Source organism: Pseudoalteromonas phenolica (assembly GCF_005876835.1).
In the GTDB taxonomy this organism is placed as follows: domain Bacteria; phylum Pseudomonadota; class Gammaproteobacteria; order Enterobacterales; family Alteromonadaceae; genus Pseudoalteromonas; species Pseudoalteromonas phenolica_B.
Map to the genome: position 1 here is coordinate 57,672 of NZ_PPSW01000014.1, position 57,671 is coordinate 115,342.

46 protein-coding genes and 1 tRNA gene (2 of these 47 cut by a window edge) are annotated in these 57,671 nt (G+C 40.6%); 5 read left to right on the plus strand and 42 right to left on the minus strand.

Features of this window, described 5'->3' with window-relative positions; all coding sequences use genetic code 11:
* From C1E24_RS09715 to C1E24_RS09815, 21 genes are all read right to left on the minus strand, one after another.
* A protein-coding gene (locus tag C1E24_RS09715) for a DUF6136 family protein (protein ID WP_138480937.1) crosses the window boundary here: on the minus strand, positions 1 to 512 show its beginning. The gene continues 562 nt to the left of window position 1, outside the view; only the first 512 of its 1,074 coding nucleotides appear in the window; the start codon lies at positions 510 to 512; its stop codon lies beyond the left edge, outside the window.
* Between the two features lie 5 nt (positions 513 to 517).
* Positions 518 to 1,102, minus strand: coding sequence for an ABC transporter ATP-binding protein (locus C1E24_RS09720; RefSeq protein WP_138480938.1), 585 nt, complete (start codon positions 1,100 to 1,102; stop codon positions 518 to 520).
* Between the two features lie 75 nt (positions 1,103 to 1,177).
* Positions 1,178 to 1,252: transfer RNA gene (locus C1E24_RS09725), tRNA-Arg, on the minus strand.
* A 94-nt stretch (positions 1,253 to 1,346) separates the two neighbouring features.
* Positions 1,347 to 2,009 (minus strand): FlgO family outer membrane protein, encoded by a 663-nt coding sequence (locus tag C1E24_RS09730; RefSeq protein ID WP_138480940.1) that lies wholly within the window; start codon positions 2,007 to 2,009, stop codon positions 1,347 to 1,349.
* 9 nt (positions 2,010 to 2,018) lie between these two features.
* A complete protein-coding gene (locus C1E24_RS09735) occupies positions 2,019 to 2,693 on the minus strand; it encodes a FlgO family outer membrane protein (protein ID WP_138480942.1) in 675 nt (224 codons plus the stop codon).
* A 13-nt stretch (positions 2,694 to 2,706) separates the two neighbouring features.
* Positions 2,707 to 3,330, minus strand: coding sequence for a FlgO family outer membrane protein (locus C1E24_RS09740; RefSeq protein WP_138480944.1), 624 nt, complete (start codon positions 3,328 to 3,330; stop codon positions 2,707 to 2,709).
* 54 nt (positions 3,331 to 3,384) lie between these two features.
* Positions 3,385 to 4,170 carry an SPOR domain-containing protein gene (locus C1E24_RS09745; RefSeq protein WP_138480946.1) on the minus strand — a complete coding sequence of 262 codons (786 nt, stop codon included), beginning with the start codon at positions 4,168 to 4,170 and terminating at the stop codon, positions 3,385 to 3,387.
* Positions 4,151 to 7,030 carry a carboxypeptidase-like regulatory domain-containing protein gene (locus C1E24_RS09750; RefSeq protein WP_138480948.1) on the minus strand — a complete coding sequence of 960 codons (2,880 nt, stop codon included), beginning with the start codon at positions 7,028 to 7,030 and terminating at the stop codon, positions 4,151 to 4,153. Before C1E24_RS09750 ends, C1E24_RS09745 begins: the two co-directional genes overlap by 20 nt.
* 50 nt (positions 7,031 to 7,080) lie before the next feature.
* Positions 7,081 to 7,800: a fimbria/pilus periplasmic chaperone gene (locus C1E24_RS09755; RefSeq protein ID WP_171040855.1), complete on the minus strand. Its 720-nt coding sequence runs from the start codon at positions 7,798 to 7,800 to the stop codon at positions 7,081 to 7,083.
* Positions 7,801 to 7,900: 100 nt separating this feature from the next.
* Positions 7,901 to 8,335: a DUF4402 domain-containing protein gene (locus C1E24_RS09760; protein ID WP_138480952.1), complete on the minus strand. Its 435-nt coding sequence runs from the start codon at positions 8,333 to 8,335 to the stop codon at positions 7,901 to 7,903.
* A gap of 14 nt (positions 8,336 to 8,349) precedes the next feature.
* On the minus strand, positions 8,350 to 8,970 hold the full coding sequence (locus tag C1E24_RS09765; RefSeq protein ID WP_138480954.1) for a hypothetical protein: 621 nt from the start codon (positions 8,968 to 8,970) through the stop codon (positions 8,350 to 8,352).
* A gap of 170 nt (positions 8,971 to 9,140) precedes the next feature.
* Positions 9,141 to 9,704 (minus strand): hypothetical protein, encoded by a 564-nt coding sequence (locus tag C1E24_RS09770; RefSeq protein WP_138480956.1) that lies wholly within the window; start codon positions 9,702 to 9,704, stop codon positions 9,141 to 9,143.
* A gap of 386 nt (positions 9,705 to 10,090) precedes the next feature.
* A complete protein-coding gene (locus C1E24_RS09775; protein WP_138480958.1) occupies positions 10,091 to 10,393 on the minus strand; it encodes a hypothetical protein in 303 nt (100 codons plus the stop codon).
* A 379-nt stretch (positions 10,394 to 10,772) separates the two neighbouring features.
* Complete coding sequence (locus C1E24_RS09780; protein ID WP_138480960.1) at positions 10,773 to 10,991, minus strand: hypothetical protein; 219 nt, start codon at positions 10,989 to 10,991, stop codon at positions 10,773 to 10,775.
* A 640-nt stretch (positions 10,992 to 11,631) separates the two neighbouring features.
* Positions 11,632 to 12,465, minus strand: coding sequence for a thymidylate synthase (locus tag C1E24_RS09785; protein ID WP_138480962.1), 834 nt, complete (start codon positions 12,463 to 12,465; stop codon positions 11,632 to 11,634).
* A gap of 15 nt (positions 12,466 to 12,480) precedes the next feature.
* Positions 12,481 to 13,269, minus strand: a complete 789-nt coding sequence (lgt, locus tag C1E24_RS09790; RefSeq protein WP_138480964.1) for a prolipoprotein diacylglyceryl transferase — start codon at positions 13,267 to 13,269, stop codon at positions 12,481 to 12,483.
* A 9-nt stretch (positions 13,270 to 13,278) separates the two neighbouring features.
* Complete coding sequence (locus tag C1E24_RS09795; protein ID WP_138480965.1) at positions 13,279 to 14,091, minus strand: sulfite exporter TauE/SafE family protein; 813 nt, start codon at positions 14,089 to 14,091, stop codon at positions 13,279 to 13,281.
* Positions 14,092 to 14,175: 84 nt separating this feature from the next.
* A complete protein-coding gene (ptsP, locus tag C1E24_RS09800; RefSeq protein ID WP_138480967.1) occupies positions 14,176 to 16,449 on the minus strand; it encodes a phosphoenolpyruvate--protein phosphotransferase in 2,274 nt (757 codons plus the stop codon).
* Between the two features lie 15 nt (positions 16,450 to 16,464).
* A complete protein-coding gene (gene rppH / locus C1E24_RS09805) occupies positions 16,465 to 16,992 on the minus strand; it encodes an RNA pyrophosphohydrolase (RefSeq protein WP_138480969.1) in 528 nt (175 codons plus the stop codon).
* 524 nt (positions 16,993 to 17,516) lie between these two features.
* Entirely contained in the window at positions 17,517 to 18,545 is a 1,029-nt protein-coding gene (locus C1E24_RS09810; RefSeq protein ID WP_138480971.1) for a methionine synthase, read from the minus strand.
* Between the two features lie 81 nt (positions 18,546 to 18,626).
* On the minus strand, positions 18,627 to 19,601 hold the full coding sequence (locus tag C1E24_RS09815) for a DUF1852 domain-containing protein (protein WP_130254505.1): 975 nt from the start codon (positions 19,599 to 19,601) through the stop codon (positions 18,627 to 18,629).
* 475 nt (positions 19,602 to 20,076) lie between these two features.
* Between C1E24_RS09815 and C1E24_RS09820 the strand changes: the two genes are divergently transcribed.
* Both C1E24_RS09820 and mutH read left to right on the plus strand, forming a co-directional pair.
* On the plus strand, positions 20,077 to 20,886 hold the full coding sequence (locus C1E24_RS09820) for a sulfite exporter TauE/SafE family protein (protein WP_138480973.1): 810 nt from the start codon (positions 20,077 to 20,079) through the stop codon (positions 20,884 to 20,886).
* Positions 20,887 to 20,992: 106 nt separating this feature from the next.
* Complete coding sequence (gene mutH, locus C1E24_RS09825) at positions 20,993 to 21,667, plus strand: DNA mismatch repair endonuclease MutH (RefSeq protein ID WP_138480975.1); 675 nt, start codon at positions 20,993 to 20,995, stop codon at positions 21,665 to 21,667.
* A 6-nt stretch (positions 21,668 to 21,673) separates the two neighbouring features.
* On the opposite strand, the gene C1E24_RS09830 is transcribed toward mutH, so the two are convergent.
* From C1E24_RS09830 to rlmD, 12 genes are all read right to left on the minus strand, one after another.
* The gene (locus C1E24_RS09830; RefSeq protein WP_138480977.1) at positions 21,674 to 22,681 is read right to left on the minus strand and encodes a glucokinase; all 1,008 of its coding nucleotides are present in this window, start codon (positions 22,679 to 22,681) and stop codon (positions 21,674 to 21,676) included.
* Between the two features lie 2 nt (positions 22,682 to 22,683).
* Positions 22,684 to 25,230, minus strand: a complete 2,547-nt coding sequence (locus C1E24_RS09835) for a glycoside hydrolase family 3 protein (protein WP_138480979.1) — start codon at positions 25,228 to 25,230, stop codon at positions 22,684 to 22,686.
* A gap of 4 nt (positions 25,231 to 25,234) precedes the next feature.
* Positions 25,235 to 26,482, minus strand: coding sequence for a sugar MFS transporter (locus C1E24_RS09840; RefSeq protein WP_138480981.1), 1,248 nt, complete (start codon positions 26,480 to 26,482; stop codon positions 25,235 to 25,237).
* 125 nt (positions 26,483 to 26,607) lie between these two features.
* On the minus strand, positions 26,608 to 29,565 hold the full coding sequence (locus tag C1E24_RS09845; RefSeq protein WP_138480983.1) for a TonB-dependent receptor: 2,958 nt from the start codon (positions 29,563 to 29,565) through the stop codon (positions 26,608 to 26,610).
* A gap of 67 nt (positions 29,566 to 29,632) precedes the next feature.
* Positions 29,633 to 32,293 carry a glycoside hydrolase family 16 protein gene (locus C1E24_RS09850; RefSeq protein WP_138480985.1) on the minus strand — a complete coding sequence of 887 codons (2,661 nt, stop codon included), beginning with the start codon at positions 32,291 to 32,293 and terminating at the stop codon, positions 29,633 to 29,635.
* A gap of 393 nt (positions 32,294 to 32,686) precedes the next feature.
* Positions 32,687 to 33,520 carry a LytR/AlgR family response regulator transcription factor gene (locus tag C1E24_RS09855; RefSeq protein ID WP_138480986.1) on the minus strand — a complete coding sequence of 278 codons (834 nt, stop codon included), beginning with the start codon at positions 33,518 to 33,520 and terminating at the stop codon, positions 32,687 to 32,689.
* Positions 33,513 to 34,643 carry a sensor histidine kinase gene (locus C1E24_RS09860; protein WP_138480988.1) on the minus strand — a complete coding sequence of 377 codons (1,131 nt, stop codon included), beginning with the start codon at positions 34,641 to 34,643 and terminating at the stop codon, positions 33,513 to 33,515. Before C1E24_RS09860 ends, C1E24_RS09855 begins: the two co-directional genes overlap by 8 nt.
* Before the next feature lie 136 nt (positions 34,644 to 34,779).
* Positions 34,780 to 36,072: a phosphopyruvate hydratase gene (eno, locus tag C1E24_RS09865; protein ID WP_138480990.1), complete on the minus strand. Its 1,293-nt coding sequence runs from the start codon at positions 36,070 to 36,072 to the stop codon at positions 34,780 to 34,782.
* A 230-nt stretch (positions 36,073 to 36,302) separates the two neighbouring features.
* Positions 36,303 to 37,937, minus strand: coding sequence for a CTP synthase (locus tag C1E24_RS09870; RefSeq protein WP_138480992.1), 1,635 nt, complete (start codon positions 37,935 to 37,937; stop codon positions 36,303 to 36,305).
* Positions 37,938 to 38,102: 165 nt separating this feature from the next.
* On the minus strand, positions 38,103 to 38,903 hold the full coding sequence (gene mazG, locus C1E24_RS09875) for a nucleoside triphosphate pyrophosphohydrolase (protein ID WP_138480994.1): 801 nt from the start codon (positions 38,901 to 38,903) through the stop codon (positions 38,103 to 38,105).
* A gap of 71 nt (positions 38,904 to 38,974) precedes the next feature.
* Entirely contained in the window at positions 38,975 to 41,131 is a 2,157-nt protein-coding gene (gene relA / locus C1E24_RS09880; RefSeq protein WP_138480996.1) for a GTP diphosphokinase, read from the minus strand.
* Positions 41,132 to 41,136: 5 nt separating this feature from the next.
* Complete coding sequence (gene rlmD / locus C1E24_RS09885; RefSeq protein WP_138480998.1) at positions 41,137 to 42,450, minus strand: 23S rRNA (uracil(1939)-C(5))-methyltransferase RlmD; 1,314 nt, start codon at positions 42,448 to 42,450, stop codon at positions 41,137 to 41,139.
* Positions 42,451 to 42,531: 81 nt separating this feature from the next.
* On the opposite strand from rlmD, the gene barA reads away from it, so the two are divergent.
* Positions 42,532 to 45,291, plus strand: a complete 2,760-nt coding sequence (gene barA, locus C1E24_RS09890) for a two-component sensor histidine kinase BarA (RefSeq protein ID WP_138481000.1) — start codon at positions 42,532 to 42,534, stop codon at positions 45,289 to 45,291.
* Here barA and C1E24_RS09895 read toward each other — a convergent pair whose 3' ends face one another.
* The 3 genes from C1E24_RS09895 to C1E24_RS09905 all read right to left on the minus strand — a co-directional run bounded on the left by C1E24_RS09895 (position 45,292) and on the right by C1E24_RS09905 (position 46,937).
* On the minus strand, positions 45,292 to 45,633 hold the full coding sequence (locus C1E24_RS09895) for an HIT domain-containing protein (RefSeq protein WP_138481002.1): 342 nt from the start codon (positions 45,631 to 45,633) through the stop codon (positions 45,292 to 45,294).
* Between the two features lie 169 nt (positions 45,634 to 45,802).
* Positions 45,803 to 46,255, minus strand: coding sequence for an Hsp20 family protein (locus C1E24_RS09900; RefSeq protein ID WP_138481004.1), 453 nt, complete (start codon positions 46,253 to 46,255; stop codon positions 45,803 to 45,805).
* A 394-nt stretch (positions 46,256 to 46,649) separates the two neighbouring features.
* Positions 46,650 to 46,937, minus strand: a complete 288-nt coding sequence (locus tag C1E24_RS09905; RefSeq protein ID WP_138481006.1) for a hypothetical protein — start codon at positions 46,935 to 46,937, stop codon at positions 46,650 to 46,652.
* Positions 46,938 to 47,250: 313 nt separating this feature from the next.
* Here C1E24_RS09905 and C1E24_RS09910 point away from each other — a divergent pair, with 313 nt between their 5' ends.
* Both C1E24_RS09910 and C1E24_RS09915 read left to right on the plus strand, forming a co-directional pair.
* Positions 47,251 to 48,333 carry a 5-methyltetrahydropteroyltriglutamate--homocysteine methyltransferase gene (locus C1E24_RS09910; RefSeq protein ID WP_138481008.1) on the plus strand — a complete coding sequence of 361 codons (1,083 nt, stop codon included), beginning with the start codon at positions 47,251 to 47,253 and terminating at the stop codon, positions 48,331 to 48,333.
* Positions 48,334 to 48,343: 10 nt separating this feature from the next.
* The gene (locus C1E24_RS09915) at positions 48,344 to 49,297 is read left to right on the plus strand and encodes a GGDEF domain-containing protein (protein WP_138481010.1); all 954 of its coding nucleotides are present in this window, start codon (positions 48,344 to 48,346) and stop codon (positions 49,295 to 49,297) included.
* A gap of 36 nt (positions 49,298 to 49,333) precedes the next feature.
* Here C1E24_RS09915 and C1E24_RS09920 read toward each other — a convergent pair whose 3' ends face one another.
* The 6 genes from C1E24_RS09920 to C1E24_RS09945 form a co-directional block, all read right to left on the minus strand.
* Positions 49,334 to 51,355: a S9 family peptidase gene (locus tag C1E24_RS09920; protein ID WP_138481012.1), complete on the minus strand. Its 2,022-nt coding sequence runs from the start codon at positions 51,353 to 51,355 to the stop codon at positions 49,334 to 49,336.
* Between the two features lie 126 nt (positions 51,356 to 51,481).
* On the minus strand, positions 51,482 to 53,482 hold the full coding sequence (locus tag C1E24_RS09925; protein WP_138481014.1) for a methyl-accepting chemotaxis protein: 2,001 nt from the start codon (positions 53,480 to 53,482) through the stop codon (positions 51,482 to 51,484).
* Positions 53,483 to 53,730: 248 nt separating this feature from the next.
* Positions 53,731 to 54,261, minus strand: a complete 531-nt coding sequence (locus C1E24_RS09930) for a TIGR00645 family protein (RefSeq protein ID WP_138481016.1) — start codon at positions 54,259 to 54,261, stop codon at positions 53,731 to 53,733.
* Positions 54,262 to 54,347: 86 nt separating this feature from the next.
* On the minus strand, positions 54,348 to 55,670 hold the full coding sequence (locus C1E24_RS09935) for an MFS transporter (protein WP_138481277.1): 1,323 nt from the start codon (positions 55,668 to 55,670) through the stop codon (positions 54,348 to 54,350).
* 130 nt (positions 55,671 to 55,800) lie between these two features.
* Positions 55,801 to 57,435: a methyl-accepting chemotaxis protein gene (locus tag C1E24_RS09940; protein WP_138481018.1), complete on the minus strand. Its 1,635-nt coding sequence runs from the start codon at positions 57,433 to 57,435 to the stop codon at positions 55,801 to 55,803.
* Positions 57,436 to 57,556: 121 nt separating this feature from the next.
* Positions 57,557 to 57,671, minus strand: the 3' end of a protein-coding gene (locus C1E24_RS09945) for a PhzF family phenazine biosynthesis protein (protein WP_138481020.1). 698 nt of this gene lie beyond the right edge of the window; the window shows 115 of its 813 coding nt (coding positions 699-813); its start codon lies off the right edge, out of view; it ends in the stop codon at positions 57,557 to 57,559.

Consider the following 57,671-nt stretch of genomic DNA (forward strand, 5'->3'; position numbering starts at 1 on the left):
AATAAGCCAATAAATGCCAAAGTACTTGCCCAAATAACGGCCGCAGGTCGATACATTAATACAAGGGCAAAACTAAGCTGTGTAAAGGCAAATGCAATATAATGTGGTGCACGACTTAGCTTGTCTGCTCCCATTGATATCATTAAGAACACACTCAAGCCAAACAACAGATGGCACATCATTAAAGCTGAAATATCACTGAGTATTTGCGGAAACTTATTTTTAAGTAATGTGGTATGAAAAGTGCGATGTTTTAGGTCTAAAATCGCAGGTTTTAACACCGTGAGTAATAAGGACTGAAAAATTAAGTATGCCAAACCGACTTGCATACTGACCACTTCACTGCTGCTTTGTACAATTTTACCTAAGCCAAAAAATAAGCCCGCAATAAGTCCTGGTAAAAAAATATAAAACATTGTCATGAGCATAAGCACAAACTGTTGAAGCTGTTTAAATAACTCATTTATGGCAAGACTAAACGCCTGATGACGGTATGAAAAGTAATGCTTCATACCGCTTACTCTGCAAATAAGGGCTGTTTATCAAAGCCTATTTCAACGAAAGGTTCTGGCTCATGACAACTAATTATTAATTGCCCTTGATACTGCTCAATCCATGCAAGTAACGCTTTTACACTATCGGCATCAAGCGCTGCGCTCGGCTCATCTAAAATTAAATAATCACAGTGACGCATCATGGCATTAATTAATTGCAGTTTCTTTTGATTACCCGATGACAGCTCACCCACTTTAGTATCGAGAAACTGATTGAAGTGTAACATCTCACAAAGCGTATCTGGCCATTCACATTGCCAACTAGATTGTGTGAGCGTTAATATTTGTTTCGCTGTTAAAAAGGTAGGAAAAGGGATTTTATCTGAGGCTATAGCAACCTGATTCTGTAATTGCGTAACCTTTTCGCCATCTAATAAAATGTCTCCACTGTAATGTGGGTCGAGGCCAGCAATAATGGTAAATAACGTTGTTTTCCCCAAGCCATTTTCGGCTTCAATACACAGCTTATTTGCATTAAAAGCGCTTGAGTAACTTTGAAAAACGATTTTATTTGCAAAGCTCTTGGTAAGGTTTTTTACTTCAATCACACGGTACTCCTTTTTGAAGTGCATGACTGTAGCATATTTAGGGATAAAGATAAGGGTAGAATAAAAGAAGTATACTGGCAGCCTCTACAGGAATCGAACCTGTAACTACCCCTTAGGAGGGGGTCGTTATATCCATTTAACTAAGAGGCCAAGCCATTGATATTTATCATATATAGCTAATCGCTCAGATACAAGCCTAGAGAACTTGCTAAATTGAATATAAGCGACAAAAATGCGATTTAAATTATCGCGAAGACACTAAAATGTTTTCAGACCTTAGCACATACCAAGGGATCATTTTACTCGATGTCGCGATGACTTTCTTACTTTCAAGCGACATAACACGCGCATTCACTAGCACTCCTTTCTCACGATAAAGCATAGTGCCTGATAGAACGTATTCTGCATCATCAGAGTTAAACCTTGCTTTAGACTTTCGGCTAAACACATAATCACCCATACGAGAAATATGTCCGCTATCCATTAGTTTAGTATCGACAACTTGATAACCAAAACGGTGAAGTTGGTGCATAAATGTTTCAGCAAGTTGATTACCTAACTGATCACTGGTTTGCAATGACCCATCTAAACGTACAAATGAAGCCACAGCGAGTTCTGTCGACATATTCTGTGTTTCACTCAGTAAATCAGATAACTCAATGGCCATCTGCTCCACATAATTGTCAAGTTTTACAAAGTGGTTCATTGGTACATAGTCGGGCTTGGTTTGCTGCATTTCTTCGAGTTCTGGCTCAGGCTGCATTTGAGCAGTCATCTCATCAATGGCCATTGACTGCTCGTTCATCACAACCACTGATTGGCTCATTGTTGGCTGACCCATTAATAAACTACAGCCAGATAGCATAAATGATGCAATTGGCACTGAAAGCAAAGTCAAAGATTTCATAAAGGCCCCCTATCGCGCGCTCGATTTCAGCATAATACCGTCAGTGCGCTCGCTACTACCTAGTGCATCTAATACGGTTTGAGGTATTAAACCTTGCGCTGAACCCACAACAGCTTTACTTTGCAAACCAACCACACGGACGTTAACTAATACACCCCCTTTATGATTGACTAGAGTGCCTGCCATCACATACTGGAAGTTTTGCTCTTCATCTAGCTCTAGATAATCACGACTGAACACGAAATCACCTTTTGGCGTTACGCGCATGTAGCCCGTAGTTTTGAAGTCGATAACAGGAATGCCGTATTGATAAAGTTCATGCATAAAGCTTTCTGAGATCTGGTTACCCAGTAGCGTACCCTCGTCGTACTTATCATCCAAAAATACAAAACTGGCAACAGCCAACGGCGTATTTTGATTTACGTATTTTAAGTTCGACGCTAAGTCTTGCATCATTCCGCGAACATAATGGTTAATATTTTTCTTAGGGCCATTGTGAGCGCCAAACATTTGCTTTTGATCCGGTGCTTCTGCTTGGAAAAACTGATTGGTATTGAGAGGTGACTGAATACTGCGCGTAACTTTACTCGAATGGATAGTTTGCGCATTACTTTCATAACTCTCTTGCATTGCAGCGCAGCCCACAACAGATAATGCTAATAATGATGTTAACAGTGCTTTCATGTTCTGCTCCTAATTAATACTCTGCTCGGTATAGTTTGTCGTTGCGCATTTGTACTTTTTCGTCTGTCCACATGACATTAATCGGCACCTCGGTAAAAGCTGCTGATATCACTTGCCCGTTAAGCACGTTAACCAATCGTGCATTAATCATATTTGCATGCTCTTGTCGTGTGATCGTGCCAAGGATCACGTAGTCAATGTTTTGACGAGATCGAAGGCTATTGAGATCTCGAGTCAGCATATCTTCATGATGTTCACTGACTGTGATTGAATTACTCAGTCTATGCTCAACCATGCTGTAACCCAATTGCGTCATTTGAGTTATCAGACTTTCTTGAATTTGCTGACTCAGACCACTACTTTGCTGAACGGCAGTTTTTTGCCCCAGCTCAGTTGCCATAGTGAAACTCATTACGGCAATGCTGGCATTTCTCAGTCTGCCTGCCTCACCTCGATATAACTGCGAAGCTAAGTTACTGGTGTATTGATGGAGTGAGAAACTAGACATGCCCTTTACCTCCATAGGTAAAGACCCCTCTACTCCTTTGGGGTTAGCAAGTTCTTCTTCTCTTTTAATCTCATTTAATAACTGGCAGCCGCTTAATAACGTGATCAGGGCTAATATACACAGGCGCATGACAACTCCGCATAACTCTTTTCTTTGTAAAAGCAAGAATCACGCCACAACAAACTACAGCCAGTCTCGTTGATTAAGGCCGCCAAACTGTGAAACAAAACAACTCACTTGATATTTTTGCCATTGCGAACATACTGCTTGCGCTTGTTCTTTTGTTGCAAACGCACCAAATTTGAGTCGATAAAATTGTTGCTGACCAATTTGTTTAGGCTCAAGTCTCACTTCTTGTATTTCTTGGTCAGAATTCGCTAGCTTTACTCTCAATGTTTTATACACTTGTTTTGCTTTTTGTCTGCTTTTTACCGATGCAACCTGCACTGAATATTTTGCAGTTGATAAGTTACTGCTCGGTTCCTGAGTCTCAACTGTATCCAAAGCAGGCTGAGCGGAAGCCAATGCATGTTCTTGAACCGGTTTATCTGCCTTAAAGAGAGAAATAACGACCTCTTCTTTTTTGTCTTTAAGTGGCACTTGCGAAATAAGTGTGCTGTTTGGCTTATCCGCAGACTCTTCACTTTTACCTTGCTTGTGTGGGTTATTATCGGCCAAAGTGATGTTTGCTTTATCATTATTTGCAACAAGGCGATTTAAATCACGCACTAACACACCCAAAGTTTGCTCATAGGCGAGTAAGCGGTCTATGCCAGCCTTGTTTTCTTTCCATTGTCGAGCCATTTCTTTTAGTTGCAAATACTCCTGCTGAGTTAAAGTGACTGTTTGACCGTTTGAGCTTGCTTGCTGCTCTTTGGACATTGAAGCACAGCCATTAAGCGTAATTACACACACTAAAAGTAAGAAGCATGCCTTTATTTGTGATTTATTATTGTGTGAACTGAACATATTTAACCTCACAAGGTAACCCTTTACTTACTGCATCAACGCACAGTGCGGTGATTTTATCTTTATCGTCAGAATCATATGAAACAGACAACAGCCATGCACCATCGTTTTGTTTTATAAAGAACGGCGAAACACCCAGAATGTTGCGCCATTTATTTTTCACAAGCTGCCAGTACGCCTTCAAAATATCTAAATTATTGAACTGACCAACGACTGCAACATAACCTGAATAGCGCTGTAAATTTTTGAGCTGAATATTAACGTCAGAAAGAACATCACCACGAGGTGACAATGTCACTTTTGCTTGCGTGTTATACCCTAGCTGCTTTGTGTCTAACTTATGTTCATCAACAAAGATGTCGTACTCTCCTGGCCTAAGATCTGTAAACAAGTAATAGCCATCAAACTCAGATATCGTTTCAGCCACGACTGTTTTATGCTTATCTTTTAATTGAAGCTTAGTGTGTACAATCGGTTTGCCATTCTCATGATATAAAACACCTTCAATTTCACCGGAATAAACGACTGGAATATCTAATGACTCCATTGCCCCAGCCCTTGGTGTAAGAGAGTAACCTTCATCAGCTGGCAACATGAAAGGATCTGAAAAACTGGTTTCGACGACTTCAATATCAGTGCGACGATTTGCCATAACACCAGCTAAAACAGCCACGCCTCGCTCATCTGTTTTTGCTTTTCGATACGACTGTATGGCTCTTACAGTAACATTTTCTAAAGGCGCTTCTGTACTATCAAAAATGCCATTGTCATTTTCATCGAAGAAGACTCTTACAATAATGGTGCCTTTATTTGAGAGTCTTTGCTTAGAACCAAAAAACTGTTCATTCATTTGGTTATAACCAAAGCTAAACCTAGTTGAAAGTTGTAGTTGCCAATCGTCATCACTGTCGTATTGCGCTGACGTGTTTAAAATAAAATCATCAAAAGAGAAGTTAAGCCCAAGTTCGGTACTTTCGAGGCCCGAATCAAGGGCACGCTTAAACCTGAGTTGCCCTCTTAAGGTATTATTAAAGCTGCGGATAAAATCAGCTGAGTAATCACTTACTTTCAGCTCTGGGTAAATATAATAACCAAGGTTAAACCTGACATATGACCTCCTTAAATTAGCTTTAAAGTTTAAGCTCCCAGAGCCATACTCATCTGTACCTTGCCAATACCAGTCAAATTGATTGCCCAAAGCGTATTTTGAAAAGCGATAGTTAAGATCATGACTCAACCGAGATGCGCGTATTCCATTCGTATTTGTCACTTCAAGACTAGTTAAATAGTTTAATCGTGTGCGCTGTTTTTTATAAATATCACCAGCAAGGGTCGCCTTAAGCGTATTCACAGCGACCTCAGAAAAACGTTCTCTGCTTAATGCGAATCTAAGGCGTTGCTCTGATACTAACAACCTAGCTGTGGCTTCACTCAAATAATTTTCAGAGTTACGACCTTGATGTGACAAATTGAACAACATCTTTCCATTAGGTTTATAACTTAACCCTGACGCAAATTCCTGAGTTGCTTTTGCCTCTTCGGTAAATTTTGAAGCCCCGACATAGGCACTTAATTGATGAGAGAAAATATGTTCGAAACGACCTGAGAGCCTGACTTCACCAACATCAAAACCATTTTGTGTATCACTTAAAACACGCTTGCCATCTCTATTGATTGAAATAGCATAGGTGCTTTGCCCTACCTCTTCTACACCCTCACTGAAATAGCGCTCAGTGTATTTTTCAACTTGGCCTTCGGTCCCATACTTAACGACGTCAAAAATATTTTCACCGAACAGGAGTTCAATATTGTCGAAAAAAAATACCCCAGCTTGAATATCGAGTTTTTGATCTATCAAGATGCCATTCTGATACAGCTCTATGTCCCAGCCATCGTCTGCAACTCCATTAATTGACACACGCCCTGAGCTCGTTTTAGCTAGCAGCGGAGCATTCGTTAAGCTCACCCCTTGCGATAAACTACCAATTGCGCGCTCGCCAAATAAAATAGGTTGAATATCACCAAACTTAATTTCACTGGCATTCAAGCCAAAAAGTGCACCTTGTGGAGATTGACGACTAAAGGTAAGCCTTGAGTCTTGAAGTAGATCGCCACTTTCCCCAGATAGGAAGTATTCCGACCGTAAATAAGCTAATTCGTTTGAACCTGTCAGTGCATAGCTTAATAAGTGATCATTATCAGAATATCGATAACGTGTATTTAAATCGAATAAAGGAGTTGATAAGGCTTGGTAACTGCTAACAATCTCTGGAAATAAAGCACCACCTTGCGAAGACGTAGTGTTAATTTGCTGAGCTTGTCTAGCTAGTGCTTGTTCAACAGGAAAATAGCCTTTACCTTGGATTGTTAAAGACTGCTGAACATAGTCTGTGCTTAATTCAAAATCAAACCATGTTTGCAAATGGCGAATATCAACATAAAGTGACCCCCCCTCAAACAACAGTGCGGTCTGCCCAAGCTGTTGCTTTTCACTATTAAACACTAACTGAGATGATTCAGCGTCAAGTAAAAACCGATTATCAGGATCTTTAAACCAGCCTTCAGCTTTATTGTTTGTATAAGATATTGGCAGAGAAAATAAATCTATAAAGCTCTCAAGCTCAACATAATACGCATGCGGGTTTTTAATCGCCGTTAGCTCGCCAATATAGTTTTGGTTTAAATTTGCTGATAAAAACAGCACTTCACCGACAGGGATATGCTCTCCTGATTGGGCGTCTATTTGTTTGTTAGGTTTGGGGTTTTTAGTATCCGATAATGTATTTTGGATGGAGTTCAGTACCCTGATCACTGCACGCACATCAGTCGAGGCCTCAACTGATAAAACAGAAGAAGCCAATAACAATACACTGAGATAATGCAAATAAAAGCGCACGAAAGAGATGATGATTAGTTAATATCTATTTGCTGTTCGAAAAAAACCTCTCCCTGATATTCTTTTTGTCCAGAATACTTCAGCGTAAGCTTGCCAGTACCAGATAAACGATATCCATTAAGGAGCGTCATTGGTAATAAAGCGCGTTCGAGCTCTGAATGGATACTGTAATTTTCAATGATTCCAATTCGCTGTTTTTCAGCTTTTCCGCTAGGTGTAAAAAAAGCCTCAACCCTTCCAAAACTGCTAAATTTACCTTGCTTTGCCATTGAAATTTTAAGTGTATCGTTTTCTTCTGCTCGCTTCAGGTCAAGCCCTGTCAATGAAACAACAGGTGTTTCTCTTTCGACTCGTAAAATGATTGGCAATGAATAGTTTACTTGTATGTCTATATTAATGCCTTTTCCACCCGAAGATGTCTGCTCAAGAGGTAAGGCACTCAATAATAAGTGAGAGCGATATTCTCCCGGCGCGAGTGTTTTAGTACGTCGCACTGACAGTTTAATGATTTGTTTTTGACCTGGTGCTAAGCGTATTTGGCTTGGGCTCATTCTTACCATTGAACTTAAAGATTTATCATGGATACCTTCTAGGTCTCTATAACCCCCCTCAGACAATGCGGCTCTTTCTTGCCAAGATAATCGGTAGCTCTGCACTTTATCTGAGTTATTCACCACAATTAATCGCTCTGCTCTTTGTCTTTCTTCAAAAGCAACTCTCGTGGGTGAAATCAAAATATTTGCACTCGCAGCAAACGAAGATGAAAGGCATGCTAAAAATATAAATAAAGCAGAAAGGTATCTAAACAAGGTGGTAGCCTTAAAATCGAGAAAATTAGTATGAGAGTTCAATACTGACAGAGCCTTGATACTCTCCATCATTATATACAGCTCCGTCCCCGGAGGTTTGTAAAATTGCGCCGATAACCAGCTCAATCTCACCATATGCGTTAGTCTGAACCGTAGGCTTGAATAGTAGTTGGTTAATAGAAAATGATGCCACACTCCCCTTTAACTCATAATTCATATTTGAGCTACTAAAACTAATTAAAGTGTTAGCTGGTAATGCCTCGAAGACAAGTCTTGCAGGATGCCCCCTTTCCATAATATGTATGTCATTGGTTGATGACATAGCACTATTGGTTGGTAGTTTAAGGGTACTCACTCTGTCATTACTTGCGACAACTACAGTGCCAAAATCAAGAGGTTCAAGCACATCAGCGAATACTGAAGTGCTCACTAAAAAAAGTACTAATATACTTCTAATCAATGACTGAACCTAGTTTAATAACTTACTGTAACGCTTACGCTACCTGTATATTCATCATCTATATATTCACCATCGATATCATCCGTCGTCAGAGTAGCGCCCAGATTAAATTCTGCATTTCCAGAACCATCTGTGGTGATTGTGCCTTGGTTCGCTGTTATTGCGATATTTTGGTTGGCGTTTTGCCCCACTGTGGCATAAAGCGTAAATGCGGTGATCTTAAATACTGGAGTTGTACTCGGGCCATTTTGTGCAGCAAGTTCTGCGGGGGTAGTACCCACATCCGGAAGCTCAATCGTTAAAGGCGTGTATTTTGTTGCCTCTGCAATAGAAAGCTGAGCAGGTTGTGCAGACGTTGAATCTAAAATATCCATAATTGCCGGATCAGAACCGCCGGCAGCAGTTGTCGTTAATTGTAAATTCGGGTTTGCAGGTATACTCAACGCAGCCTTAGAAGCTGCCTTTGACACTGCTCTCACCGTACCAAAATCAAACGACTGCTTTACTTCAAGCTTAAATGTATTTTTAACAGTTATTTTTGCTTCAACATTTTGAGTTTGCGAACTCGCCAAAGAAGATATGGTAAAAGTAGATAAGGCTATCCCTAGAGATAAAGTAAGTAGATTTTTTGTCATAACAGTGTCCTTAATAAAAATGCGAGCGCCTTCAAGACATCAACTTTAAATCATTTGATATTTTATTATCCCAAATAATTCTTAACCATCATATAGAATCAAGGTAATTGTTTGAGACACATCAATAGTTTTAAAAATGTACCTTTATTCAAAGCTAATACTTTTGTTTATTATCTACTTTCTTCAACTGTGCACAATACGCCGATGTTATTAATAAGGGCACATAGCTTATTTGCATCATCTCTATTTTTTACAATCTTTAATGACGGCACAAATCTACTTTGTAATCGATGAGTCTGTTCTAATATTGCACTTGATAAAAAAGTATCTAATTTAGGTAAGCGTGCATAAACCTTGGTAAGTTGAGCCTGGGCACTGCTTTCACTGAATACAGGCTGTAAGCTTAGCTTGAACCCATGCGCTTCTTTTGTTTGAGAAGTTTTCAAATGAAGACTTTTATCTATCTTGTGTTGTTCAATTTTTGGTTTAATACGCAAAGAAGCCGGAAGGTTTTGTAAATCACTTTGTTCAGATAACGCAGCAATCAAAACTTTAAGATCTTGTTCCATAGAAACCAAACGCTTTAGTTCTTCTTTGTTGTTCTGAAGCTCTATTAAAAAGGCATCATCAGCAGTCTTTTTATTTGATTGAGTTATTGAAACAGATGAGCTCTGAGGGCTTGTACAAGCAACTAAAACACAAAAAATAACAAGTAACGCAATGTGTTTCAGCATAAAACCTCTTAAGATCAGACAAAAAATTAAATCCCTTGATATTTTACAATGACAAAGCGTCTGATTCTAGAGATCGTGTTAAGCAGAATATAACTTCAACTGCTAAGTCATATTAAGATAGAAATGAAAATGTGCCAACCTAAACTGGGGTATGGCACACTAAATTTCACTTATTCTTTGATTAACTAAAGTAATTAGTTACTCGATCAAAAATACTCACTGCGCCAACCAACATAAATGGTAATGCAACTATAAATTTAACTTTTTTGTTTTTTATCGAAATAATTAAAACCAAAACCACTAAAGCAAATAAAAAAGAATAAACAGTATAGTTCTCCACTCTTAAAACTCATCATATCAGCAGACATTTACAACCCCCTAAAAAGTCAAGCATCATTACTATCAACTTCTTCCAACTTGTAATAAACCCCAATAAAACGGGTAAATATAAAATAAAAAAACAATGAAAATATAGACATAAATACGGTAAGTTCTACTGCTTCAAACCCTCTACTGGCACCGTAAACACCGACTACACCACCAATTATTGACATAATAAAAGGTATGCTCTTCCTATGTATTCTTAGGTAAGTAGAACAACCTCTACATAGAATAACTTCTTGTTTCTTTAACTTATCGATTTTCTTTTGGCTCATTTCAGCGTTACATTTCGGACAATGTATTTTCATATAAAACCCCAAGCCCCTGGTAATAGCATTTAAACACCAATAAAAATCAATTTATCAAAGAGTATAATTCAAATAAAAACATTAACACACAAATAGAGATAGGTAAAAATAAATACATTTTACTCTTAGCATGAATAATAAGCTCATCAATCTCTTTTATACTCTTACATAATAACAACTTTGGATTATCCATTAGAAATAAAGAAAATATACTCCCTGAGAACAGTACTATTGATAGCTTAAAATTAGCTGAATATAGATAAAACCCTAAAAAAAGATTTAAAAATGAAGTAAAGCAAGCGATCCTAACAAGTGTTTTTTGTTTCATATTACAAACTCCTACGAGTGGACTGCTTATTAAAGCAGCCCACTTCTAAATTTACCTAATTATGTGTGTATATATTGCCGAACCAATCCCCCAGCCTACACCAAAAGAAAAACCCAAAGCTCCCCCAATAAACCCTCCTCGGCTGGCCCCAATTGATGACCCAGTTAGCGCTGCGCCTCCAACAGTCCCTAAAGCAGCTCCCCAGTTAAAACCTTTTAGTGCATCTCCACCGCTTACTTGTTCAACTTCTTTCATATTTAATTCACGCATAGTATATACTCCGTATACCCGAGATTTCTGACAGTCTCGGAACAGTTAAGTGCTATCCTTATTTAATAGCGTTTAATTTGGCTAGTTTTAGTTTCACTCCAAGCTGACTAAAACTAGCCTCCCTTCTCCTAGACTCGCTAAAATTTAACGAGCAAAGAAAATCCATTTTTAAAAAATAACTACTTTCCTCAAAAGTCATAAATAACTATAAAGCCAAGAATAAAGTAACATTATAAAAATCTTTTTCTTGAATAATCAAAAGGTAGAATGGTGTAACAAAAACGTCAAACTAGCATTTAAATAAAATCTTAAATAATAGTTATAAAGCCTAAAATAAAAAAGTAAACCTTTGAAATTAATACACTTTAAAACAATATGAAATATTCACAAGATGAGCTTTAAAAATAAAAATTAGACATTTAAGATAAATAAAAAAATTATTTCGTAATTTTTAACAAATAAAAAATACAGATTAATTAAACAAAATCATTATTGTCATTTATTAAAAATAAGCGTTTTAAATTCTAAGGGGTATGTTTCTTTGAAATAGATAATTAAGAAGTTTTGTAGACTTTACTTTGAGGTACTTTCAATGGTTTAAATAATAAAGCTAGGGTATTGTAACCCTAGCTTTATTATTTTAAATAGAAACTGGCGCTTTGATATGCGGGTGCGCTTGGTAATCAACTAACTCGAAGTCATCAAACTTGAAGCCAAAAATGTCTTTCACTTCTGGGTTAATTTTCATTGTCGGTTTAGGGAAAGGCGTACGGCTTAATTGCTCATCAACCTGCTCTAAATGATTAAGATATAAGTGTGCATCACCGAAAGTATGGATAAAGTCACCAACTTCTAGATCACACACCTGAGCAATCATCATGGTTAACAGCGCATAGCTTGCGATGTTAAATGGCACACCTAAGAAAATATCAGCGCTGCGTTGATAAAGCTGACACGATAGCTTGCCGTCTAAAACATAAAATTGGAACAATGTATGACATGGCGGCAGCGCTTGTTTACCCATAGCCGCATTTTCACTTGGTGAGTACTGAGTATCAGGCAATAACGCAGGGTTCCAAGCACTTACTATCAAACGACGTGAATCTGGGTTTGTTTTAATTTGATCTATTAGCTCTTTAATCTGGTCAACTACTTCGCCATTTGGGCCAGTCCACGAACGCCATTGAGCACCATACACAGGGCCAAGCTCGCCTTCTTCCGTTGCCCAACCATCCCAAATACTTACGCCATTATCTTTTAAATATTGGATATTTGTCTCACCATTCAAGAACCAAAGTAACTCATGAATAATTGAACGTAAGTGACATTTTTTTGTGGTGACTAACGGAAAGCCTTCTTGAAGATTAAAACGCATCTGATAGCCAAACACACTGATTGTGCCTGTGCCTGTTCTATCTTCTTTTTTAGTGCCATTCTCTTTGACATGGCGCATTAACTCTAAATATTGTTTCATAGCGTTTTATAACTCTTACTTTTGTGCAACAGGTTGGGTTTTATATGCCCAAATCATAATACCAAGGCCTGCAATGATCATTGGCATTGATAGAATTTGACCTTGTGAAATCAGGCCGCCATATAAACCAATATGGGCATCAGGTTCGCGGAAATATTCGATACAGAATCTGAAGAAGCCATATCCGAATAAGAATAAGCCAGCGACACTGCCCGAAGGACGTGGCTTTTTAGCAAACCAGATGAGCATAATAAATAACACTAGGCCTTCGAAGAAAGCTTCGTATAATTGCGATGGATGACGCGGTAATGGCCCACCAGTTGGGAATACCATCGCCCAAGGTACGTCTGTCGTACGGCCCCATAATTCACCATTGATAAAATTACCAATACGGCCTGCCAATAGTCCAACAGGGACAAGAGGTACAACGAAATCACCAACCGCAAAAGGTGAGCGTTTAGTGCGCCAAGCGAAAATGAAAATGGCGGTGATCACACCTAAGGCACCACCATGGAACGACATGCCCCCTTCCCAAATTTTGAAAAGGTAAAGTGGATTTTCTAATAAATAGGAAAATTGATAGAAAAGCACATAACCAACACGACCACCTAATATCACACCTATCATGCCGTAAAATAATAAGTCATCAACTTCTTCTGTTTTCCAACCTGAGTTTGGTTTTGCCGCTTGACGCTTACCAAACCACATTGCAAACGCAAAGCCGATTAAATACATGAGTCCGTACCAACGGATACTTAAAGGCCCAATCGAAAAAATGATGGGATCAATTTGTGGAAACTCCATAGCCTTTCCTTAATTAACAATCATGTTGGCAGCGATAACCATGAGTAGCGCTGCAAAGATTTTTTTTATTGTTGAAACAGGTAAATATTGCGTCGACTTTGCGCCTATTGGCGCCATAAACCAAGAGGTTGAGACTATGCCTATGAGAGCCGGTAAATAAACAAACCCAGCAAAGCCTTGTGTCAATTCAAAATGCTTACTTCCTGCACTGATATAGCCAAGCGACCCAAATAAAGCGATTACGATACCACAAGCGGATGCACAGCCGATGGCTTTTTTCATATCCATTGAGAAAAACGTCAACAAAGGTACAAGTAACGCCCCCCCTCCGATACCAATCATCGCAGAAAGGCCACCTGTAATACTGGTAAAAAAAGTTAAAATAGGGCCATTTGGTAAGGCTCTCGAAGGCGGTGTCGCTGTTTTCCTGCTGCTGTAGAGCATTTTTAAAGCAATTAGAACCACACAAACAGAGAAAATAATCCTAACTACCGCTTCAGGTAGAAGAGAGGCCATAAAGCCACTCACTAAAGCCCCGAATGCCACACCTGACATGATCCAAGGTGCGACTTGCCACGGTACATTACCATTTTTATGATGAGCTAAAGCCGAAGACGTCGAAGTAAATAGAATAGAAGCCAAAGAGGTAGCGATCGCTGCAATCACTACTTGTTCTGCTGGAAGAACATCGAAATGCAACAAAATAGCGCTTAATACAGGTACTATGATAAGGCCACCACCTATCCCTAATAACCCGGCTAAAAAGCCTACACCACTGCCCAAAATGGCACAGTAGAGGACAAGTAGTAACAAGTCATTCATGAACGCATTCTCTTCTTATAATTTGCGCGCTATTTTACCCGATTTGAAATTGATTAAACACCGGAAATAAACCTGAACAAACAGTTAGTGTTTAGATTGGTAGAGCAGTTCACTAAACTCATTCTCAATCATAAAACTCTTAAGTAAACGGTGAACTTGTTTCGTGGTCGATTGCTTTAAGCACTCACTTAAAAGCGCTTCCATGTCAGCGACTTTTAAACGCCTAAGTACCCACTTAACCTTACTCATCGTCGAAATGTTCATACTTAAACGTCGATAACCCATTGCTATCAATAAAATAGCGCCTTCAGGTTCACCGCCTAACTCACCACATAAGCTAAAAGGCAGTTCGAGATTTTGACATTGTGAGGCAACTTGGTTGAGTACTCGTAATACACTTGGGTGGAATGGGTCAAAAAGATCGGCTACTTGCGCATTATTTCTATCAACCGCCAGTAAGTATTGGGTTAAATCATTACTACCGACCGAGCAAAAGTCGACTTTGTCAGCCCACTCAGGCAGTAAATAAATACTAGAAGGTACTTCAAGCATGACACCGATTTCTGGTTTCTCGATTTGAATAAATTGATCAGCCCACTCTTCTTGCAATTCAAAGTAAGCTTGCTCGAGTAATTTAAGTGCTTCATCTACTTCTTCGGTATGACTCACCATAGGTAACATAATTTTTAAGTTACCTAAACCCGTATTAGCCTTTAACATGGCTTTGAGCTGATCTAACAACAGCTCAGGATGATCTAAAGAAATCCTGATGCCGCGCCAACCCAGAAATGGGTTTTCTTCCGTAAAGTTAAAATAGTCGAGTACTTTATCACCACCAATGTCGAGGGTTCTCATCACCACATTTTCTGGGTGATAGCGAGTTAATACTGCTCTGTACCATTGCTCTTGTTCTGCTTGCGTCGGAAATTGGCCTTTTTGCATAAACCAAGCTTCTGTCCGATATAGACCAACCCCATCACAGTATTTGGCAATTTCTTGCTCAGTCGATAAATCCAAACCTGCATTCACTAACAAGCTAATATGCTCACCATCGAGCGTTACTGCTTCTAAGTGATGCTCTGCTTCAAATTTATCGTGTAGTTTACTCTCTTGAATATGGAGCTGTTTATATTCTTTTTTAAGCGCAGGCGTGGGCGAAATATAAACTCGCCCAGCATAAGCATCTAGAATGATATCTTTGCTTTCAAACTGTAATAACGGAATATCTTCAATACCCCAAACAGCTGGAATACCCATGGCTCTGGTAAGTATAGAAGCGTGTGAATTTGCAGAGCCATTGACACTGATCACCCCTTTTAAGCGCTCTTTTGGCACTTCAGCCAACATGGTCGGGGTCAATGTGTGCGTAATTAAAATAGTATCTTTTGGATAGGATTTAACGGCTTGCTCTGTACTCATGAGGTGTTGCAAAACACGTAACCCTATTTCTTTTACGTCTATTGCCCGCTCTTTTATATAAGGATCAGACATGGCTTTAAATTGGCTAACCAAGCTTTCAATGACATATTTTAGTGCGCTTTTTGCACTCCAGCCTCGCTCAAGCTGCGCTTCGACCTGTCGACCTAAGCTCCGAGCATCTAATAATTGCTGATACACTTCAAAAACCGCGACAGCTTCTTTAGGCATAGAATCACTGAATGTTGAAGCCATAATATGAAAATCTTGCCTTGTCGCAGAAACCGCTTGTGCAAAAAGCTTTTTCTGTTGCTCCACATTATCGCTTTTTTGCATATCTATGCTTTCAAAATCAAGCTTTGGGATCACAACAAATCCGCGCCCTAAAGCAATGCCAGGAGAACCCGACACCCCTTTTAACACTGACGTTTTTTTAGCCGTTGTTTCAACAGATAAGATTGATTTTGCTTCGGTGTTAGCAAGTTGAGATGCTAACTGAGCTGATAAAGTAATTAAAAAAGATTCTTCGTCGTTGCTAAATGAACGCGCTTGCTTTTGCTGTACAACAATAACGCCAATAACTTTTCTTTGATGAACAAGCGGCACTGATAAAAAAGCATTGTAGCCTTCTTCATGTACTTCAGGAGAGAGTTTGAATCTTGGGTGAGACTGCGCGTGGGCAATATTGATAGGCTCTTCGCGTTGTGCAACTAACCCAACCAGGCCTTCTGTAAAACCTATTCTGAAATTGCCAATTGCCTGAGGGTTGAGTCCATCACTGGCCATCAGAATGAAGTTATCTTGGCTGTAATCAGCGAAATAAATAGAGCAGCACTCTGTGGCGAGTGCTTCTTTTACCATGGCGACAAAACGATTAAGTGCATCAGTTAATGTGGGCTGTTGCGCCACCGCTTCAACAATGGCTCGTAATGTCGCAAGCACAATCTTCTCCTTAATTTAACGGCGATGTCGCCAATGATTTTGCTCTTTTGGTGTATGCTCTTTTCGATTAAAAGGCATTGCAAATGGTGCAAACTCTTTCATCACTCGGCGATATACATCACGCTTAAAAGACACCACTTGACGAACCGGGTACCAGTAACTCACCCAACGCCAATCATCAAACTCAGGGTGATGCGTATGTAATAAGTCTACATCTTCATCTTTACAACGGAGTTTCAATAAAAACCATTTTTGTTTTTGACCGATACAAACTGGGCTTGAATCTTTACGGATCAAGCGCTTAGGCAGCTTGTACCTTAACCAATGTTTAGAGCTCGCAACAATCTCAACATCTTCTGGTTTTAACCCAACTTCTTCATGTAACTCTCGGTACATGGTTTGCTCTGGGGTTTCACCATCGTCTACTCCACCTTGTGGAAATTGCCATGAATGTTGTCCATAGCGTCGTGCCCAAAAAACCTGACCTTGATTATTGCAGATCACAATTCCGACATTGGCACGAAATCCTTCGGCATCAATCACCTTAGTGCCTCATTTCTTAAGTCGATATTTTTTGATTGTTCCATAAGTTAATGCCTACAGCAAATATAATTCCAGCTTCCCACCACCTTATCCACAGGTTAACCCTGAAATTGAACAACTTTTAATTTTGATAAATTAAATCCACAAAAATACTGTATAAAACTCACTTTCTCCACAGATTCTGTGGATAACTGTGTTTATATTACTGTATTTATCCAAAGGCATAAAATAAAGCAGCGCTTCAAGGAAAAAAGAAACTTAAAAAAACTTATATATTTCAACCAAGTAGAACAAACCACTGTATAAACAAGCGGTTTTTTATTGAGCAGAAATCAAAAAAAAAACACCTTTTAAACACTGCTCGCTTTTTAAACAAACCTCTAATGAAAGTTAAAAATCAAACCTTTCAGCAAGTTGCAAGCGTTATTTGGTGAGTTTAAAGAAGAGGTTTGGAGGTATATTAGACTAGAAATTTAAAAAACCTTTCTCACAAAATGAGAAAGGTTTTTATATTGAATATTAATTTATGCTTGTAATTCTTTGCGAACAATTTCAGCACCTTTGGCAAGTGCTGCTAATTTACCTCTGGCGACTTCTCTAGCGAGCGGCGCTAAGCCACAATTTGTACTGGGGTAAAGTTTGTCGGCATCGACATAACGTAGCGCTTCACGTAATGTGTTGGCTACTTCTTCTGGTGTCTCAATGGTATTGGTTGCCACATCAATAGCCCCAACCATGACTTTTTTTCCGCGGATCAAAGAAAGCAGTTCTATTGGCACTCGAGAGTTATGGCATTCAAGAGAGATAATATCTAGGTTTGATTGCTGAAGCTTAGGGAATACCTCTTCATATTGACGCCACTCTGAACCCAGAGTTTTCTTCCAATCAGTGTTGGCTTTAATGCCATAGCCATAACAAATATGAACTGCCGTTTCACAGTTTAAGCCTTCAATGGCACGTTCTAGACATTTAATGCCCCATTCATTTACTTCTTCAAAGAAAACATTAAACGCAGGCTCATCAAACTGGATAATATCGACACCAGCCGCTTCTAGTTCTTTGGCCTCTTGGTTAAGGATCACAGCAAATTCCCAAGCCAATTTTTCGCGACTTTTATAATGGTCATCATATAAAGTATCAACCATTGTCATAGGTCCCGGCAATGCCCATTTAATCGGCTTATCTGTTTGCGCACGTAAGAACTTTGCGTCTTCTACAAATACAGGCTTTTGACGTGAAACAGGCCCATAAACCGTCGGCACACTGGCATCATAACGGTCACGGATTTTAACTGTGCGGCGGTTTTCAAAATCAACACCATCAAGATGCTCAATAAAGGTCGTTACAAAGTGTTGCCTTGTTTGCTCACCATCGCTGACAATGTCTAAGCCAGTTTGATACTGTTCTTGTAATGACACACGTAATGCATCGTGTTTGCCATCAATTAATTCTTGTCCTGATAACTTCCATGGTGACCAAAGCACTTCTGGTTGTGCTAACCATGATGGTTTTGGCAAGCTGCCAGCTGTTGATGTCGGTAATAATGTTTTCATTTTACTAATTCTTTTCTAGGGTGATTAAGCACTCGACCTTACCTATGTGTAAGGTCGTTATTTTTTTAAGCAAATAAGTAATTAAGCGAAGTTTGCCGACCACTGAGCCAGAATATTTTGGTAAGGCTTTATAAAATACTCTTCAGCAAACTTACCTTGCTCTTTGGCTAAACGACTGCGCTCTTCACGGTCATAGATGATTTGTGTTAGCGAGTGATCAAGGTTTTTCAGGTTTGGTTTATAAACCTTGCCTGCAACCGCGTTGGCGTTATAAATCTCTGGGCGATAAATCTTCTGAAACGTTTCCATGGTGCTAATGGTGCTTATAAGCTCTAAGTTGCTGTAGTCGTTCAATAAATCACCAAAGAAGTAGAATGCAAAAGGCGCAACGCTGTTTGGTGGCATAAAGTAGCGCACTTGTAATCCCATCTTTTGGAAGTACTGCTCAGTCAATGACGATTCATTCGGTAAATATTCAAAACCTAGCACTGGGTGCTGGTTTTCTGTACGACGATAAGTCTTGTTATCTGAAACTGATAAACAGATCACTGGTGGCTTTTTAAAGTTGTTTTTATAAGTCTGTGAATTTACAAAATACTGGAATAACTTACCGTGCAGATCGCCAAAGTCTTCAGGGATGCTAAATTTTGACTTGTCTTTATTGTGGTCTAAAAGCAGAACGCTAAAATCGTAGTCACGAACATAAGACGAGAAGTTGTTGCCCACTATGCCCTCAATTCGCTCATTCGTTTGCTTATCTAAAATGTAAGTTTTCAGTACCTCAATCGACGGGAATGCTTCGTCACTCCCCGTAATATCCATATCTACTGACACAATTTCTAACTCAACAGCATAACGGTCGGCATTGGGATTATCCCAATGGGCTAGTGCGTTAAAGCGGCTGTCGATCATAGTTAAGGCATTACGTAAGTTTGACTGACGACTTTCGCCACGGGCTAAATTTGCAAAGTTAGTGGTGATACGTGTGCTGGTTGACGGCTCATAATGTTCATCAAGGCGCTGCGTTTTAATGCTGAAGTTAAAATCGTGACTCATGTGCTTTGTACCCTTTTTAATGAGATAAATAGTAAATTGCTGCTCCCTTCACTTACCTAGCCTTTACTGAATATCTAAGTAAATCATGCTTATCTTGTACAGACTTACTAAGGAATACTTAAATTCGTTTGGTCTTGCGTTCGGAGCCCTATTAGTTATACGTATTCTGCAACTTGAAGAAAAACGGTTTAATTTCACCTAAAACTTGAGTTTGATTCACGTTGCAGAGGTCATACTTACCCGTATTGAACAATGAAAAGTCAGATTAATGATAAAATCACAATAGAAATCCAGACGTCCAAATAAGGTTCATTCCTATATCTATTTCTTTCATACAAAACATGAGGATTTTTCAGTAGTTAGCTCCGACTTAAAAATAACAAGCCGTTGAGATGTTGATATACTCACGAGCAGTCTGGATGTCTATTTATCAATCACATCTAAGCAATGGTTAACTTTAATAAGAGAAAATGGAATGAGTGAAATAATACTATTGGTGTTGTACTGCGCATTACTTGGCAGTGTTGTGGGCTTTTTAGCGGGGTTATTAGGTATTGGTGGCGGTTTAGTTATCGTGCCAATATTGAGTATTATCTTACTGCATTTTGAAGTGCTACCTACTGAGCAAGTGGTTGTTGCAGCCATTGCGACCTCATTGGCTTCTATTCTATTCACCTCGACTTCTTCAGCTATTGCGCATCATAAAAATGGTAACGTGCCATGGGAATTAGCCCCTTGGATCATGACAGGTGTCGCCCTTGGCGCCCTAATAAGCGGCTTTATGGCTGCATTTTTACCTGAACACATTGTCAGAATTGTGTTTGCAGTAAGTGTTGTTTTAATTGCACTAAAGATGTTTTTAAGCAGCAAAAACGACGCGCCTAGCGAGCGTGCCTTACCGAATAAAGGGGTTTTAACTATATTAACCACCATAACTGGTGGCCTATCAGCCATGATCGGCATTGGTGGTGGCGCACTATTAGTCCCGTTGTTAACCTTTTTCTCAGTTGATATGAAAAAGGCCATTGGCTGTGCCTCTGCTTGCGGCATCGTTATCGCCCTATTTGGCTCAATTGGTTATATCAGCTCAGGTAGCAGTCATTTTGCACTAACTGATGGCTTTGCGGGTTTTGTGTATTTGCCTGCACTACTTGGAATTGTTTGCACGTCTTGGTTTACTGCGCCCCTTGGTGCCAAAGCCACACATCACCTACCCGTAGCCACTATCAAAAAATGCTTCTCTTTTTTACTTGTTGCTATGGCAGCAAACATGATGCTGAGTTAACTATAATCGTGGGATAATTGCACTACCAAGCTAATCTAACTTTGCTTGGTAGCCGCCCACGCGCGCATTCGTTACAATAGCGCTGATTTTGTAACGAGAACTCACCATGCTAAAACCTTCGCCGCCACTCACCATTAATGAACTCATGAAACGCGTTGAAAAAATTGCAGGACTGACGCTTGGTGAAATTGCAACTGAGTTTAACTTTAAAACACCAGAGCATTTATTACGTGAAAAGGGCTGGCAGGGCCAATTACTAGAATATGTGCTAGGTGCGACTGCTGGCTCTAAACCCGTCCCCGACTTTGAGCATTTGGGTATTGAACTTAAAACCATTCCTATTGGTTTTAATGGTAAACCGTTAGAAACAACCTATGTGTCAGTTGTGCCGTTAACTAATCTTACAGGCATAACTTGGCAATCGAGTACCGTAAAGAAAAAGCTCACCCATGTTTTATGGCTGCCCATTTTAGCTGAAAAAAACATTCAACCCATAAATAGAACCATAGGCTCAGGGTTTTTATGGCAACCCAGCGAAATACAAGAGCATCAATTACAAAGAGACTGGGAAGAGCAAATGGAGCTGATTGCACTTGGCCGAATAAATGAAATATCTGGCCATTTAGGTGAGGTGATGCAAATTAGACCAAAAGCCGCGAACAGCAAAGCGTTGACTGATGTCATTGGGCCAAACGGTACAATGACGCAAACCTTGCCGCGCGGTTATTATTTGAAAATTCCGTTTACTACACAGATCCTAGCGGATCAATTTGGTCTTTAAGCTCAGCTAGTTTATTTCCTGATTTAAGAATACAGCTGCACCTAACAAACCCGGTTGTGGCTCTGTGATCACAAATACAGGCGTCTGCTCTGCAATATGAGAAAGGCGCCCTTTTGCAATAAAACGCTCGCCAAAGTCACCTTGTTTTAAAAACTCGATGAACCTAGGCACAATACCACCCGCGATATAAACCCCACCAAAGCTACTGTTGAGTAATGCTAGATTGCCTGCAAAGCTGCCTAGCACTTTACAAAATTGTTGAAGTGCCAAACGACATAAACCACAATTTACTGTAATAGCATTATGCGAAATCTCAGCCGCGCTCAAACTGGTTTTGTTTACCGCGGCATGACTCCCCTCTATAGTGTTTTGGTAATCTACAATCGCACTATAGATCTGCTCTAACCCATAGCCAGACAATAGTTGCTCATAAGAGATCCGTGGTTTTCTGCTATCGAGGTAGTTGAAAATGATCAAGTCCAGCTCATCTACCGGCGCAAAATCAATATGCCCGCCTTCTGAGTTAATACAATGCCAGAAATGATTGCCTTGCATTGTGACAGGTGTAAGGGTAGCTACCCCAAGCCCAGTACCTGGCCCACAAATCGAAATGGTGCTATTAGCTCTGCCCTGCTGTGGCCCTCGAATATGACACTTTTGCTCATCATTTAAAAAAGGTACTGACATCGCGATGGCTTTGTAGTCATTAATTAAATACAAGCTTTGTAAGCCCAACTCTGCCTTAAGCGCAGTTTGCGAAAACGCCCATGGCAAGTTTGTCATTGAGATCCAATCTTCATCAGTCGGACAGGCAATCGCAAGACAAGCATGTAAAGCCTTAACTGCGATTTCTTGTTCAGCAATATACAACTTAAGCACATCAGACAGTTCAGCAAAGTCAGCACATTTATACGTGCTGACATGCGTTAACTGATTGTCTTTCGTTGCTTGCGCAATGCGGATATTGGTACCACCAATATCCGCTACTAGTCTAATTTCAGTTACATTATCCATAATCACTCACACTGAATGCTTGCGGACTTACCTTGCTCAGGCGCAAAGTGAATGTCACTGATAGATAGATTAGCCTTTCCGCTGGTAGAAATTGCAAATGGCATGATCACTTGGCTATATTTCAAACCTTGTTTAGCAAAGCAATTTAAATCAATTGATAAGTCCTGCCATTGCGTGTCTGGTAGTCTATTTAACTGTTCAGTAATATCTACCTGCGCTCTACAACTACCCGGCTTATCGCCTTCACTTTCACAATGACTCGAAATAATCACAGACTGCTCTGCAAGGCCATCGCGCATGAGCTCAATCACTAATGCGGCATTACTGGCTTGCATCATAGATAAGTCTTCTCTAAACCAGCTTTTGCTAACAAACTCCATCCCCGCATTTTCAAGGCCAGTCCAAAACAGTTTGAATGCGTCTTCTTGGATATGTTTATCTATGGTGCGGTACTCAAGGCCTTTTAGAGCGATGCTGCTCGACATCACAGCTTGATTATTTGCCCCTGAGAACAAACGCATTTGCCAAGGCGCGAATGCCTTCCCTTTGAATACATAGCTGTTTGCATCCGCACCGTTATCAAGTTCAACTTTTTCACTCAAGCTATTTGATAACATAGACTTATCACCGTACTGCAAGCCAAAGCCATAAGGCAGTAATGGTGCATAATCGGCGTCAAATCGATTTACCGGCTTACTTGGGTGACTAGGCCAAGAGAATGACAGCTTACCTTTAAAGTCATTTTGTACCATACCCGCTTTATCTTTGAGCAGCACATCTGCAACCGCATCGCCTTCAGAACCTGGTAACCAAGCAGCGACAAAGGCATCACTGGCATTTAGCTCTGGATTAACCCAAAGTGGGCGGCCACTGATAAACACTGAAATCACCGGGATACCTTGCGCTTTTAACTTTTGCAGTAAGGCTAAATCACGTTTATCACCTTGTTGATATACTAAATTTTCTTTATCACCATGGCCTTCCGCGTATGGCTCTTCGCCAAATACCACAATGGCAACATCTGGTTTATTCTCAAAACTGCCATCTTCACTCAGCGTAACCTTACCACCAGCCGCTTTAATTTGTTCGGCAAGACCGTCGTAGATTGAAGAACCACCAGGAAAGTCGGCATTCTCATTGTTGGTACCTTGCCAAGTAATTGTCCAACCACCCGATTGCTTACCAATATTGTTCGCCGCATCGCCCGCAATCAGAATATTCTGCTTAGGTGAAAGTGGCAGCAAACTATCGTTATTTTTGAGTAATACCAAAGATTCTCGTACCGCTTGCTTTGCAACTTCACGGTGCTCAGCATGACCGATCAACTCAGTTTTATTAGCATATGGACGATTTGCAGGGCTTGCTTTGTCGAATAAGCCTGCACGGAATTTCACACGTAAAATACGCGTTACTGCATCGTCAATACGTGACATTGGAATAACTCCAGCATGCACTTGCTTGATGGTATTTTCCATCAAGGGTTTCCATGCATCCGTTGGTACCATGTACACATCAAGACCTGCATTCACCGCTTGCGGACAGTCATGGTTACTACACCCTTTGATTTGACCATGACCGTTCCAGTCACCTACCACGAAACCATCAAAACCCATTTTGTCTTTTAAAACATCGGTGAGCAGGTATTTATTACCATGAATTTTCTCACCATTCCAGCTATTGAAAGACGCCATCACAGACTGAGCGCCCGCAGTTAAACCGCCCACATAACCTTGCGAATGAATATTGAATAAGTCTAATTCTGAGTCAATGTTATTACCTTGGTCGTCACCTTTTACCGTGCCGCCGTCGCCCACAAAGTGCTTAACCGTGCTGATAACGCGATCGTCTCCTAAGAAGTTATCGCCTTGCGTACCCTGTAACCCGTGAACAATTGCAGCAGCATATTCTTTCACTATTTCAGGGTCTTCAGAGTAACCTTCGTAAGTTCGACCCCATCTATCATCGCGAACCGTAGCGACGGTTGGCGCAAATACCCAATCGATACCGGTTGCCATCACTTCTTTAGCGGTTACTTCAGCAATTTTCACAATCAAGTCTGGGTTATTTGCTGCGCCTAAACCGATATTGTGCGGGAACAGCGTCGCGCCAATCACATTGTTGTGACCATGTACCGCATCGGTACCCCACATAGTTGGAATATTGATGCCGTCTAATGAATCATCAACCGACGCTTGATACATGGCCTCAGCTAAATCAACCCAATCTTTCACACTGGAATGTTTATTGTTATTTGGAAATGCACCACCGCCATTGAGGTATGAGCCAAAGCCATAGCGGCGCATATCTTCAACTGTGATATCGCGGATCTCAGGTTGGATCATTTGCGCTATTTTTTGCTCTAGCGTCATTTTTGCCAACAGTTCAGCGACTTTACGCTCAATCTCAGGGTCTTTTTTAACTTCAGAGTTAATCGTCGGCCAAATATCTAAGCCTGATTTTTCTACTTGAACATTGTCGTTCTGTTTTGCACACGATGCCAACAAACCTGTGACCATCACTGCAACTAATGATTTCTTTAAACGCTTCATTTTATTACCTCTCAGAAGAGCTATTTACAGGTTGGTGGCCTTTTAAGCCGAAGTAGCCAATGAACACATAACACAGTGCTGGCAGTAAGAAAGACAGTTGCACGCCGACCACATCGGCAAGCATGCCTTGGAATAATGGCACGATCGCGCCGCCAACAATGGCAAGACAAAGTAAGCCTGCGCCATGACTCGCAGCATCGCCTAATTTATTGATTGCTAAACTGAAGATGGTTGGGAACATAATTGAATTGAATAAGCCAACAGCCAAAATTGACCACTTCGCCACAGCGCCCTCTGACATCACTGCAACCACAAGCAAGACAATGGCCATCACTGCATTGAATGCCAGTACTTTGCCCGCTGCTATTTTTTGCATCACCACAGCACCGATAAAGCGGCCGATCATGGCACCGCCCCAGTAATAGGCGATTAACTTTGCGGCTTGTGCTTCATTCAAACCAGCAATATTTGGGTCGTGTAAAAAGTTCACTAAAAAACTACCGATAGCGACTTCCGCACCTACATATAAAAAGATGCCAATCGCACCGAGTTTAAGGTGCGTATATTTCAGTGCGGTTTTAATTGACGGGGTTGATTGTTCACTTTTACCCAGCTCTGGCAGCTTAATAAAGGCAAATACTACAGCTAAAGCCAATAGCGTCAGCGCTAAAAATAAATAAGGCTCTTGTACCGCCGTCGCATCAGTTTGCGCAGCTGCATTTGTCTCTGAGAATATCAGCCAAGCACCAAAAAATGGTGCGACTGTTGTGCCTAACGAGTTAAATGCTTGCGTCATAGTCAAACGCGAAGAAGCGGTTTTTGCAGGCCCAAGTGCGCTCACAAATGGGTTCGCTGACACTTGCAAGACCGTGATACCTGCAGCCAGTACAAATAGCGCCCCTAAGAATAAGGCGTACATGCCAAAAGCCGCGGCAGGATAAAATAAAAAGCACCCAAGACTGGCTATTGCAAGGCCCGTGATTATGCCCTTTTTAAAGCCAATTTTACTCACTAAAGTGCCAGCAGGGATCGACACGATAAAATAAGCGCCAAAGAAGCAAAATTGCACTAGCATGGCTTGAGTGTAAGTGAGGGAGAAAGCATTTTTTAAATAAGGGATTAGAATGTCGTTAAGACACGTAATGAACCCCCACATAAAAAACAAAGTGGTTAAGGTGATCAACGCAAAAGTATTATTCTGCGGATGTTCAACCTGATTATTTGTATCAAAAGTACCTATAGAGCTTGCCATAGTCATATTCCAGCATGCCAAACCCAGAGCGCTCGCATATAGAGGTTGCTAGCAGCTGAGTTTTAATTAATCTTGAATGGCTTACCTCAAAAGAGAGGTAAGCACTTGTTATGAGTTATATTGAATTAATTGAACGAATAACGAACACCTACCGCATAACGAGGGCCATATTCTCTTGCAAATAAGAACTGACGCTCGTAACGGCCATAGCCTTGCTCTGTTTCGTTATTCAAGTTGATGCCTTCAAAGAACACGGTTACTTGGTCGTTCAGATCATAGTTCACACTCATATCCCACTGTCCAAATGCCTTAGCAAATTGTGGTGGGTTATCTGAAGAGCCCTGATCTTGACCAACACCAATCAAGTATTCATCACGCCATGCGTAAGTTAACTTGATTGATAGCCCGTCTTTTTCATAGAAAGCTTGGAAGTTTGCTGAATCGCTCAAACCCGTTAATGGGGTTTGCTGGTCTAAACTGTTTACATCGAATTCAACATCACCGTTTACGAAAGTCGCATTCACGCCTACGCCAAAACCTGTCTCACCTATTAGGTGCTGAACAGCAACTTCAATACCATCTACTGACTTAGTATCTGGCGCATTAAATGGACGAGTGATGTCCCATACCATCAAAGGATCATCCGCGTTTGGTGTGATATAGCCTTGCTCGTTTAATGTTGAACCATTCGCTTGCATTTGAGCAAAAATAGCATCATTGGTAGCTTGCTCTCCTCGACCTTCAATATCAGCAACTGCTTGGTTCCAACGAGGGCCTTTGTAAATGTCATTAAAGCCTTCAATCGTAGTGGACACAATTTGGCTACCAATGAAGTTTTTAACCGATTTATCAAAATAACCAATCGCCGCGTAGCTGCCTTCTGCGTAATAGTACTCTAAGCTTAAGTCAAAATTTGTAGACTCAAATGGTAACAAGTTAGTGTTACCTTCACTCGCGTTGCGCGAGCCAATTTTTGGACTACCTGATAGGCTACGACCGCCTGCTAAATCGCCTAAAGGCGCACGCGAAATGGTTTTACCCCAAGAAACACGTGACACTAAGTCGTCGGTTAACTCAACTTTAATATCAAGCATAGGTAAAAACACATCATGTTCACCTGTTAGTGTTAGCGTGTTGTTTTCACCAGGAAGGTATTGAGTATGCCATTCACTTCCGCCTTTCCACCAAACTGAAGTTGGAACAGGTTGGAATACATTACTGGTTACATCTGTTTCTTCGTAACGCACACCAGCATTTAACTGAACAGGAAAATCTGCAACTTCAAACTCCCAGAAACTTGATAAATAAATACTGGTGGTTTCTTCTGTTACCGAGCTCTTAGAGAAAGTGCCCATATCGTGATAGGCCGTTGTTGCAAAATAATCGTCACCACCTAACAACTCATTGGTTAAAAACGCTTCTGAGCGTGCTACAACTTCATCAAAGTCAAAAGTGTAATAATAATGAGGATTTAAATCACTGCCACCGCCTGCAAAGGCATCTAAGAAATCGCTAGTATCATGTTTGGTAAACATGCCATCTGGGAACATTTCAGGCCATGATGGGTTAAATAAGAAGCCACCAATTAGTCCACTCCAAGCATTAGAGCCACCCATCTCTTGCTCAGTTCGCGCAGCACCAAATTTAATGTTTACAAGACCAATATCGTCGTAATAAACATCCCAGATACCATCTAATTGAATTTGATCAACGGTTGCTTTACCCGGAGAATGAATAAACTGACTAAAATGAGAGTCCATTTCGCTGGCTAGCAGTTCGTTGGTGCCATTTTTCCAAAGGATATTTGCATGAGGTACTTCACCGGTGCGGTAGTCATACATTTTAGTAATCAGCTGGTCTGATCCTAAAACCAATGAACCATGACTACCTAAGCCTTCATCTGCTCCATTATCTGTCTCACTTTGAGAGTCATGGTAGTCTAATACTAGCTTTAAAGAGTCTGTAACTTGCCAGTCGAAGTTGAAGCCTAAAGAGCGCTCTTCGACTTCTGTCGTTGCTCGAGAGGCTGTAAACGAACCATCATTACCACTGATATCAGCGTAAACAACCGTGCCATTTTCATCTAGCTCATACGCATTGATATTACCACCATAGTCGTTCCACATACCCCAACCGATAGAGTTCATTCCAGTCACAGCTTTGGTACCCACATAGTCTAATGTGAAGACCATATTATCGACAGGTGCATATTGAAAGACCACATGGCCGTTAGTTCTTTCACGCTGGTAATCGTTGATACCGTAGTTCATATCTCGAGGAAAAAAGTGGTCACCTACTCTATTGCCTTCATCATCTAACGGGCGCGGATCGACAACTTTATCTGCGTCTAAGTTACTGGGTAAATCGACATTTGCTTGCCAACCTTGAATATTAGCCCCTTGCTGTTGGAAATCACGGCGATGATGGTTAAACGAAATGGCAAAGCCCACGGTATCATCTAAATAAGCGTTTGAGTATAGGGCTGAGAATTCAGGTGTAACGTCTTCTCCCGCTTCATTTGATGAATCATGTATCGCTTTAGCCGACACAGAAAACTTCTCTGTGGCGCTGCTAAGTGGTTTTGCAGTGACAATGTTGACCGTTGCACCCAAACCACCTGTTGGGTTGTCAGCTCGCGCTGTTTTATAGACTTCTAATGCAGACACACCGCTTGAAGATAAATTTTCAAAGCTATAAGAGCGAGAATTACCCGTTCCTGGCATTTGACGACCATTTAAAGTCACCAGGTTAAAGTCAGGACCGAAACCACGCACTGTGATTTGGCTACCTTCACCATTACTTCGGCTAACTGCAACACCCGTAATACGTTGTAGTGACTCAGCTAAGTTAGTATCTGGAAACTTACCCATTTCTTCAGCTGAAATAGCATCAACAACACCCGACATATCACGCTTTACATTCATCGAACGGATCAAACTGCCTTTGATACCTCGTACTTCAATGACTTCTACGTCTTTCTCTTTATCTGTTTCGTTCGCAAACACATTGGCTGTAAAGCCTGTGCTTAATGCCGCACATACATAAAGTGCGATTTTTGATTGTTGGAATTTGAATGTGTTCATAATTACCCTACTAAAATCTTGCTCAGTGAGGAGCGTGAACAAGCACGCTCGACCTTATCGGTTAGTGTTAAAGTGCTTTGATCATCACGTTATCTACGCGATAAACCGCACCCTCTCCCGCTCCCCAAGCAGGGAAGAACATTAAGACATCAATTGCACTGATATCTAAACCAGCGTCAGTTAAGTCTTTTAAAGAATAAGTGTAAGTTTGCCATTCACCGACCACAGGTGCTTTGCCTTCTTGGCTGCTGCTTAAAGGTAATTCAGCAAAGCTGCTCGCACCCAGTGATTCAATTTTAAATAGCCAAGCTGCGTCTGCATTATTTGGTGCTGTTACTACTTTTAGCTCAAATTGTACAACGCCAGTTTCAAACAACGCTGATGCATCAATAAAGTGTTCATCTTCAGCAAATAAGCCAAGAACGGTAGGCTCTGCACCCACTTTAAACTCAGCTGTCATACCATGTGCTGTATCGTCGTTTTCGATTGTTGGTGTTGAACCACCACAACAGTCCCATAACGACCATTTTTCTTTCACATCATCAGCAAATAATACATGGCCCATGAATGCATCAGACGCATTTGGATCGTAGATTTTCACATTATCAACACGGTAAATAGCTCCGGCACCTTGACCCCATGCAGGGAAAATCATTAACACGTCTATTGCGCTTACATCCAAACCCGCATTTGCTAAATCAGATAGTTTGAATGTGTACTTTTGCCACTCACCTGCAACAGGTGCGGCTTGCTCCACACTAGTTGATAAATCAACTTCGGCAAATGATGCTGCATCCACTGATTCGACTTTGAATAGCCAAGGTGCTTCAGCATTATCAGGTGCATTGGTGATCTTCATTTCAAACTCAATCACACCATTAGACAAAATTGACGTTGCGTCGAATGGGCTCACTGAACCACCATCAAGCACATTGTCAGCGCGAGAAATAAAACCCATTACCGTTGGCGAATCACCAATCTTAAATTCAGCTACATTACCGTGGGCATCGTCGTCTAGTTCCACCGTTGGTGTTGAACCGCCACAACAATCCCATAGTGGCCAACTTGGATTTTGCTCATTTTCAAATACAGTTAATTTAGGAGATGCGGTATCAGCTGCAATTTTCATATTCGCAACACGATACTGCGCACCTTCACCAGTGCCCCATGCTGGGAAGATCATCACTACATCAATGGCACTGAGATCCAAACCGGCATCAGCTAAAGCTTGCAATGAGAATTCAAAAGTCTGCCATTGACCAACAGCAGGTTCAGTGCCAGAGATATTAGCTGATACAGGGATCTCCGCAAACGTTGTGCCCTCAGAGCTTTCAACTTTCAGCATCCAAGTCGAATCTGCATTGTTCGGTGCTGTGACAATTTTCATATCGAAACTAAGCTTGCCTGTTTCAATCATAGGAGATGCGTCAAATGGCGATGGTTTGCCAGCTTCGTCAGTAATAAATGCCTCTCGTGTGATAAAACCATTTACTGTTGGCTCTGCACCGACAACAAATTCAACCACATTGCCTTTGGTTTCATCTTCAACAACTAGTGGTGTTGAGCCGCCACAACAATCCCATGCTGGCCAGTTAGGATTAAACGAACCATCAAAAATTGTTAAATTTTGAGCAACGCCAGTTGATGGCGGTGATGGAATGGGTGCTTTACCTTCTACTAGAGCATCGTCTATTGAATCATAGCCTGCACGAACCGTTTCACACCCTTTACCTGTATCAACATTCTGCTGACATTGATAAACACGTACAAAGTCGATTTCGAATGTTTGACCATTCTCAAACGCGCTTGCATCAACACCTGTCTCGTTGACGTTTTCAGGCCAATTTCCACCTACTGCAAAGTTCAATAACATATGGAATTCTTGGTCATATGGCGCATTACTATAATGAGTCGTTAACTCGCCGCTTACTTGGTCAAAATATTCAGCAAACCAACCGCGATGTTTTAAACCAACCGTTTCGCCATTTGAGTTAGTGCGAATTTCAGAGCGGCGCTGTGTTGCATATAGATAGTCATCCACATACCAACGTATTTCACCTTCTTGCCACTCAATTGCATACGTATGGAAATCATCTGCGGGATTTGCACCATCTGGTAATTTGTACGCTTTGCCAGAATTCACATTATCAGGCCAATCTTTACCATAATGCAGCGTGCCATATACGTGGCTCTCAGGATTACCATCGGCATCTTTGGCTTTTAAATTTACCGCTTCAACAATGTCGATTTCGCCAGATTTAGGCCAACCACCATACACTTCATCAGTCGGCAGTAACCAAAATGCAGGCCAACTACCTTGACCACTCGGTAACTTTGCACGGATCTCAAAGCGGCCATATTTAAAATCAGCTTTATTTTTGGTAACCATTCTTGCTGAGGTATAAGGCTGTTGTGCACCTTCAGCGGCAGGTAACGCAACGATTTTCAGCGTACCGTCACTCACAAAAGAGTTTGCTTCATCTTCTGTATAGCACTGTTTCTCTGCGTTACCACCACCTAAACAATTAACCTCATGAGTCCACTTTTGACCATCAATTGATGTGCCGTCAAACTCATCACTCCAAACCAGCTTCCAATCACTCACTGGGGCTTGAGGATTGATTGGTGTTGGATCTGTTTTCGTCTCAGCACCACCGCCGCATCCCACTAAGGTAGATACTGCGATTAAGGCACCAACATGTGAAAAATGCTTTGCAACTTTTATCATAATGTGTGTTCCAAATATGCGACTTTGTTGTCATAACAATTCATGAGATGAGTTTTAATATCTTATTATTGATGATCTCTCATAAATTGCGCATGGTGTGCAGTAAACAGACAAGCATGTAAACTGCGCCTGACTTTATCCTGTTCCATTAACCTCATTGTTACAATGCAGATTCGGTATCATGAAATAGAGCTGAGACGCCCGTGACATGCGTCAAAATAGTGAGCGACAAAACGAAACAAAATTACGACGAAACGTGTAAGCCTTTTGTTTCTTGAGTTAATGGAATGTTTTTATATTGGGGTCATGCGCCATATTGGCGCACTTATTTGATGAGTTGCCTTGAACTGATGCAGTTCAGGCATTATATGTTAGGAGAGTGTTAAATCAGGCTTAGTTTATAACTGGCTTTTCCGCAATAAAATTTTGCAAAACTGGGCTGTAATTTCGGCTGACTTTTAGCTCAATATCGTCATTCAAAGTAACAATACTCTCGTTATTTCGAAGCGGCTTGATGCTTATAACGTGATTTAAATTAATTATGGTCGATTTATGAATTCGTGCGAACTGTTTTTCATCTAATAATGACTGTAATTTCTTCATGGTGATCCGTAATACATGGGTGTCTTTTTCGGTATGGACACACATATAATCACCCGCCGCATCCACCCATTTTATTTCTTTAACTGGAACGAGTACTTTTTCATTATCGCTGTTCTTTATCACTATCTCTTGATTGATAGAGATAGGAAGGGGCTCATCGGTTTCTAGCCACTCTTCTAATTCACTCACTTCTATGCCAGACGTTTCACCTAACGCATTTAGCAATCTAAATTTTTCTTTTTCGGCTTGATGGGGGTTTTGTCGTTCAAGTATTCTCGATACCGTTTTTTGTAAACGACCTAAATTGGCTGGTTTAAGCACATAATCAATGGCATTAAGCTCAAATGCTTCAATAGCATACTCACTGTATGCACTGACAAAGACAATCATAGGCAAGGTATCAGACTGCATTGCCTGGACAACTTCGATGCCATTCAACCCGGGCAGCTGTAAGTCTAAAAATAACACGTCAGGCTCTAAAGTTTGACAAAGCTTGATGGCTTCGTCGCCATTTTCAGCCTGTCCAATTACTTTTATTTCAGGAATTTTCGCCAGACGAAGACATAGTCCCTCGAGGGCTAATGGTTCATCATCAACAATTACAGCCGTTAACTGTTTAGTCATTATTCACCTCATAAGGCATCGTCATCGTCACTGTGCTTCCTCTTTCCTGATTAGGTGTCAAAGTCACCTCACACTCGCCATTGAACATCACATCTAATCTAGAGCGGGTATTTTGCAAACCTATTCCAAACCCTTTACTGTGTGATTCTTTTACAGCTTGACCTGTATCCATTATTTTAATTATTAAACTCTCGCCGCTTTTATATGCCTTAAAAGTGATCTCAGCGCCTTCTTTGCTTGGCTCTACCGCATACTTAACAGCGTTTTCGATAATGGGCTGACAAAGCATATTGGGCAGTACACAATGCATTACGTCTTTATCTACGTCAAAGTTTACTTTAAGGCGTTTACCAAACCGGACCTTTTCAATCGACAAATAAAGTTTTAATAACTCCAATTCATCTTTCATTGAACTGTTACTCTGTTTTGTCGCTTCTAAAGAATGTCGGAAAAAGTCACATAATTTGTCTAACATCTCTGACGCTGTGTCGTTTTCTTCTTTTAAGATCAGCGTCGAAATCGCATTCATTGTGTTAAACATAAAATGCGGATTGAGCTGATAACGTAACATTTCGAGTTGCGCGTCTTTAGCCAAAGTCTGCGCTCTTAATAATTGTTCATGCTCTCTTTGTAACTTGCTGTTATAAAGCATAATGAAGAAGATTGACGTCCACACAAACATGGTTGCTAAAGAGAACAATAACCAACCACCGAATTCAAGCATATTCCATGCTTCATTCCACTGCTGGCTATGTACTATTACTTTGTAACTACCTAGCTTAATAATGTTATACAGTAAACCAAGCACTGCAGCCGATGAAAAACTCATTATTAACGTTTGCTTCAAAGTATTGTGAATAACTCTTTGAATAAACAACCACTGCAATAAGGAAAGACAAAAACCACTGAGTGTTTCGACAATTAAGTTTATTATCTGACCAACTAGGTTAAAATCAGGAGAATCAAATTGCGGCCGAATAATGGCAATAAAAACCACAAGCATGTAACCAAGCCAGCCGCCTATCTGTAAGCTCCAAAATTGTTTAGACAACCTTTTAAAAGCGGAAGATTCTAGTTCCAATGGGCTGCTTTCTGTGAGATGGGCTTTATTGAAAACGTTCAAAACAGGCTCTATTTATCGTTATTCTTTAATTACTTTATTCAATAGAAATAAATAGGCAAGCAGAAAAGCGAAATGTATAAAACACAGGCACAAAAAAGCCGCCTTTTTAGGCGGCTTTTATAAAATCAGTTAAAAATTACTGACCTTTGATTTCGCTACGACCGTTGTAAACAGCTTTGTCACCTAGCGCTTCTTCGATACGAAGAAGTTGGTTGTACTTAGCTACACGGTCTGAACGACACAGTGAACCAGTTTTAATCTGACCGGCAGAAGTTGCAACTGCTAAATCAGCGATAGTTGCATCTTCAGTTTCACCTGAACGGTGAGAGATAACTGCAGTGAAGCCAGCTTCATGTGCCATTGCAATTGCTTCAAGAGTTTCTGTAAGTGAACCGATTTGGTTAAACTTGATTAGGATTGAGTTACCGATGTTTTCATCGATGCCACGCTTAAGGATCTTAGTGTTTGTTACGAATAAGTCGTCACCAACTAGCTGAACTTTGTCACCAATCTTGTCGGTTAGTACTTTCCAGCCTGCCCAGTCACTTTCGTCAAGACCGTCTTCGATTGAAACGATTGGGTAACGTGCAGCAAGGTCAGCTAAGAAGTCAGCGAAGCCTTCCGAATCGAATGCTTTACCTTCGCCTTTAAGGTCATATTTACCGTCAACGTAGAACTCAGACGCCGCACAGTCTAGTGCAAGTGTGATGTCTTTGTTTAGCTCGTAACCTGCAGCAGCAACGGCTTCGGCGATAACTTCTAGTGCTTCTTCGTTTGACTTAAGGTCTGGAGCAAAACCACCTTCGTCACCAACCGCCGTGTTAAGACCTCGACCGTTTAGTACTTTCTTAAGGCTGTGGAAGATTTCAGCACCCATACGTAGTGCTTCACGGAAGCTTGACGCGCCAACTGGCTGGATCATGAACTCTTGAATATCTACGTTGTTATCTGCGTGCTCACCGCCATTGATGATGTTCATCATAGGTACTGGCATTGAGAACTTACCAGATGTACCGTTGATGTCAGCGATGTGCTCGTATAATGCAACGCCCTTGTCTTCTGCTGCCGCTTTAGCTGCTGCAAGAGACACTGCTAGAATTGCGTTAGCACCAAATTTTTCTTTGTTTTCAGTGCCGTCTAAGTCGATCATGATTTGATCTATAACGCGTTGCTCCGTCGCGTCTTTACCAGCTAAAGCTGATGCGATGTCGTTATTGATGTAGTTAACAGCAGTAAGTACGCCTTTACCTAGGTAGCGTGACTTATCACCATCACGTAACTCAAGTGCTTCGCGAGTACCAGTAGACGCACCAGATGGTGCACACGCACGGCCCCAAACGCCTGACTCTAAATGTACATCAGCTTCAACGGTTGGGTTACCGCGAGAGTCCATAACCTCACGACCAATCACTTTAACGATTTTTGACATCTTGATTCCTCTTATTCCCATAGTGGTGATAATGTTTTATTGATAGCTATTTTCCTGTATAGGATTAAATAACCTTGTTACCTAACCCCATAATAACCATTGGTCTGCATTGTTTAAATTGAATAAAAATAACGCTGCACAGCAATGTTTATTACTCACCAGCTATTATTAAAAAAATACGTAGCTGGTTTAGAGACAAAAAAGCCGTGCAAACGCACGGCTTCTTCATATTATTTCTCGGCTTTCTGGTGTGCAAACGCTGCACCCACAAAACCTTCAAATAACGGGTGACCATCACGAGGCGTCGATGTGAACTCAGGGTGGAACTGAGCAGCAATGAACCAAGGGTGATCTTTATTTTCGATAATTTCAACGAGCTTCTTATCTTCAGACAAGCCTGTGAAATGTAGGCCCGCTTTTTCAAGACGCTCGATGTAATTGTTGTTCACCTCATAACGGTGACGGTGACGTTCAGTGATTTCAGCATTGCCGTACACTTCACGTACTTTTGAACCTTCTTTTAAGTGACATAGTTGCGCACCTAAACGCATTGTGCCACCTAAATCAGATGCTTCATCACGTACTTCTACCTTACCTTCTGAATCTAACCACTCAGTGATTAGACCAACAACTGGGTGCGCTGATTCTGCATCGAATTCTGTTGAGTTTGCACCTTCAAGGCCTGCAACGTTACGCGCATATTCGATTAGCGCAACCTGCATACCTAAACAGATACCAAGGTAAGGTACTTTGTTCTCACGCGCATATTTAGCCGCTAAGATTTTACCTTCTACACCACGGCCACCGAAGCCACCTGGTACTAAGATAGCATCAAGGTCTTGTAATAACTCAATACCTTTGCTTTCAATATCTTGTGAATCAACGTATTGAATGTTGACTGTTACACGGTTCTTAAGACCCGCATGCTTCAACGCTTCGTTTACTGACTTGTATGCATCTGGTAGTTCAATGTACTTACCAACCATACCAATTGTCACTTCACCAGTTGGGTTAGACTCTTGATAAAGAACCTGTTCCCACTCAACTAAATCAGCTTCTGGTGCTTCAATGTAGAAACGACGACACACTAGGTTATCTAAATCTTGTGATTTTAATAACGCAGGGATCTTATAGATGCTGTCTACGTCTTGAAGTGAAATAACCGCTTTTTCTTCTACGTTAGTGAAAAGTGCGATCTTTGCACGTTCGTTAGCTGGCAATTTACAGTTAGAACGGCAAACTAGAATATCTGGTTGAATACCAATAGAACGAAGTTCTTTAACTGAATGCTGAGTTGGCTTAGTTTTAACTTCACCAGCAGCGCCAAGGAATGGTACTAACGTTAAGTGCATGAATAATGCGTGTTCACGACCCAGTTCTGTACCAAGCTGACGAATCGCTTCTAAGAACGGTTGTGACTCGATATCACCTACAGTACCGCCGATCTCAACGATCGCGATGTCATAACCTTCAGCACCTTCAATTACGCGGCGCTTAATGTCATTAGTGATATGTGGAATTACCTGAATAGTCGCGCCAAGGTATTCACCTTTACGCTCACGACGAAGCACGTCCTCAAAAACACGACCTTGCGTGAAGTTGTTGCGCTTTGTCATTTTGGTGCGAATGAAACGCTCGTAGTGACCTAAGTCTAGGTCAGTTTCAGCACCGTCTTCAGTTACATAAACTTCACCGTGCTGAATTGGGCTCATTGTACCCGGATCCACGTTGATATAAGGATCCAGCTTAAGAATAGTTACGTTTAAGCCACGGGCTTCTAATATTGCTGCCAACGATGCTGCGGCAATACCTTTACCCAAAGACGAAACAACCCCGCCCGTTACGAAGATAAATTTTGTACTCATGCGAACCCTAGAATATCAGGAAAATGGAATTTTAAATAAGAATCAAGACGGGGCGATAGTATAGCAAAGCACTTAACATCAATCCACAAAAATTTAGCTTAAGGGCTTTAAATAATGACAAGTAAGACCTCAGAAAATCATCGTTATTGTCTGCCTAATACCGTCTTATTCTTTTGTTCTTTTCTTCACCAGCTCCCAGGCCTCATCCATTTCTTCAAGGCTTGACGAGTCTAAACTCTTGCCTTGTTGTTTAAGCACGGCTTCAACTTGGACAAATCTGCCTACAAATTTATCTGTCGCGTTTCTCAATATTTGTTCGGGGTCGTGTTTAGCATGACGAGCCACATTGACTGTCGCAAACAATAAATCACCGATTTCTTCAGCTGAGTGATCGGACTGAGGGTTTTCTGCTAGTGCTTCGCTCACTTCAGCCACTTCCTCAGATACTTTTTCAAGTGCCCCATGGTAATCTGGCCAATCAAAGCCAAGGTTTGCAGCGCGTTTTTGTACTTTCTTGGCACGCGTTAATGCAGGGAGCACTTTTGGAATGTCATGCCATAGAGGTTGCTCAGATGAATTCAGCTTTGCGGCTTTTTCTTGCTCTTTAATCGCCTGCCATTGTTGCTCGAGCTCTTCATCTGTTAATGTTTTTTGCTCTGAAAATACATGCGGGTGCCTGCGAACTAGCTTATTGTTTAAACCTTCAACCACCTCGTTGAAATCAAACAGCCCTTGCTCTTTGGCCATTTGAGCGTAAAAAATAACTTGGAACAACAAGTCACCCAATTCATCTTTAAGATCCTCCATATTGTCGCGATCTATGGCATCAGCCACTTCATAGGCTTCTTCTAAAGTATGCGGCACGATGGTTTTGAAGGTTTGGACTTTATCCCAATCACATCCTTTTTTAGGATCACGAAGTGTTTGCATGATGTTGAGCAATTTGTCGATTTCAGTTTGATTCATTTTTTAAACACTTATTTTTAAAACAATAAAGTCGGCAAATGCCGACTTTATTAAATTGATATTTTTAGCGGTTAATGCTGTCGCTTTGCTTCAAATACGCCATCAATTTGCACCAACTTAGTGATCAAGCGGTTCATCGAAGACAGATTAGAAACTTCTATTTGCATTAAAAATACTGCGGTATTTTGCTCATAGTTAGTTTGCAAGTTCATGTTTAATACATTCACTTTTTCATTGGCCAATACAGAGCTAATATCACGAATAAGGCCTTGTCTGTCTTGCGCTTCAATACGCAAATTCAGCGCATATGATGACTTAATATCGTCAGACCAACTGACAGCTATTTCACGCTCAGGATGTTGCTCACATATGTGCGCAAACGACTCACAATCACTACGATGCACTGCAATGCCACGGCCTTGCGTGATATAACCGACAATTTCATCGCCCGGAACTGGCTGACAACATTTGGCGACATGACTCAGTAGGCTACCCACCCCATCGACCACAATGCCGTTTTTATCGCCTTTCACCTTTTTGCGTGAAGTAATTTTGAGCGTATCTTCTGGCTCTGGCTTAGCTTGAATAAAGTTTAAGAATTGGTTGATGCGCACATCGCCCGCTCCCAATGCCACCATCAAGTCGTCAAGCTCTCTAAAGTTAAAGCGTTCAACCGCAGGCTCTAAGTCTTTATAGGTAAGATCTAGTTTCGACAAATGCGAATCTAGCATCTCTTTACCCGCTTGTAGGTTTTTATCTCTGTCTTGCTGCTTAAACCAGTGATGGATTTTACTGCGAGCACGAGACGAGAAAATATAACTTAGGCTTGGGCTTAACCAATCACGACTAGGCGCTGGATTTTTCTGGGTTAATATTTCAACCTGATCGCCGGTTTTTAGCTTATAAGTAAACGGGACTATTTTACCGAACACTTTAGCACCCACGCAGCGATGGCCGACATTAGAGTGAATGTAATAAGCAAAGTCGAGTGGCGTCGCGCCTAGTGGCAAGTCAAAAATATCGCCTTTTGGTGTAAATACATACACTCTGTCTTCAACCACTTGGTTTTTCAGTTCATCGGCTAAGTCACTGCCATCAACCACTTCTTCTTGCCATTGAAGTAGCTTGCGTAACCAGCTTATTTTTTGTTCATAACCTGAGCCACGCCCAGGTAAGGCGCCTTCTTTATACATCCAGTGGGCCGCAACGCCAAGCTCAGCATCTTGGTGCATTTCTTCAGTACGAATTTGGATCTCGACTGTTTTACCTTCAGGGCCAAACACCACAGTATGGATAGACTGGTAACCGTTTTGTTTTGGGGTAGCAACGTAGTCGTCGAACTCTTTTGGCAGATGACGCCAACTGGTATGCACAATACCTAGCGCGGCATAACAGTCTTGAATTTCATCCACCACAATTCGCATAGCGCGAATATCGAAAAGCTGATCAAATTCATAGTTCTTTTGCGACATCTTCTTATAGATGCTGTAAATGTGCTTCGGGCGACCATAAACTTGCGCTTTAACGCCTGCTTCGGCAAGTTTACTAGAGACCAGGTTCACCATGTTTTCCATATAGGATTCACGGTCTAAGCGCTTATCAGATAGCTGCTTTGCAATACGCTTATAAGTTTCTGGGTGAAGGTAGCGGAACGATAAGTCCTCAAGCTCCCACTTAAGCTGACCTATACCTAAACGGTTAGCCAATGGTGCAAAGATATTCGCAGTGGCTTTTGCTGTCACCACACGCTCTTCTTCATCGGCATTTTTTACTTCACGTAAATGACAAATTTGTTCAGCTAATTTAATTACTACCGCTCTTACATCTTCAACCATGGCCAATAACATACGGCGAATATTGTCTATCTGTACATTGCCTTTACCCTGATGTGCTAAGGTGCTGATCGTCGCCATTTGCTCAACACCCTGCAACAGTAAAGCAACGTTATCGCCGAGCTCGTCTTTTACATCATCAAAACTGACTAACCCTTCAAGAAAATAAGGCGTTAAATAAGCAGATGCCAAAGATTCAGGATCAAAATTCAGCTCGGCAAGGATTTCCACCATCTCAACGGCTTTGTTCAAGGTCGTCGCATTCACATCAGAAGGACATAAAGCATGGGCTCGGTCTAAATATGAGAGTTTATCGTCTGACAGATTCAGAAGATCTAGCCGAGCCGAAAAATCGGCTGGTAAATGAGTTTGATGTGATTGGCGGGTTGCAACCATTTGCATTACCTCCTTTGGAACAACGCCATTGTCTCTATATGCCCCGTGTGAGGAAACATATTCATAAGTCCCACTTTACTGATTGTGAAGCCAGCTTCAAGTACTAAAGCACTATCTCTCGCTAAAGTAACCGGATCGCACGATACATAGAGAATTTTTTCGAACTGCTTAAGTGGTAATTGCTTCAATACCTCATAAGCACCAGTACGAGATGGGTCTAGAATTAATACATTGGCATGTTTATCGAACCACTTAGCACTTGAGATATCATCCGTCAGGTCGAAACATTCAAAAGAGACATTTTCAAGCTGATTTTGTGCTGCATTTGCCTTAGCTCTTTGTACCGAACTATCAACGCCTTCAACACCAACAACACGTTTAGCATATTTGGCTGCAAGCAAAGAAAAGTTACCAATACCGCAAAACAAATCTAACACCGAGTCTTGTTCGTTGAGCGCTAACCAATCTAATGATTGCATCAGCATCTTTTCATTCACCTCACCATTAACTTGAATGAAGTTATTGAGTTGGAAGTCAAATTCAACCCCATCAACTTGATAATTTGGAATCTGTTCGTATGCAACAGGTGCTTTTCCATCATCCCATAAAATCTGCACACCTGAGTCGCTTAGCGCTGTCATTAATGTCTGTTTCGTATTGTCATCAATTGCTTTGGTATGTCTTATCAGTACAAACACACCGTTATCTGCTTCACAAAGCTGCACATGACTAATTGAATGAAGCTTGCTGTTATGTGTGACTGCAAGTCTTAGCTGCGTGAATAGTTCTACAAAAGCAGTATTTAAAACTGGGCAATTTTCTACTTCGACTATTTGCTTACTCTTTTGCGCTCTAAAGCCTAATTTAAATTGCTTGGTTTTCTTATCTGAAATACAAGCAATACGGGCAGAGCGACGGTAGTGTTTATCAGCACTGGTGATAGCTGGTTGCCATGATAAGTGCGTTTCTTTTGCAAATTTTTCAAATAGTTTGCCAACAGCTTGCTGTTTATGAGTGATCTGACTGTCTACTTTTAAATGCTGTAACTGACATCCACCGCACACACCATAATGTTGGCAAAAAGGCTCGATACGCTCTTCACTTGGTGTAAGCACTTTGACTTGTCTGGCTTCAATGAGCTTTGACTTCTCATCGAGAATTTGTGCTTTTACTTGTTCGTTTGGTAATGCACCATCAATAAAGCACACCTTACCATTGTGATTTGCAACACCTCGACCTTGATGATCAAGTGACTTTACATCCAAAGTCAGTACTTTGCCTTTATTTGACGTTTTTTTAGCACGAAATATCTGTGCCATACGAATGCCCCTTAATGTTTGCCAACCCGTGTCTAAGTCGATACTCTTAAAGCTAGAATATTAATAAGAAATAGTTCATTCATGACCAGATTAGGCCTGCGCGATAGCATTCTCGTTCTAACTTTAATCCCTACCATGCTGATTGGTTTAATTCTTGGGGGGTATTTTACAGTAAATCGTTATGTTGAGCTTGAAGAAATTCTCTTCCAACGTGGAAGTAGTATTTCAGAGCCATTGGCAATCGCATTAGAGCAACCTGTTCTGCGTGAAGATAGAGCACAACTTAAGCGTATCGTCAGTACTGCACACAACAAACATTCTCCGCTTATCAAAAGTATTGCTGTTTTTGATGTTGAAAAAGAACTGCTACTGACCAGCAATTATCATGAACATTTTAGTAACTTAAACTTCTCTAGCGACATTAAAGCGCTTCACCATACTGATATGGTGAAAAGAGACGATACATTTATATTTTTCACCCCAGTTAAATTTAATTCTCAACCTTCAGAGCAATGGCAAGATGCCCATGCCGCGCCGCTAGCGTTATTAGTTATTGAAGTGAGCAAAGATAAAGCGATTATTGCGCAGCAACAAACGCTTATTATGAGTATTAGTATCATTGTAATTGCATTAATTTTGAGTGGTATTTTGTCGTTGCGGATCAGTAAAGTATTAGTTTCTCCACTGTCAAAGTTACTTTTAGCAACTGACAAACTGGTCGAAGGTAAACAAGACATTGGTCTTCAAGCTCCGATGCAAGGTGAGTTTGAACTGCTTCGTCAAGGGCTGCACACCATCAATGGCGCGATGGCAAACCAACGTGATGAAATGCAAAAGCATATTGACCAAGCCACCAGTGACTACCGAGAGACACTAGAGCAGTACGAAACACAGAACATTCAACTCAATATTGCCAAAAAAGAAGCCCAAGATGCCAACCGAGTTAAATCTGACTTCCTAGCGAAAATGAGTCATGAGTTAAGAACACCTTTAAATGGTGTGATTGGTTTCACAAGACAGCTTTATAAAACGCCGCTAAATAAACACCAAAAAGAATACTTAGACACGATTGAGCTTTCAGCCAATAGCCTCATGACCATTATCAGCGACATCTTAGATTTCTCTAAACTAGAAGCGGGTGCGATGGAATTAGAAAGTATCCACTTTCAGTTACGAGAAGTGATCAGTGAAGTCATGACATTACTAGCGCCAAGCGCTTATGAGAAAAAACTTGAACTGTCTATTTCTATTCACCCACATGTACCAGAGAATTTAGTCGGTGACCCCACTCGATTAAAGCAAGTACTCATTAATTTGATAAGTAATGCTATTAAATTCACAGAAAAAGGTGCGGTTAAAATTGATATCACTCACCGTGTAATCAAACAAACAAATGCCTCTTTGTTGGTGTCTGTAAGTGACACTGGTGTGGGCATTGCAGCAGAAAAACAAGATGCGCTATTCACACCGTTTGGCCAAGCTGACTCAAGCATTACCCGTAAATTTGGTGGCACAGGACTTGGTCTCATTATTACCAAGCATATTGTTGAGGCCATGCGTGGAAGTATTAGTTTAAACTCAGCACCTGGCCAAGGTACTTGTTTTACCTTTAATGCCATCTTTGAGCTACCTCAGCGAGCATTTAACAACGACTTACCGACTTATAGTCTTGAGAATAAGCGTATCTTATTCTTTGAACCTCAAGAGCATACTCACTACGCAATATTAGCCCAATTAAATGAATGGAAAATGCAAGTAACACCTTGTTTGACTGAAGAGACTTTTTACCAGGCCCTTGAAAAAGACTTCAGTTATGACATCTGTTTAATTGGTAATACCGCTGACGTTGAACAAATGCCTGTGCTGAAAAACTATATCTCTCAAGCCCGTCCATTGTCTGATTATTTATACCTCATGGTCAGTACCATTTCGCATAATATGCGAGAATCATTAGTAGGGAGTGGCGCAGATGCCTGTGCGAGTAAACCTTTACATTATCGTAAACTGTGCGAAATGTTAGCTGCCCCGTATCGCTTAGATCATCCAGATGTGTCAACCGATGAACATGACCAACCTATATTGCCTTTAAAAGCACTCATCGCTGATGATAATGACGCCAACTTAAAATTACTTTCTACACTTTTATCTGAGCAAATCGAAGGCATTGATACTGCGCATAATGGCGCACAAGCTGTGGCTCTGTGTAAAACACATAAATATGATTTGATCTTCATGGACATTCAAATGCCCATTATGGATGGCATCACTGCATGTAAAACCATCTTGGATTCATCACTCAATGAAGATACCCCTATTATCGCTGTGACCGCACACGCATTAAGTGGCGAAAAAGATCAGTTACTAAAAGATGGCTTTAGTGGTTACTTAACTAAGCCTATCGATGAAGACATGCTGAAACAAACTATTTGTGATTACAGCAGCTCATCGGTGAGCTCTGCAACAAAGATCAAATCAGAAGAGATTGAACCAAGCCCAGCCCCTTTTGAAAGCCATTTACTAGACTGGTCTTTAGCACTTCGTCATGCAGGCGGCAAACCCGATTTGGCTATTGAAATGTTGAACATGCTATTAGATAGCTTAAATGACACGCACCAACAGATAAATCAAGCATTTGAAAATGAAGATTTCGCACTCCTGCTTTCTGTCATCCATAAGTTCCATGGCGCTTGTTGTTACACAGGTGTGCCTAAACTAAAACAATTATCAGAAACCATTGAAACCGGTTTAAAACGCCATCAAAACATTTCCGATGTTGAGCCCGAAGTGCTCGAGTTACTTGATGAACTAGAAAACTTCAAACAAGTCTCCCAAGCGAGCTAATTAATTTTTTGAATCACCAAAGTTAACATGAAAATGCAAGTGCTTACTATCTTGATAATTACCAAGATTGGTAAGCACTCTAGCTGAACCATATTCTTTCTCAACGTTTCGGGCAAGCTGTTGAACAACCATAATAAGGTGAAACAACTGTTCAGAGTCGTGGCCACCTAAGTCAGTAAACGATGGAATGTGTTGCTTAGGAATAGCGACTATATGTACAGGCCAATGAGGCTGAGTATGATGAAAAGCGAGTACATGCTGATCTTCATATACGACATCAAGCTCTACTTTGCCGCTTAATGCTAAATCACAGTAAAAGTCATTTCCTTCATAACTTGCCATGCTACCTCCAAAATAATTCTTTAATTTCGTCAAAGACTTTTTAAGAAAAGATACTAATCTTTAATACTTAAAGTGTAGCAATGAATTAAAAAGCGAGGGTGTATGAAACAAAAAAACGGCTTACCTAAATAAGCCGCTGATTGGGAGACGTTAAAATGAATTGAATGGTTTATGCGCTTTTGAGCAGCTCTTGCTTAGCGCCATTTATTGCAATGGTGCGAGGTTTATCTGCTTCAGGGATCTCACGCTCTAAGGCAATATTTAATAGACCATTCTCTAAAGATGCACCACGAACTTTTACATGGTCTCCCAATTGGAATTTGTGTTCGAAATTTCTTTCAGCGATTCCTTGATGAATAAAGGTACGCTCTCCATCAACCGATTTGGTTTCTTTTAGCCCTTTCACTGTTAAGGTATTTTTCTCGGTTTCAATTTGTAGTTCTGACTCTACAAACCCTGCCACAGCCATGGTGATTTGATATTTGTCTTCACCTAAAAGCTCGATGTTATATGGAGGAAAGCTTGATTGCTTTGCATTGCGGCTAGCGTTATCCATAAGTTGAGCTAAGTGGTCAAAACCAATGAATGAACGATATAATGGTGATAAATCTACTGTACGCATAATAATACCCTCTTAGAGCGATAGTGTGTTGGCATCTCCTCAAATGAGCAAGATTACCTAATAAAATCATAATGTTAATTTAATAAAGACCCTGTAAGGCGTCTTCACAATAAGAGATAAGGTCTGCTAAACAGTTTTCAAGAGAAAAAATTAAAAATTTTTGAGTTTTATTTTTAAAGGGGCATAAACAGGCAATCAACTTGTTGTTATTTTTAAACAGTTCTTATCGAAAGCTATTTTTATTAAATCGATGCCTAAATCATATTGTAAATGGCAAAGTTGAAAGCAACTCTGGTTGATAGAACTATAAACATTTAATAAGAATTTGAGTTAAATAGAAAAAGCCTGAGCGGTTACCCAGGCTTTGTTTACTTACTGTTGGTTGGAATTTCTTTTAATATTTAAAGCGCTTACTACGTAGAGTAGAATTTGTCGCTTTAGAATCGTATTTATCTGAAAAATATGAGGCTGGAGATAGCAATAAAACAAACGAATCTGTTTTTGTGTCTGATCGCTCACCTAACTCTTCATTTTCGCTTTTTGGTAATTTAAAGCTCATCAAGAGTACAGCGGATAGAGCAACAACGATCCAGACAGAATATTGCCAATCACCTGATTGTACAGAACCCGCTATCGCTAAAAACACACCAATTAACAATATCACTCGAAATCCATGTAACATTTTTTAATCCCTTAAACTAAACAATCTATTTGTTAAAGTTAATTGCAAAATATTTACAAATCAAGCTCAAGGTTAAGAAAATGTTTAAATATTAATAAAAACGCACTCTATTTTTGAATATTATGAAAAAACTCATACGTTGATACTATTAGCCTAATTATCAACTTTATAACAACAAAAAAAACATCAAGTATAAAACTCTCCCGAAAACTGGAAGTTTTTAAGCATTAATCTAGATTTAAGTTAACAGTGTTGATGTTTAACTGGACACAATCACCCGCCCACTTTTTACTACTTGTTTTTGGGGTCATAGATGAAAAAACGGTTTATTCCTTCAGAGCAGATAGGTTCAATACCAAGAAATGCAGAGCTGATCAGTGCGTATAAATCGTTTAAAAATGGCGAGCTTAGTTATGGTGCACTCTGCGATATCGCCGAATCAGAAACAGTCCAAGTCATGAAAGATTTAGAGGCTTTAGGCTGTGAAGTGATCAGTGATGGCGAACAACGAAAGTTTGATGGCTTTGCGCATTACTGTTTACACAACTCTTGTTGCTATGAATCCGAAGGTTTATTAGTTGATTTTTCGGATGGTCATTCTCGCGTATTTGCGCCACACCTCAAAACTGCACCATTTAAATACGAACATACCGCAGATGAGTTTTTACAGTTTGCAATAAAACACGCAAATGTCCCTGTCAAACAGGCTGTGATCTCTCCTTCAATGCTGAGTTTAGTCTATCCAAATACAGGCTTAAAAGATTACAACCATCAACAATTCATAGAAGACTTAGTTCAGCAACATGTAGGTGAAGTGAAACGCTGTATAGAGCTTGGGGCGCACAAAGTACAGATTGACTTCACCGAAGCAAGATTATCTCTGAAGTTAGATCCCTCTGGTGAGCTACTAAATTCATTTGTCGATTTAATCAACAAGTGCCTTTCACATTTCAATCAAGAAGAAATTGCTCGTATCGGTATTCACACTTGCCCTGGTGCCGATATCGATTCAACACACAGTGCCGAGGTGGACTACAAATATTTACTGCCCACATTATTTGAAATCAATGCGGGTAACTTTTATGTGGCAATAAGCGGTGAAAAAGAGCCAGAAAAAGCACTCTATTTACTCGGAAATGTCATCAAACCAGAGCAAAGAGTTTTTATAGGCGTGACCAACCCTATTAGCAAAGAAATAGAAACACCTGAATCGGTGTGTGAATTATTACTCACCGCTGCGAAATATATACCTGTTGAGCAGTTAGGTTCTACGGATGACTGTGGATTTTCTCCTTTCGCAGACGATATATCAACTGCCCGAGAAGTCGCATACCAAAAGATAAAAGCTAGATTAGAAGGAACCAAACTGGCAGAAATGAAGCTTGGATTAAGTTAAAGAAGTAAATATGACGAATATTGAGCCAAGCTTAAACCTGCATCAACTCAATCTTGAGATGGAGAATCACCAACTCAAAAAAGACCTCCGAGAAAGGCAGTTTGAGCAGTTTACCTTATCTAAGATACAGCAAGTCGCAAAAGTAGGCACTTGGAAACTCAATCATCTCACCTATGACGTTTGCCTCTCTCCTGAACTGCTTACCATGCTAGGGTTGACACAAGCATCTTGCAAGCTTAAATGGAATCAATTTGTTAGCCTTATCGATCCTTCGCAACACTTAGCGCTTGAAACGAAATTAATTCAACTCGAAAACGTTGAGCACCCAGCGATCGTTCATGCATTTTTAGACGATACACAAACAAAATGCCACTTTAAGCACTTTAGTCATACGTTTACAAACAGTATTGGACAACCGCTACGAACAGTCGGGCTCATTCAAGATATTACTGAAGAGTTTAACCAAGCAAAAGAGTTAGAACGACAAGCAATCACTGATGAGTTAACCAAATTATATAATCGAAGAAAAATTAATGCCTCTTTACGCGAATTGATAAATGACACAGCAAATACTGGTTTGCCTTTCTCAATTATGCTGTTCGATTTAGATCATTTTAAAAGAGTCAATGACGCATTTGGGCATAACTATGGTGACGAAATACTTATGGCAACAGCGGATGCCATGAGGAAATTTTTACCTAGTTACGCACAATATGGTCGCTGGGGAGGTGAAGAGTTTCTTATAGTCGTCAATAACGTATCATTGACCGACGCTTGCAACATCGCTCAACACATCAAAAATGCATTAAACACCATTATGTTTCCAAACAAAAAATCCCTTTCTGCCAGTTTTGGTGTAACACAATTTAAGAGAGACGATAACTTTACAACCTTGCTCACTCGAGTTGACCAGCTAATGTATAAGGCAAAACAATCTGGCCGTAATTTGGTTGTGTGTGGTTAAATTGAAACCAACCTAACCACACCCTATCGAATTGCCTTACTTTTTATATTTCTCAAACCAAGCAAGGGTATGCTCAATTTTACTCACCATACGCGATGGCTTCCCAGCAATACCATGTGGTGCACCTGGAATTTTCACTAACACTGTATCAATTTTACGAAGTTTCAATGCTTGATAATACTGCTCAGTCTCTGCCATTGGCGTTCGTAAATCTTCCTCACCTGTCATTAGCATCGTCGGTGTTGTTACATTGCCAACTAACGATAACGGAGAGCGCTGCCAGTAATGTTCAACATGCTCCCAAGGCATACCCGGAAATTGCGTTGGTATTTGTACTAAACCACTATCCGCGGTCAGCACTTTACTGAGCCAGTTAATTACTGGTTTCACGACAACTGCAGCATTAAATCTGTCTGTTAGGCCAATCGCGTAAGCCGTTGCAATGCCCCCCGCTGACCCACCAGCAATAAATAGATTGTCTTTATCTATAAAGCCTTTAGCTATCATGGCATCAACGCCTGAATTGTGATCGACAAAGTCTTCCTTCGAGCTGTATTTATACTTTAACAACATAGCAAAACGCTCGCCATAAGAGCTACTGCCTCTGTGGTTATCGTAAAACACCACATACCCTTGTGCTGCATAGCGCTGTAACTCAGCCGAAAAATGTGGGCCATAAGCTAAATGTGGGCCACCATGAATTTCAATTAATAGTGGGTACTTTTTCTTAGGATCAAAATTAGGGGGCGTGATATACCAACCTTGAATTTGCTCGCCATCGAATGAAGACTTGTAGTTAATTTCGTGTACTTCACCTAAGGTTTTATGAGCAAGTAAATCTTCGTTTAAAGAAGTTAACTGTTTGGTATTCCCTTTAGTCGATGCTATTGCTACATCCGCAGGCCTTTGCGCTGTGCCATGGGTAAATGCGATTTTACCTGAGTAATTAGCACTAAATTGACCGCTAATATAAGGTCTACCCAGTGTTGTGCCCGATAAGCTGTCGGCTAGGTCTTTTATATTGCCACTTAAAGAAATCGCTGCAAGCTTACGTTTACCGAAATCATCATAAGCAATTGCCAATCTTGAATTACTGATCCAAGTTGGATTTTGGAAAGAGCGATCAAAATCTTTGCCCACCATTTCAAACTCTTTATCTGACCAATCCATGATATTCAGTTTGTGATTACGATAAGGGTTCAACTCACCAGATGCGCTTAAGAAAGCGAGTTTTTTACCATCTCTTGAAAAGCTCGGAGAGTGCTCTCGGCCTGGTTGAGTAGTGAGCTGAGTTAGCTTGCCCTTTAAATCAACACTGAATAAATCACCTTCTAAACGCTTATATTCCCAATCTTTAATCCTATTCGCTGAGAATACAATTTCTTCAGAGTTACTATGCCAAGCAAGCTGACCTCCATGGTGAAAGTTGCCTGACGTCAGTTGACGCGGTGTGCCACCATCACTTGGTAAAATAAAAATTTGGCGGTAGCCTGGTTTAACTAACCCTCTGCCATCGGCTTGGTAATAGGCTTTATCAATCACAATTGCAGGCTCTGACCATGTCGCACCTTTTGGCTTGGCTGGCATTTTCGCAATCACTGACGGCTTTTCGTTAATTTGCTGACTAAAGGCAAGCCACTTGCCATCGGGAGACCAGGTTAAATTACTTACACTTGATTGAAGCTGGCTCAATAGAGCTGTGCGATTTTTCTCTAGGTAATACACATGCACTTGGTAGCTACCAGAAACATTACTGATGAAGGCGATTTTCTTTCCATCTGGTGACCATCTAGGGTGAAGATATTGGTTTTCATCTGAAAATAACGGCGTTTGTTCACCACTTTTTACATCTACTAACCACAAATTACGGCGTGTACTGTCTTTCATTATGTCATTTGAATTTCTGACATAAACAACCTGCTTGCCGTTTGGCGAAATTTGTGGGTCATTGGCATACTCTAATGCAAATATATCATTGGCATTAAATGTGGTAGTTGCTTGAGCAAAAATAGGCAACAATGCCAGTGCTGAAAGTGTTTTTCTGATCCCAATATCCATAGTGATCCCTAATCAATAAATTTAGGTTATGAATACTAAAGTCAGCAAGAAATGTCATGGATTTAGCGATGAAGTGAGTAAAAGTGATGCCCACTAACAGGGCATCATGAAAAGCTTAAGTTTGATTTAATACTCGTAATTACATTCTTTACTGACTTTATAGCGCTCGATTAATTCATCCATATCGATTGCAGATCCCGCTATATTGGTTGCTGCTTTGGCTATTTCTTCTGCACCTGATACGTTTTCAGTGGCTTTTTGGTAAATATCAACGATATTCTTACTTACCTCTTCAATCGCGTTACTTTGCTGTTGAGTGTTTGAAGAAACCGCTTCTGTTACCGCTTCAACCTGTTTTGCTTGTTCAACAATCGTCGCTAAAGCGAGCTTAATTTCTTCTGCTCTATTAGCTGCCTCTAATGCATTTTCTTTACCCTGGGTAATAATGCTTGATGCTTCTTTTGAGCTTGTTTGAAGCTCTGCCACTAAAGAGGATATTTCTTCAGTTGATTTTTGCGTTCGACTAGCTAGGTTTCTAACTTCATCAGCCACAACCGCAAAGCCTCTACCTTGCTCACCTGCTCTAGCTGCTTCAATAGCCGCATTAAGCGCCAATAAATTCGTTTGCTCTGCGATTTCTCGGATCATATCGACCATACTCGAAATGCTGCCTACTCGTTCATTTAAGGTATCAACCGATTGTGCTGAGCGTGCCATATCATCTGATGCACTTTGTATTACATCAACCGCTTCACTAACAACTTTCTGGCCATTTAGAGATTCATTGGCAACCGTTTTCGCTGCCTGAGAGTTATCAGACATTGAGCTTGCGATAACTTGAATATTCGCGCTCATTTGTTCTGATGCTGAAGCAATGGTTTGAATCCCCATTTGTTGCTCAACCAAATTTTCTTGGCTTTGACTAATGGCAACTGCAGTTTCATGAATAGACACAGTGATTTTTTTAGAAACTAAGCCTAGTTCAATTAAATCTTCTTCAAACTGCTTAGTCAGTGCATTGATTTTTTGTGCAGACTCGCCAAGTTCATCTGAGCTTAATACTTCAATCTCATCAGCCATATCGCGCTCTTTAATTGCAACTTCAATGCCTCTAGCTATTAATTCTGATTGTTGGTGCCTTAATCGAATCGATATAAACAGCGCTGCGGTAATGAGCAAGCCGACTATAAATATAGTAGCTTCTACAATGACTACCACAACAGCATCTTGTTGAATTCGAATAGCTGTTTTATCAACAATTGTTAATGCTTTCTCTTCTGCATCTTTTAAAGCATCTATTCTTCTTGTTGCAGCATCAAACCATACTTCCGGATCAAGATTAAAATCTGAGTTCTTTTGCTCCACTAGACTTCTAAAACGTTCTACTTCGGCAAATGAACTTTGATTTAATGCTGATTGCAAAACCGAATTTATTGCTTTGGGCGCGACTTCAAGCGCTTCGTTAAGATAGACTTTTTGCTGTGTTAATAACTCAACATGGCGTGCTTTTTGAGCGAAGTTAATTTGATTACTGGCAAAAACGTTTGCCAGTAACGCTCGCTCTATTCCTGAAGACTCTTTCGCACTCGAAAAGTTATAAATAGCTGTTAGCTCTTTAGCGATAATCGGATCTTCACTTAAACGGGCCGCTTTTATAATAATGTGAAGACCTTTTGAATTAATTGAGGTGTAGTATTTTAATAAATCGGGTACTGATACAGATAAGCTATCTACTTTTCTGCGCATTGACTCTAGCTCAAAGAAAAGTGATTCAAACTCTTTAAGCTCTTTACGCATTTCTTTTGACAGCGCCCATTCTTCTTGTTCATTTTTCAATGTGTTCAATTTAACATTTGTATTCGAACGCAAAGCCTTTAAAGACTGAGCGAATTTAGCACCATTTAAAGCCACAAAACCAGCCGAAGCACCACGCTCTTTTTGCGTCTCATGAACAATACTCAAAACTGCGTGACTAAGGAAAGCATTGTACTCAGCGTCATAGGCATTATTCATTTTCTTGAATGCCATACTCATATCGTAAGTAATGATAGCGCCAAGCAAAATACAAGGTAAGAGAACAACTAAAGTGAGGTGACTTGAGATTTTTTTTGCTACTGCTAGAAACATAGAGGCAACTTATTTTTTAATAAAAAGTTAACTGATTTAAAATATAGGACGTATCCAAACTATTTTGAAGCAATTATTCCTAATAAAATAATATTAGTGTTTAGTCGAGTAAAGCCTTTTACTTCATAAACTTAAAAATCTCAGAAATTTCTTACTCATCCGCATAAATAATAGACAACATTTAAGAAAAAGGATCACTGCTAAGTTCAGACTGCTTTAAATTGTTCTAGCAAAACCTAAAGCTCACACTAATGATTATGAGTTTTACTATTGATGTAATCGGTAATTGAAAACAATACGCCTGATATCACAAACGTTAAGTGAATACCCACTTTCCAAGCAAGTTCTTCATTACTTAGAGACTCTGAACTAATAAAGACTTTTAATAGCTCTACGGCTGAGATGGCGACAATGGCACTGATCAACTTGATTTTTAGACCTGAGAAGCCAACTTTACCCATCCAAGCAGGTCTATCTCTATGGTTATCAATATCGAGTTTAGACACAAAATTCTCGTAACCGCTAAAAATGATGATCAATAACAGTCCTGCCAATAAAGCAGTATCGACTAAAGTTAGAATACCTACAAGCAAGTCATTATTAGCTGTATTGAATGCAGTGAGTGTCATTGCATACAGTTGCTTAAAGAATTTGATAAGTAGCAAAATTACTGCAAACAACAAGCCTAAAAAGAAAGGCGCCAGTAACCAGCGACCTTTGAAAAGGGTTGACTCTAAAACATGCTCAAGTTTATTACCAAACGACTTAGGTTCGTTCATTATGTTACCTATCAAAGAATTTTCGGCATTCTAGTCTAACCACAACACCTGTTTCAAATAGTTAGACAAACAACTTATGTATTTAACTATTTACTGCTTTGTTCACTAATACTAGGTTCAGCCTCTTTAAGCCTGTCATCGACCTTTGCTTCTCCATCACTTTCAACAACCAACAATTGCTCATGAGCAATTTCTTCTTCGATTCGAGGGTCCATCGCTGCGGCAAGCGGCGAGCTAGTGACATCTGAATTACCCACCACATAATCACTGGCTTCTGGCTGTTCAGCTTTTTGGCGAGCATTTATGAAAGTCAGTACACCAAACATCAATACGGTGAGTACTGCGATAGAAGCATATAAAGCCTTAGGGCCGAAAAAGGTCATAGATTTTGAAATGATCGCTGAACCAAAAGCGGCGCCTGCACCAAACACCATGAGGAGTGCAGATGATACACCAACACGGTCTTCATCACTGATCCGTGAATTTGCAAGAGCTGATGATAGCGGATAAAGCGTAAACGCAAACAAACCAAAGGCAAAACTACAGGCCATCAAAACTGTCGGCTCAGATGGTAATAAGCAAATTGCCAAACTGATCAGGCATAAAGCAACTGCATTGCTCCTTAATAAAATGCTCCTCGGTACTTTGTCTGAAATCACACCCATTGGCCATTGCGCCAAAAGGCCAGCAAATATGGTGAAAGACATAAATTTTGCGATGTCTGCAGAGCTAAAGCCTATACCACTGCCAAAAGTGGGCGCTAGTCCATAAAAACTACCGTTAATAATGCCAGCAAAAAGTACCGCAGCGAGTGCTTGAGGTACTTTCTTAAAATAGTCGAATAAACTCACTTGAATGGGTTTGATGGGTTTAGGGTGAATACGCCGCGTGATTGCAATGGGAATAATACCCGCAGAAACCGCCATACAAACCAAGAATAAAGGTGCATAGCCCAACTCAGGAAAGCTTGATAATGCAAACTGACCAAGTACCATGCCCATATATGAAGTGATCATATAAAATGAAAACACTTTACCCCGCGACTCAGGCTCTGCTTGTTCATTAAGCCAGCTCTCTAACACCATGTAATTGGCCATCATGCCCAAACCAACACACAAGCGAAGAAATAACCATAGATAAACGTTATCGCTGACGCCATGCGCGGCAACACAGGCGACAACTGCAGCAGTGCTCGCTGCGAAAGTACGAATATGACCAACCGATTTAATAAAGTGATAACCAAGCTTTGAGCCTAATAATAGACCCAAGTAATAACATGAGGTGAGTAAACCAATCCAAAAGGTCGAAACGTCTTTTTGACCTAAATAAAGCGCTAAATAAGTGGTTAATAAGCCAGTGCCACTAATTAAAAATAGATTAGTGAAATATAAAGAGATAAATGATTTCATCATAAAAGTTTACAGGCTTTTTTGTGATACTAGAGCAACTAATCAACTTTGCCAAGCACTGCTATGAAATTATCTATTGAAGAGAAAATAGCCGAACTACTTCTTGTTAAGTTCGGCTTAAAAGGGGAAGTTAAACTTTAAATTTCGATACATGCGCTTTTAAGTCAACAGCCAACGCTTTAAGCTCTGAGCCCGCCGAAGCGATGTCTTTTGTTGCATCAACAGTTGAAGCGGTATGGTCACTGACTGTGATGATGCTGCGGTTAATTTCTTCAGCGACCGCAGACTGCTCTTCAGAAGCCGTTGCTATTTGCGTACTCATTTCATTAATAATCGCAATATCTTCTACAATTTCTTTTAATGCATGATCCGCATTTTGTGCTTGTTCAACAGTGCGCTCTGCATAAACCTGGCCTTCTTCCATCACCACAACCGCATCGTGAGAATACTTTTGCAGCTCTTCAATCATGCCTTGAATACTTTCTGTTGATTCTTTCGTTCTTTGTGCAAGTGCCCTAACTTCATCAGCCACTACCGCAAAGCCTCGCCCTTGCTCACCCGCTCTTGCTGCTTCAATTGCGGCATTGAGAGCAAGTAGATTCGTTTGCTCGGCAATGGCATTAATAACCGTGGTGACATTGCCAATTTCTTCACTCACTGAACCCAGTTTATGAATAACCGCCGCCGCTTTTTCAACTTCATTAGCCAAACCGCTGATTGCCTCAATGGCAATATTCAACAGCGCCATGCCCTCACCCGCTTCTTTATGGGCTTTATGTGCGGCATTGGCGGTGTTAACAACGTTGTGTGCGACTTCTGAAACCGTTGCGCTCATTTCATTCATGGCTGTAGCAGCTTGTTCGATTTCAATTTGCTGATTGGCCATTGCCTGTTTGGTGTCGTTAGCGACACTTTCTAGGCTATGAGTTGAAACATTCAATTGCTCAACAGAGGCATTACTACTAAACGCAATATCCCTAAAGCTAGACACCATGTTGTTCAACCCCACGGCTATTTGAGTTAGTTCATCTTTACCTTGGGTATCCACAGCGAGCGTTAGGTCACCGGTCTCTTCAAGACGCTGAATGGTGCTACCTATTCTGTCTAATGGGCTGATAATACTGCGTAAAACATTAACGGTGATAATGATTGAAATGATGGCAATGATGACAATGAGCACCACCATGGTCGAGACTTCTTGCCAGTATGTCACCTGCACATCATCAATGTAAATACCTGTGGCAATCACCCATCCCCATGGAGAAAACTGTTTTGCATAAGAGACTTTATCAATCGGCGTCGAATTCGGTGTTTTTGGCCACATGTATTGCACAGAGCCTTCACCAAAGCGCGTCGCTGCACTCACAATTTCTCGAATAAAGTACACACCATTGGGATCTTTCAAGCTCGCAGAGTTAGTACCATTTAAACTAGGTTTTATCGGGTGCATCAGCATGGTGTGCTGCGCATCTAAAATAAACAAGTACTCGTCATCAGCGTAACGCATTGCTTCAATAACTTGCTTGGCTTCAGTTTGCGCTTGCTCAAGCGTCATCTTTGAACTTGCCACTTGCTCTGCATAAAAACTTACTATGCCATGAGCAGTTTCAACAATGTGCTGAGTTTCAAGCTGTTTAGACTGCTTTAATTCACTGTATAGCGAATTAAGCATTAAAAAAGTAATGACTAGAATAACGGCAAAACAAGCGCTAACTTGCGCCCACAATCGCGTTTTAACAGAGAGCTGCCTGAGTGTTGTTTCCATGATTTTCCTTAAGCATTAATCCTTGAGCTTGAAATTTACTCTTCAGGAATGTTTTCGACACAAAAACTAAGCTAGCAGCTATTGGATTGCTCCGACAAGGGTGATCAGCCCTTCTTTTGATTTATGACAAATTTTGCTTTTCATCGACTGTAATTGAACCCGATAAGTAATGCACAGCCTGCCCTCGTAGCTTCACTCTTTCGCCTTCAATCTCACACAATAGCTCACCGCCTCGC

Excerpts from the sequence above, each read along its gene's own strand:
- C1E24_RS09830 (WP_138480977.1), bottom strand. The coding sequence starts at position 22,681 with ATGGATAATGTAACTGAAATTAGACTAGTAGCGGATATTGGTGGTACC.
- C1E24_RS09795 (WP_138480965.1), bottom strand. The coding sequence starts at position 14,091 with ATGAATGACTTGTTACTACTTGTCCTCTACTGTGCCATTTTGGGCAGT.
- C1E24_RS09840 (WP_138480981.1), bottom strand. The coding sequence starts at position 26,482 with ATGGCAAGCTCTATAGGTACTTTTGATACAAATAATCAGGTTGAACAT.
- C1E24_RS09770 (WP_138480956.1), bottom strand. The coding sequence starts at position 9,704 with ATGCTGAAACACATTGCGTTACTTGTTATTTTTTGTGTTTTAGTTGCT.
- C1E24_RS09895 (WP_138481002.1), bottom strand. The coding sequence starts at position 45,633 with ATGGCAAGTTATGAAGGAAATGACTTTTACTGTGATTTAGCATTAAGC.
- eno (WP_138480990.1), bottom strand. The coding sequence starts at position 36,072 with ATGTCAAAAATCGTTAAAGTGATTGGTCGTGAGGTTATGGACTCTCGC.
- barA (WP_138481000.1), top strand. The coding sequence starts at position 42,532 with ATGACCAGATTAGGCCTGCGCGATAGCATTCTCGTTCTAACTTTAATC.
- C1E24_RS09905 (WP_138481006.1), bottom strand. The coding sequence starts at position 46,937 with ATGTTACATGGATTTCGAGTGATATTGTTAATTGGTGTGTTTTTAGCG.
- C1E24_RS09850 (WP_138480985.1), bottom strand. The coding sequence starts at position 32,293 with ATGATAAAAGTTGCAAAGCATTTTTCACATGTTGGTGCCTTAATCGCA.
- C1E24_RS09930 (WP_138481016.1), bottom strand. The coding sequence starts at position 54,261 with ATGAACGAACCTAAGTCGTTTGGTAATAAACTTGAGCATGTTTTAGAG.
- C1E24_RS09745 (WP_138480946.1), bottom strand. The coding sequence starts at position 4,170 with ATGTTCAGTTCACACAATAATAAATCACAAATAAAGGCATGCTTCTTA.
- C1E24_RS09785 (WP_138480962.1), bottom strand. The coding sequence starts at position 12,465 with ATGAAACAATATTTAGAGTTAATGCGCCATGTCAAAGAGAATGGCACT.
- relA (WP_138480996.1), bottom strand. The coding sequence starts at position 41,131 with ATGGTTGCAACCCGCCAATCACATCAAACTCATTTACCAGCCGATTTT.
- C1E24_RS09820 (WP_138480973.1), top strand. The coding sequence starts at position 20,077 with ATGAGTGAAATAATACTATTGGTGTTGTACTGCGCATTACTTGGCAGT.
- C1E24_RS09735 (WP_138480942.1), bottom strand. The coding sequence starts at position 2,693 with ATGAAAGCACTGTTAACATCATTATTAGCATTATCTGTTGTGGGCTGC.
- lgt (WP_138480964.1), bottom strand. The coding sequence starts at position 13,269 with ATGGAGTTTCCACAAATTGATCCCATCATTTTTTCGATTGGGCCTTTA.
- mazG (WP_138480994.1), bottom strand. The coding sequence starts at position 38,903 with ATGAATCAAACTGAAATCGACAAATTGCTCAACATCATGCAAACACTT.
- C1E24_RS09815 (WP_130254505.1), bottom strand. The coding sequence starts at position 19,601 with ATGAGTCACGATTTTAACTTCAGCATTAAAACGCAGCGCCTTGATGAA.
- C1E24_RS09765 (WP_138480954.1), bottom strand. The coding sequence starts at position 8,970 with ATGACAAAAAATCTACTTACTTTATCTCTAGGGATAGCCTTATCTACT.
- C1E24_RS09835 (WP_138480979.1), bottom strand. The coding sequence starts at position 25,230 with ATGAAGCGTTTAAAGAAATCATTAGTTGCAGTGATGGTCACAGGTTTG.
- C1E24_RS09910 (WP_138481008.1), top strand. The coding sequence starts at position 47,251 with ATGAAAAAACGGTTTATTCCTTCAGAGCAGATAGGTTCAATACCAAGA.
- C1E24_RS09775 (WP_138480958.1), bottom strand. The coding sequence starts at position 10,393 with ATGAAAATACATTGTCCGAAATGTAACGCTGAAATGAGCCAAAAGAAA.
- C1E24_RS09900 (WP_138481004.1), bottom strand. The coding sequence starts at position 46,255 with ATGCGTACAGTAGATTTATCACCATTATATCGTTCATTCATTGGTTTT.
- rlmD (WP_138480998.1), bottom strand. The coding sequence starts at position 42,450 with ATGGCACAGATATTTCGTGCTAAAAAAACGTCAAATAAAGGCAAAGTA.
- C1E24_RS09925 (WP_138481014.1), bottom strand. The coding sequence starts at position 53,482 with ATGTTTCTAGCAGTAGCAAAAAAAATCTCAAGTCACCTCACTTTAGTT.
- C1E24_RS09870 (WP_138480992.1), bottom strand. The coding sequence starts at position 37,937 with ATGAGTACAAAATTTATCTTCGTAACGGGCGGGGTTGTTTCGTCTTTG.
- C1E24_RS09845 (WP_138480983.1), bottom strand. The coding sequence starts at position 29,565 with ATGAACACATTCAAATTCCAACAATCAAAAATCGCACTTTATGTATGT.
- C1E24_RS09920 (WP_138481012.1), bottom strand. The coding sequence starts at position 51,355 with ATGGATATTGGGATCAGAAAAACACTTTCAGCACTGGCATTGTTGCCT.
- C1E24_RS09740 (WP_138480944.1), bottom strand. The coding sequence starts at position 3,330 with ATGCGCCTGTGTATATTAGCCCTGATCACGTTATTAAGCGGCTGCCAG.
- C1E24_RS09810 (WP_138480971.1), bottom strand. The coding sequence starts at position 18,545 with ATGAAAACATTATTACCGACATCAACAGCTGGCAGCTTGCCAAAACCA.
- C1E24_RS09855 (WP_138480986.1), bottom strand. The coding sequence starts at position 33,520 with ATGACTAAACAGTTAACGGCTGTAATTGTTGATGATGAACCATTAGCC.
- C1E24_RS09915 (WP_138481010.1), top strand. The coding sequence starts at position 48,344 with ATGACGAATATTGAGCCAAGCTTAAACCTGCATCAACTCAATCTTGAG.
- C1E24_RS09940 (WP_138481018.1), bottom strand. The coding sequence starts at position 57,435 with ATGGAAACAACACTCAGGCAGCTCTCTGTTAAAACGCGATTGTGGGCG.
- C1E24_RS09780 (WP_138480960.1), bottom strand. The coding sequence starts at position 10,991 with ATGCGTGAATTAAATATGAAAGAAGTTGAACAAGTAAGCGGTGGAGAT.
- C1E24_RS09935 (WP_138481277.1), bottom strand. The coding sequence starts at position 55,670 with ATGAAATCATTTATCTCTTTATATTTCACTAATCTATTTTTAATTAGT.
- mutH (WP_138480975.1), top strand. The coding sequence starts at position 20,993 with ATGCTAAAACCTTCGCCGCCACTCACCATTAATGAACTCATGAAACGC.
- C1E24_RS09730 (WP_138480940.1), bottom strand. The coding sequence starts at position 2,009 with ATGAAATCTTTGACTTTGCTTTCAGTGCCAATTGCATCATTTATGCTA.